This is a genomic window from Kitasatospora sp. NPDC127116 (genome assembly GCF_042677365.1).
In the GTDB taxonomy this organism is placed as follows: Bacteria; Actinomycetota; Actinomycetes; order Streptomycetales; family Streptomycetaceae; genus Kitasatospora; species Kitasatospora lactacystinica.
This window is the reverse complement of the sequence record NZ_JBHXTL010000037.1, coordinates 1-57,267: the sequence shown is the minus strand read 5'-3', so window position 1 is coordinate 57,267 and position 57,267 is coordinate 1. Positions and strand designations below refer to the sequence as shown.

The following is a 57,267-nucleotide window of genomic DNA, read 5'->3' as shown; positions in this document are numbered from 1 at the left end:
TGGGCCCCCGGAGTCCCATCGCCGGGGGGGCCGCGTGCAGACAGTGCAGCGGGCCCGCTCGCCTCCCCGTTCCCTCCCGTCCCCTCCTGTTCCCCTCCCGCTTCCCCTCCGTCGCCGCCGCCCGGCTTCCCCGTCCGAGCGCCCCTGCCGGCGTCCCCACACACCGCAATTCCTCCCCTCGGCCGATCATGGCAATCCTTGAGTGCCGTCACTCGTACGAGGGGCTTCTCCCGTTGACCAGCGGGTACACGGAAGCCTTATCCGGACATGCGTATGACGGGCCCCGTCCCCGGTGGGAGACAAGGCCCGTCACTCGCGCGCGTTGTGTCGCGCGGTGCGCACCCTCACCCGATCGGCGGAGGGCGGCCGTTGGAGGGGCCGGGCGGAACGGTGGAACTCAGCCCACCGGCGCCGGCCGGGCGGCCCGGCCGGCGCGGACCGGGGGCGTCTCTCGGGCGCAGGCGTACGCGAGCGGGCCGATCACCTCGGCGGCGTCCGGCAGCCAGCGGTTGAGCGCGGAGGGGGAGCGGGCCCACTGGGCGTACCCGAGGGAGCCGATCCGGGACGGCGGGGCGACCGTCCAGTCCCCCTCGCCCCGGGCGACCAGGTCCAGCCGGCCCGGCGGCCGGCCGAGCCGGCGGAGCATCTCCGGGAGCCTGGCCGCGGCCCCGGGCAGGACCAGGAAGTGCAGTCGCCGCCCGATCCGCCCGGGCGCGGCGGGCTGGACCACGACCGGGCCGAGCTGGAGGTCCATCCGCTCCATCCGGGCGAGCGCCAGGCAGCCGGCCGTCTCCGGGACGTCCAGCACGTCGAACGAGCGCCCGGTGGGCAGCAGGATCGACGCCCGGGGCCGGTCGGTCCACCAGCTCCGCACCGCGCCGGGACCGGCGCTCGCCGTCCGCGCCCAGTCCGCGTCCAGCGGGTGGGCGCCCGGCAGCGTGCAGCGGCGGTCCCCGCAGGAGCAGCGGACACCGCCGCCGCCGTCGTCGATCAGCCAGGCGCCCGGGGCCACCTCCCAGTGGCGGTTCTCGGCGTAGCCGACGGCTTCGACGAGCAAGGGGGGTGGAGCGGCCTTCTCGTTCCGGTCCGAGGCGTCGGGGATGTCTTCCACGGGGTACTCAACTACCGTGTGTGAGGCTGGTTACGGCCCGATGGCGCCCGGTTGGGTGCATCCCGGCAATGTCACCCGTTCCGGTTAGTCGACCGAGTTGGTGGGGCCGAGGGCAGGCGCAGTGGGGGCGCACAGGAGCATTTCCCAGGGCGCAAGGGGGGTGCGGTTCGTCACCGTGGGTATCCCGCTGGCGTTGCTGATCGCTAACCTGGTGTCAGATTCCTTGGACGGTCGGACAGTCGGCAACAGATCAGCAGAATCGTCGCCCGCCGGCCGGGACCGGAGGGTGTGGGGAGGCGAAGCCCAATGGCCGCGAGACCACTCGTCGCACGACAGCCCAACGAGCGTCTGCAGCAACTGATCCAGGAGGCCAGCTGCTCCAACGCCGGCCTGGCCCGGAGGGTCAACCTCTGCGGTGCAGAGCACGGGCTGGACCTTCGGTACGACAAGACCTCCGTGGCCCGCTGGCTGCGCGGGCAGCAGCCGCGCGGGCAGGCGCCGGCCGTGATCGCCGAGGCCCTGGGCCGCAAGCTCGGCCGCAGCGTGTCGGTCGAGGAGATCGGCATGGCGGACGGCAAGAACCTGAGCTCCGGCATCGGGCTCCAGTTCGCGCCGACCATCGGTGCCGCCCTGGAGCAGGTCTGCGAACTCTGGCGCAGCGACGTCGGCCGGCGGGACTTCCTGACCGGCGCGACGGTCGCCGCCTCCGCGCTGGTGGAACCCAGCCGGGACTGGCTGATCACCCCGCCGGACCCGGTGGTGGCGCGGGCCGGCGGCCCCCGGGTCGGCCCGACCGACGTGGCCGCGATCAGGGCGACCACCACGATGCTGGTCGACCTGGACCACCGCTTCGGCAGCGGCCATGTGCGCCCGGTGGTGGTGCACTACCTCAACTCGGTGGTCTCCGGCCTGCTCGGCGGCGCCTACCGGGAGGAGACCGGTCGCCAACTCTTCGCCGCCGTGGCCCGGTTGACCGAACTGGCCGGCTACATGGCGGTGGACACCGGGCAGCCCGGCCTCGCCCAGCGCTACTACATCCAGGCGCTGCGGCTGGCCCAGGCCGCCGACGACCGCGGCTACGGCGGCTACGTGCTGGCCGCCTCGATGAGCCACCTGGCGGCGACCCTCGGCAACCCGCGGGAGATCGCCCAACTCGCCCGCGCCGCCCAGGAGGGCGCCCGCTCGGTGGCCACCCCGACGGCGATGGCGATGTTCTACGCCGCCGAGGCCCGCGGCCACGCCCTGCTCGGCGACGCCCGCTCCTGCGAGACGGTGTCGGCCAGGGCCCTGGAGATGATGGAGCGGCGCCGCCCGGAGGACGACCCGGACTGGATCGCCCACTTCGACGACGCCTACCTCGCCGACGAGTTGGCCCACTGCCACCGGGACCTGGAGCAGGCCGGCCAGGCCGAGCACTACGCCCGCCGGGCGCTCGACCTGCACCCGCCGACCCGGGTCCGGCGCCGTGCGGTGGACCTCGTCCTGCTGGCCACCGCCCAGCTCCAGCAGCGGGACCTGGAACGCGCCTGCGAGACGGGCGCCCAGGCGGTCCGGCTGCTGAGCGGGCTGCGGTCCAACCGGGGCGTGGAGTACCTGGACGAGTTCCGGCGCCGGCTGGAGCCCTACCGGGAGCAGCGGGTGGTCCGGGAGTTCCACGCCCGCGCGGACGCCGAGGCGGCCTAGGGCGTGCCGGGCCGGTTTCCGTGCCCCGGGCGCGGGCCCGCCTCCGCGCCTCGGGCCCGGGGGCGGCCCGGGCCCTGGGCGGTCGCGGATCGTCTGTGCAGGGAGCGTGACGGATGTCCCGCCCACGTGGTCACCCGGTGAGGCGAACCGGTAGCGTGGGCGCGACGTCCAAGGAACTGTGATGCTCCCAAGAACCGACGAGATGTGGTCCGCCGTCAGTGCGCGGTCCTGCACAGGTGAGGAATCGCGTTGAGTCAGCGCCGCTCGTACCCGAACTCCGGTGACTTCAACCTGGACGACCTGTTCCGCCCCGAGCCCGGCCAGCCGCAGGGGCAGCCGGGCCAGCCGCAGGCCCACTCGGCCGTGCCGCCGGTGGGACAGCCGTCCGGGCAGCCGGAGTACCTCGGCGAGGGCGCGCACGCGCTGCCGACCCAGGCGATGCCCGCGCAGCCGGCGCCGGGCCAGTCGATGCCCGGGCACTCGCTGCCGGGCCGGCCGATGCCGGGGCAGGGGGCCCCGTGGGGCGCGCCGCAGCCCGGGTACGGTGCCCCGCAGCCCGATCCGGCTCCGGAGACCCAGTACCTGCCGCCGTACCCCGCCGGCGACCCGCAGGCGGCCGGCTACCCGGCGGCGCAGGCCCAGCCCGGCTACCCGCAGCCGCAGCCCGCGCCGGGGTACCAGGCCTATCCGCCGGCCGCCCAGCCGCAGCCGGCCTACCCGGCCCAGGACCACCACCAGGGCTACGCCCCGGAGCAGGGGCAGGACTACGGCCAGGGGTACGACCAGGGGCCCGACGCGACCCGGGCGGGCGGCTCGGGACGCGGCGGACGTTCGTCCAACAAGCTGATCATCGGCGGCGTGGTGGCGGGCTGCGCGGCGGCCGGCATCCTGGTCGCCGTCCTGATGAGCGGCGGCGACGAGACCACGGACGACAAGAAGAGCACCCCGGCGGCCGCCACCGCCGGCGCCACCACCACCCCCGGGGCGCCGAGCGCGAGCGGCTCCGGCGCCGCCGTCGACCCGGAGGTCAAGGCCCAGGCGCAGCCGCTGTCGGACCTGCTGGGCACCGCGAGCGACAGCCGCAGCTCGGTGGTCTCCGCGGTCGCCTCGGTGCAGAAGTGCGACAAGCTGCCCGAGTCCCAGCAGGCGCTGACGGCCGCGGCCGGCAAGCGGCGCGAGCTCCAGAGCAAGCTCGGCCAGCTGAAGGCCGACAAGCTGCCCGGCGGTCAGCAGCTGGTCGACCAGCTCAACGCGGCCTGGACGGCCTCGGCCCAGGCCGACGACGAGTACGCGCTCTGGGCGCAGGACGCGCAGGGCTCCTGCGACGCGAAGAAGCAGGACAACCAGCACTACAAGAACGCCGTCCAGGCGAGCGGCACCGCGACCACCGCGAAGAAGCAGGCCGCCACGCTCTGGAACGCGATCGCCGCCCAGACCGGACTGCCCAACCGGAGCGACGGCGACCTCTGAGCGACGACGGTCGACGAGGGACAGCGGCTCCTGAACGACGAGGGGGACGGGCCGCAAAGGCCCGTCCCTCTCTCTCGCCCCGGGCGGTCCGCGTCAGGCCGGCGGACGGCCCCCGGTGAGCGCCCAGCGGATGTCCACGAAGCCCGGCTGCTGCAGGGTCATCCGGCCGTTCTTGACCACCTGGTAGGTGACCCAGGTGTTCACCAGCCGCGGCGACCCGCCGCTGGGCAGCATGTTGGTGGTGCCCCAGTTGAGCGGCGGGGTGATCCCGACGTCGATGCCCTCCCCGCTGTCCAGCAGCGAGGAGACCGTCTTCGGGGTGACCGTCCGGCCGCCCTCCGCCAGCTTCTGCACCGCCGTCCGGAACACCTCGTACGCGACCCAGGTGGTCTGCACGCCCGGGTCGGAGACGTCGATGGGGTGCCCGCCGGTGGTGTCGGTGCGCACCACCGCGCGCAGCCCGTCCCAGATCTTCGCCGACTCCGGCGGGTACCAGCTGGTGACGTAGGCGCCGCCGAGCGGGCCGGCGTCGCCGCCGGTGGAGTCCACCACCGACTGCTGGACGCTGCCGATCACCGAGGCGATCCGGGTGTTCTTCGCGTTCAGCCGCCGGTAGGAGTCCAGCAGGTTGCCGGTCGGCTCGGCGGCCAGGGCGCTGGTGATGCAGTTGCCCGGCTCGTCCTTGCCGATCGCCTTGCGGATCACCGGGGTGTAGTCGGAGGACTGCTCGGGCGCCTTGACGTCCGTCAGCTTGATCCCGGCCGGCCGCAGGGCGGTGCCCAGGTAGCCGAGCAGGTTGTCGCCGGCCGGGGTGTCCGGGCGGACCAGGGAGACGGTCCGGCAGCCTGCGTCCACCAGCTGGCGGCCGTTGCCCGCGATCAGCGCCGGCATGCCGCCGTCCACCGGGTAGGACAGCGGGCTGGAGAACTCCGGCTGGGAGAGCCCGTAGCCGCCGATCAGCGGGATGCCGGCGCGCTCCAGCACCGGCATGAACGCCTCGCCCCACTGGCTGTAGGAGCCGATCACGGCGACCACCTTGGCGTCCACCGCCTGCTGGGCACAGGCGCGGGCACCGTCCGCGGTGTTGTGCTCGTTGCAGGTGATCACGCGCAGCCGGTGGCCGTTCACGCCGCCCTTGGCGTTGACGTCCTGGCCGATGGCGGAGGCGAGCGCCGTCATGCCCGGGCGGTCGGCGGAGCCCGTGCCGGCCGGGGCCCAGGTCATCACGGTCAGGTCGTCGCCGGTGGTCGAGGCATCGGCCGGTCCGCCGCACGCGGAGGCCGAGAAGAGGGTGGGGAGCAGGGCCGCGGCGGTGGCGGCGGCTGCGATCGGGCGTCGGCGGCGGCGCCGCACGATCGGGGGACGGGCCTGGAAGGAGTCCCTTCGGCTGGTCATCGCTTTTCCCTCTCTGGGGCGCACTCCGGCGCACCGGAGCAAGCCAAGCCCCGGCGTCACAAGCCGAGAGGGCAGAAATGCGAACGGATGGCGAACGGCCGCCGAAATCCGGAGTGGTACGCGTGTAGATCGCGAGTGGAGCACGAACAGAGGGGGAACGTACGATCGTTCACCATGTCCGCCAGCACAGATTCTTCGTATCGGTCCGCCCGAAACCCTTCTCGTCCGGGTCACCGCTCCAGCACGATGGGCGGCATGCCGCTCAACGACCTGCCCTGGTGGCGCTGGCGAGCCCGACTGCGCTCGGCGCTGCACATGCTGTCCGACCCCGCTTTCCAGCAGGAGACCTGGCTGACCGGCCGGGAGGGGTACGGCGACGTGACCGACGCCGTCTACCGCCTCGTCGAGGACACCTGGCTGGACCGCTGGTCGGCCGAGAAGTACATCGGGACGGTCCTACGAGACTCCGCCGAGGCCGCGCTGGTGGACGTCGCGGTGCTGCGGGCCGTGCAGATGCTGCACGAGGTCGGTGCGGACGCGCCGGCCTCCGCCTACCTCGGCCACCCCGGCTGGCCGGAGACCGTCCGGGCCGCCCGCGAGGCGCACGTCGTGCTGGCCTCGGGCGACGGGGACGACCCGGACGCGTCGCCCAAGTCGCTGGACGTGCTGCGCATCCTCACCCGGCTCTGACCCGCCGGACCGCCGCCGTCCCGCAGTACGGGCAGCGGGGCGGCGGGTGTCCGGGATGTGACACGCTGGACCATCCACGCACGTCACGACCTCAGAACGGGAAACTCCCAGTGGAACAGCAGCCGGTCAGCGCCCAGTACGTCCTCACGCTGTCCTGCCCCGACAAGCAGGGCATCGTCCACGCTGTCTCCAGCTACCTCTTCATGACCGGCTGCAACATCATCGACAGCCAGCAGTTCGGGGACGGTGACAGCGGGCTCTTCTTCATGCGGGTGCACTTCTCCGCCCCCGAGCCGGTCACCGCCGACAAGCTGCGGGCCAGCTTCGCCGCGATCGGCGCCTCCTTCGGGATGGACTGGCAGATCCACCCGACCGAGCAGCGGATGCGGATCGTGCTCATGGTCAGCAAGTTCGGGCACTGCCTGAACGACCTGCTCTACCGCACCCGGATCGGCGCCCTGCCGGTGGAGATCGCCGCGGTCGTCTCCAACCACACCGACCTGCGGGACCTGACCGAGAGCTACGGCATCCCGTTCCACCACATCCCGGTCACCAAGGACACCAAGGCCGAGGCCGAGCAGCGGCTGCTCGACCTGGTCGCCGAGGAGAACGTCGAACTGGTCGTGCTGGCCCGCTACATGCAGGTGCTCTCCGACCGGCTGTGCACCGAGCTGTCCGGCCGGGTGATCAACATCCACCACTCCTTCCTGCCGAGCTTCAAGGGCGCCAAGCCGTACCACCAGGCGCACGCGCGCGGCGTGAAGCTGATCGGCGCCACCGCGCACTACGTCACCGCCGACCTGGACGAGGGCCCGATCATCGAACAGGAGGTGGCCCGGGTCACCCACGACGTCAGCCCCGACCAGCTGGTCGCGCTCGGCCGGGACGTCGAGTGCCAGGCGCTGGCCCGCGCGGTGAAGTGGCACAGCGAGCACCGGGTGCTGCTGGACGGGACCCGTACGGTCGTCTTCGCGTGACCGCTCCGCGCGGGTCGTTCCGCGTGACCGCTCCGCGCAGGCGTTTCGCGTAACCGCTCCGCGCGGGTCGCTTCGCGTAGGCGTTCGCGCGGACGGCGGGCCGCTACGGCCGGGAGAGCAGCGGGAGCGCGTGCAGCACCTCGCGGACCGCGGCCCGGTCGCCGTGCTCGCCGACCGGCAGCCGGTCCGGGTCGCGGTGCGCGGCGGCCAGCTGGCACAGCTCCAGGCCGTCCAGCACCATCGACGCCACCGGCTCCCCGCCGGGCGGCCCGCCGCTGCCGACGGCGGCGCCGTCGCCGTCCAGGGCGATCAGCCACTCGCCGCCCGCCGGGCCGTCGACCATCAGCCGCACCCGCCGGGCCGTCCGGGCCCCGCCCTCCGGCGCACCCGGCGCCCAGGCGTGCTCGGGCCGGGCCGCGCGAAGCCCGGCCAGCGCCCGGGGGAGCAGCCGGACCACCAGCTCCACCATCTGCCGCAGGTGCTGCGGCGTCGGCGGGTCGTACGGGTAGGCGACCGCCCGGGCCACGTCCTCGCCGTGCACGAAGCACTCGAAGGCGCGGTCCACGAAGGCGTCGCGCAGCGGCAGCACCGCGAAGCCGTAGTCGACCGGGGTGTTGCCCTGCGGCACGAGCGCGGCGCTGCGCACCAGGTCGTGGGCCTGCCGCCGCCAGCGGGAGCGCACCGACTGCGGCGCCAGGCCGGCCTGGTCGGTGATCAGCCGGGCGGTGCGCGCGGTGACCCCGGCGTACCGGCCGCCCTGCGGCGGGACGCGCGGCACGGACGGTCCGGCGGCCGGCTCCTGCGGGGGCACCCGCCGCCCGGTCGGTGCGGCGGGCGGGCCCGGAGCGGCCGGCACCGGGTCGGGCAGGCCGAGTGCCAGCGCCAGGAAGCCGTCCACCGCGGTCAGGTGGCCCAGCACCTCGGCCGGGCGCAGCCGCTCGGTGCCGCCGTGCCACGGCAGTTCCGCCACCTCCTGCCACTCCTCCGGGCCGAGGTCGCGCAGCAGCGCGTCGAGCTTGGCGGTCTCCGCCGTGTACGGCATGCCCCAGGCGGGGACGGGCAGTTGGGCCGGCCGGCGGGCCAGGCACCAGTCGAGCACCTGCTGGCGCAGCGAGCCGGGCTGGTCCAGCGGCTCGTCCAGGGAGAGCCAGCCGGCCGCCTCGCGCAGCCGGGCCGCCTCCTCGGCGCACTCCCGGCAGTCGCGCAGGTGCTGCTCCAACTCGGCGGCCTCGCGGGCCGGGCAGGCGCCGAGGGCCCACGCGCCGAGCATCGAGCGCAGGGCGTCGTGCCGCTCCTCAGTGCCGCTCACGTCTCCCCGTTCCCGTCCCCGGTGCCGTCCTGGCGGGCGCGTTCGTCGGCCAGTTCGGTGGCCAGCAGCTCCAGACCGAGCCGCATCCGCTGCTTGGCGGCCTGCTCGCTGATGCCGAGCAGTCGGGCCGTCTCGCGGTAGGTGCGGCCGTCGTAGTAGGTCACCGCGATGGTCTCACGCAGGGGTTGGGGCAGGGAGTCGACCACGTACTGCATCCTCGCGGCGGTGGCCACGGCGCGGATCTCGGCCTCCGCGCCCGGTGCGAGTTCGGCGGCCCGCCGGGCCCGCAGCCGTTCGACCGCGCGGTGGTGGGTCAGCGCGCCGAGCCAGGAGCGCAGGGTGCCCCGGTCGGGGTCGAAGTCCTCGGGGTGCTCCCAGACGTGGGCGAAGACCTCCCGGGTGAGCTGGGTGGCGGCGGCCTGGTCGGCGAGTATCCGTCCGGCCAGGCCGTGCACCATCGGTGCGAGCTGGTCGTAGAGTTCGCCGAGCGCCGTCTCCTCGCCGCGGGCGAGGCGGCGCTGCAACTGCTCGTCCCAGCGCGGGGTCCGCTCCGGGGTGGCCATCGGGAACCACCCTCCTGACCGGGTTCGCTGGCTTACCCAACGGTATCTTGCGGCCGGGCGGCGCCGGGGGCGATTGCGGCAAGAACGGAACCGTTCCCGGCGGATCACCCCTCCTCATGGATGTGCCTCCCGGCCCGGATCCCTCGCCCGGATCCTCGGCCCGGATCCCTCCGGGATCCTCGCCGGGGTCCCTCGCCCGGCCGGGTCGTCCTCCCGCGGCCGGATCGTCGGACGGTACGACGGTCGGCCGGTGGGACCCGTCCGCCGATGCCACTGTTCGAGGGCCGTCGGACACATGTCGCACGGGTGGTTCGCGAGTGGCGGGCGGGGTGCGCGGGGCGCACGGCGGTAGGTTCCCGACTGCGGGACCGGCGGGTCGGCCCGGGACGGACGATCACCGGTACGAGCCTCGCGAGAGTGAGCGGGACAGTATGCACCGCGCTGTCGCCCGATCGCCGGAATATGCCCGAAGCGCTTGCTGCGGTCCGTCCCCCCGCCCATCCTGAGGCGTATTCGTGTCGCGGCGGGGTGCCCGACCGGCGAGACGGCGCGGGCGAGTGGGCGCGGACGGACAGACCGGGCGGGCGCCCGGGCACGGCTCGGGTGGCGCCGGGCGACGTGCGAGGGCCCGCCGGCCGATCCGGCCCGATCGGGACTATGGCCGAACTGCGAGTGCGGGTGGTGGAGCGGTGCAGGTTCTTCAGGTACAGCTGGCGGTGCAGGCTGACCCCGCCGAGGTCGGCCGGGCCCGCCGGTGGGTGCGCTCGCGGCTGCTGAACCACGGGGTGGACCCGGACGCGCCGATGGCCGAGACGGTGGTGCTGGTGGTCTCGGAGCTGGTGACCAACGCCGTGGTGCACACCGGCTGTCCGGCCGTGCTGAGGCTCTGTCTGCCGGTGGCCGACGGCCCGCAGGAGGGCGGACCGGCCGCCCCGCTGCGGGTGGAGGTCGCCGACGCGAGCCGGGCCGCGCCGACGCCGCGGCACGCGGGCGCGGACGAGGACGCGACCAACGGGCGCGGCCTGGAGCTGGTCGAACTGCTCTGCGAGCGCTGGGGCTGGTACCCGGAGGACTCGGGCAAGCGGGTCTGGTGCGAGATCGGCAGCGACGCCCGTCCCGCGGATCCGCTGGCCGACGTGGACTGGGCGGCTTTGGCGCAATAGCGGCTTTCGCGGCGGCCGTCGGACCGTGCCGATCACGGTGCTGATCACCGGCCGAAAGGTGACGCAACCATTCCGAATTTCGGACTACCCATTGACGTGACGTATCCGACTGATCACGCTTGGGTGCGGCGCTCCGTCGCGAGGGGACGCCGAGGGGACGTCCGTCCACCGCCGCGGTGCCGCTGTCCAGGGGATTCGTGCCGGCAGGGCGGACCGCGGACGGCCGGTCACGGGCCGCTCCTCGGCGAGTGCGGAGGGTGTGGCGCGGGATCAGGGCTCGCGCGCCGGGGTTGGATGGCGGCCTGCCGTACCGTGCTCGGGGTGGGCGCGGCCTGCCGCCATCCGATCCGCCGCCGGCGCGCGACGGGATCCGGCCACCGGTCGGGCGGTCGCCGGGCCGCGCTCAGGAAGCGCGGCCTTCCGGGAGGGAGCGGAAGGTGCGCCGGTAGGCGCTCGGTGCGACGTCGAGCCGGCCGCGCAGCTGAAGTCGCAGCGAGGCGGCGGTGCCGAAGCCGGACTCCCGGGCGACCTGGTCGATCGTCAGATCGGTCCGTTCCAGCAACTGGCGGGCCCGCTCGGTGCGCTGGGTGGTGATCCACTGGCCGGGGCTGGCGCCGGTCTCCTCGCGGAAGCGCCGGGTGAAGGTCCGTACGCTCATCCCCGCCCGGTCGGCGAGCTGCCGCAGCGCCAGTGGCCGGTCCAGGTGCTCCAGCGCCCAGGCGCGCACCGCGGCGGTGCCGCTGCCGCCGGAGTCCACCGGGCTCGGGGCCTCCACGTACTGCTTCTGCCCGCCCTCGCGCCACGGCGGCACCAGGCAGTTGCGGGCCACCGCGTTGGCCACCGCGCTGCCGTGGTCGCGGCGCACCACGTGCAGGCACAGGTCCACCCCGGCGGCCACCCCGCCGGAGGTGAGGATGTCGCCGTCGTCGGTGTAGAGCACGTCGGGGTCCAGCCGCACCTTGGGGAACAGCCGGGCGAAGCGCTCGGTGTAGCGCCAGTGGGTGGTGGCCGGGCGGCCGTCCAGCAGGCCGGCGGCGGCCAGGATGAAGGAGCCGGTGCAGATCGACATCAGCCGGGTGCCGGGCCGGATCCGGGCCAGCGCGGCGGCCAGGGGCGGGGTGAAGCAGGCGTCGGCGACGGCCGGAGCGGAGTCGGCGGAGGCCGGGATCAGTACGGTGTCCGCCCGTTCCAGCAGTTCGGGCCCGTGGTCGACCATGACCCGGAAGTCGGCGCTGGTGGTGACCGGCCCTCCGTCCAGGGTGCAGGTGGCCACCTCGTACAGCGGCCGTCCGGCCGGATCCTTGGCGCCGCCGAAGATGCGGGCGGGGATGCCGAGTTCGAAGGCGATCACGCCCTCCAGGGCGAGTACCGCGACCAGGTGTGCCATGCCGTCCCCTCGGGCGTCGGTGGGTCCGGGCCAGGGTACTGCGGGCCATGGCCCGAATCTTGCGAAAGCTGTCATTCAGGCCACTCGTCCGGTCCCGGGCGGCCCGGAACACTCGTTCGCGTGACCGAACGCAGCGTCCTCGCCCCCGCATCCCGCTCCGAGCCGCCCGACCCGGCCAAGCGCCCCCGGGTGCACTACGCCTGGGTGGTGGCCGGCGTCTCCCTGCTCGTCCTGCTCGGCTCGGCCGGCTTCCGCTCCACGCCGAGCCTGATGATGGACGCCCTGCACAACGAGTTCGGCTGGTCGCTCGGGACGATCTCCAGCGCCACCTCCGTCAACCTGACGCTCTACGGCCTCACCGCCCCCTTCGCCGCCGCCCTGATGGACCGGTTCGGGGTGCGCCTGGTGGTGGTCTGCGCGCTGCTGACCATCTCGGTCGGCGCCGGGCTGACCATGCTGATGCGCGAGCCCTGGCAACTGGTGCTCTGCTGGGGCGTGCTGGTCGGCCTCGGCAGCGGCTCGATGGCCGGAGCCTTCGCCACCACCATCACCGGGCGCTGGTTCCGGGCCCGCCAGGGCCTGGTCACCGGAGTGCTGACGGCCGCCGGAGCGGCGGGGAACCTGGTCTTCCTGCCGATCGGCGCCTGGCTGGTCGAGCAGCACGGCTGGCGTTCGGCCGTGGTCGTGGTCTCGCTCGCCGCCAGCGCCGTCGCCGTCCCGGTGCTGCTGCTGATGCGCGAGCGCCCCGCCGACGTCGGCCTGCTCCCGTACGGTGCGACCGAGGCCCCGGCCGCGACGGTCACCGACGGCCGAGCCCTGGCCCGCTCGCTGCGGGTGCTGCGGAACGCCGCGCGCGTCCGGGCGTTCTGGCTGCTGGCCGGCTCCTTCGCGATCTGCGGCGCCACCACCGCCGGCCTGGTCGGCACCCACTTCATCCCGGCCGCGCACGACCACGGCATGCCGGTCACCACCGCCGCGAGCCTGCTCGCGCTGATCGGCGTGTTCGACGTGCTCGGCACCGTCTTCAGCGGCTGGCTCACCGACCGGGTCGACTCCCGGGTGCTGCTGACGGTCTACTACGGGCTGCGCGGCCTGTCCCTGCTCCTGCTGCCGCAGCTGCTGGCCGGATCGCTCCAGCCGCCGATCCTCGCCTTCGTGATCTTCTACGGCCTGGACTGGGTGGCCACCGTGCCGCCGACCGTCGCGCTGTGCCGCCGGCACTTCGGCGAGGACGCCCCGATCGTCTTCGGCTGGGTGCTCGCCGCCCACCAGATCGGCGCGGCCGTCGTCGCCGGGCTGGCGGGGCTGGCCCGTGACGCCCTCGGCAACTACGACCTCACCTGGTACGGCGCCGGCGCGCTGTGCGCGGTCGCGGTCGGGCTCTGCCTGGCGCTGCGCGGCGGGCGGGCCGACCGGGCGGTGCCGGCCCTCCCGTGACGGGCGGTCCGCGCGCCCGGGGGCGGCGCCGGACCTCCCGGTGGGACCGTCGTACTGGACGTCTAGGCTCCGCTCCATGGCGCTCACCTTCACCCTGGACCCCGAGCTCGACCCCGATCTGCGGACGGAGATCGTCCGGCTGTGGGCCGACGTCACCAACGCCGGCGGGGCGGTCGGCTTCGTGGCGCCGGTCACCGAGGAGGAGGTCCGGGACACCGCCGAACGCCAGTTCGCCGGGGTCGGACCGGACGGCCCGGACCGGTTGCTCGTCGCGCACGAGAGCGCGACGGGCCGGCTGGTCGGCGTGCTGTTCTTCGAGTCGATGCGCTTCGACCTCATGGAGCACTGGCGGATGCTCAAGCGGGTCATGGTGCACCCCGACTTCCAGGGCCTCGGCCACGGCGCCCGACTGCTCGCCGAGGCCGAGCGGACGGCCCGGGAGTGGGGCCTGGAGTCGCTGCGGCTCACCGCGCGCGGCGGCCTCGGGCTGGAGCGGTTCTACGCCCGCAGCGGCTACCGGGAGGTCGGCCGGGTGCCGGCCGCGATCCGGGTCGCCCCCGGGGACGACCGGGACGACATCACCCTCTGGCTCGACCTGCGCTGACGACCGCCCGCCGGGCCGCGGGCCGGATCGGGTGCCCCGTGCCCCGCTCCGGCCGTCAGGCATGCTTGACTGGAGAACCCGCCCCAGCGCAACGAAGAAGGACGTGTCGAGTGACCAGCAACGGCCCGGAGAAGTCGCACGCCACGCTCCGCTACACCTCGCTGCGGGTCAGCATCTTCCTCGGCTGCCTGCTGGTGGCCCTGCTGCTCGGGCACTTCGGCGTCATCCCGGTCAGCGGTGAGGCCGGCATGATCTTCCTGTTCCTGCTGGCCGCGATTGCCTCCGCGCCGCTCAGCTACGCGCTGCTGAGCAGGCAGCGCGACGAGATGTCCACGCAGATCAGCGGCAAGGTCTCCGGGATGCGCAGCCGTACCGCCGACCGGATCGCCGCGCAGAACGCCGAGGAGGACGCCGCCGACGACGCCGCCCGCTCGGCCACCGCCGGCCAGAACTGACCGGGGCCCGGCCCCGGAGCGCAACCGCCGTGCCCGCCACCCGAGACTCCGCGCCGTCCGAGCCGCCCGCCGGGCAGCCGCCCTCCGAGGGGGCGTCCGTCGAGGCGGCGTCCGCCGGGCAACCGTCCTCCGAGGGGGCGCTCGGCACCTGGCCGGCCCCCGTCCGCCGCCCCACCGGGCGGGACGTGGCGCGGCTCGCCGGGGTCTCCCAGGCCACCGTCTCCCTGGTCTTCTCCGGCGCCGAGGCCGGCCGGCGGGTCTCCGAGGCCACCCGGGAACGGGTCCGGGAGGCCGCCCGCAGCCTCGGCTACCGCCCGCAGGCGGCCGGGCGGCAGCTGCGGCTCGGCCGCAGCGGGATGATCCTGCTGGCCGTGCCGAACCTCCAGGGCCCGTTCTTCGGCCGGGTGCTGGAGGGCGTCCACGAGGAGGCCGGCCGCAACGGCCTGGCCGTCGTGGTCAGCTCCGGCTGGGGCAGCGCCACCCTGGCCGAGGCCGCCACCGCCGGCCGCTTCGACGGCCTGCTGATCTGCTCCCCGGACGACAGCCAGCTCGGTGAGCTGCCCGCCGACACCCCCGCCGTCTTCCTGGACGCCGACCCCGGCACCGACCGGGCGCGGCCGACCGTCGAGCTCGACGTGGCCGGCGGGATGCGTGCCGCGGTCGAGCACCTGGCCGCGCTCGGCCACCGCCGGATCGGCCGGCTGCGCTCCAGCCACTCCGCCTACACCTTCCGGGTCCGGCAGGCCGCCTTCGAGCAGGCCGTCCGTGAACTCGACCTGGACGTCGTGGAGTTGGGTGTGAGTCTGAACGACGGCCACCGGGCCGCGCGGACCGTCGCGGGCCGGCTGCTGGAGCGGGCGGACCGGCCGCGGGCGGTGATCTGCGACGACGACGTGGTCGCCTCCGGGGTCTACCAGGCCGCCGCCGAGCTGGGGCTGCGGGTGCCGGAGGACCTGTCGGTGGTCGGCATGGACAACGTCGCGGTGGCCGCGCTGCTCGCCCCGCCGCTGACCACCGTCGACCTGCCGGGCGAGGAGCTGGGCCGGGCGGGCGCGGCCGCGCTGGCGGCCCTGCTGCGCGGGGAACGGGTGGCGCCGGTCGCGCCACTGGCCACCTCGCTGGTGCTGCGCTCCTCCACGGCGCCGGCCGGTACGGCCCCGACCGGGCGGTGACGGTCCGTCACCGGTGACAGGACTGCGCCCGTCGGCCAGACCACCGGCGGGCGCAGTCGTTCGTGGGGGTGGGTCAGCCCACCGGGACGGGCCGGGCGGCCGGGGCGAGCGGCACCGGGTGGAACCAGCGCCGGGCGCCGAAGAGCACCAGTCCGCCGAGTGCGATCCCGCCCACCGCGCACAGCGCCACCGGGCGCAGCGAGTCCTCGGCGAGCTTGCCGGAGACGGCGTAGCCGAGCGAGTTGCCGGTGGCGAACAGCGTCACCAGCCAGGCGAAGGCCTCGGTGACGGTGCCGGTCGGCGCCAGTTCGGCGACCAGGACGAAGGCCGCCGCCAGCAGCGGGGCCAGCATGACCCCGGAGAGGAAGGCCAGCGCGGCCATCGGGTACGGCCCGGGCAGGGTGACCAGCGGCAGGTAGGAGGCGGCCATCGCGAGGGCCATCACCCAGGTGCGGGTGGCCGTGGTCTGCCGCCAGGTGACCGCGCCGTAGGCGAGCGCGCCGAGCAGGCCGCCGAGCGCGGCCAGTGCCAGCAGGGTGCCTCCGCCGCCGGGCAGCGTGCCGACGTGCTGTTCGGCGTAGGCGATGAACAGCACGTTCTGCGCGCCGACCGCCCAGCCGGCCCCGGCCAGTCCGACCAGCAGCAGCACCAGTCCGGGGGAGCGCAGCGGCCCGAGCAGTCCGGCGGACCGTTCCTGCGTCGGGGCGCGCCAGGCCCGGGCGGGCCCGGCGGTGGCGACGATCAGCGCGCCGGCCAGTCCGAGCCCGGCGGCCACCCAGAGTGCGGCGACCGGGCTGAACAGCCCGGAGATGGTGGCGACGGCCAGCGGACCGGCCACGTAGAGGATCTGCTGGGCGGCCGAGTCGAAGGCGTACGCGGTGTCGAGCTGCTTCTCCTCGACCACGTCCGGCCAGAGCGAGCGCAGGCAGGGTTCCAGCGGGGGCATGGCGAGGCCGGCGATCGCGGCCCCGATCGGCGCACCGAGCGCGGAGCCGGGGGCGAGGGCGAGCAGCGCGTACCCGCCGCCGGCCACCACGGCGGAGGCGAGCAGGACGCGCGGCTGTCCGGTGCGGTCCACGATCCGGCCGAGCACCGGGCCGCCGACGGCGGCGGCGATCGCGTAGGCGGAGGTGGCCAGTCCGACCCGGCCGTACGTCACCCCGGCGTCGCGCAGGGCGAGGGCGATGACGAGGGCGGTCATGCCGGCGGGCAGGCGGCCGAGCAGGGTGCCGAGCAGCAGGCGGGTGACGTGCGGGGCACGGAGCAGGGCGAGGTAGCCCATCGGCCGTCCTCTCCGGTTGGGCAGGCAGGGGCAGGGACGCCGTCAAAGTTATACGTATAACTGCTCAGCGGTCAATCGGGTCGCCGAGCGGGCCTGATGGGGCGTCAGCTTCGTTCGTGTCCGGAGTTCGGGCTGGTGGCGGGCCTCGGGGGGCGTGTGCGCTGCGTGACCTCAAACAAGTACTTTGAACATCTCAAACCTTTACTGCTAACGTATCGGCCATGACAGCCTCAGACGCACTGCGGATGCACGGCCCGGGCCCCCTGCCCGCCGCCGCCCGCCCGTGTGCTCTGACCGGTGCTGTGGACAGCCCGCGCCCTTGTCGCGCCATGCGCTGTGCTGCCCTGAGCTGTACCGCGGCGGCACGCCCCTGACCGGGGGCCCGACCCTCCCGTCCGGCCCCGCGCCGTGCCGCCCGCTCCGCCCCCACCTCACCGTCAGCAACGCCCTCCCCGGAGACGCTCCCCCATGTCCACAGCGCCCGAGGCGACCTCGTCGCCGTCCGTGCTCGCCCGCATCCGCAAGACGCCCTTCTGGGTGCAGATCGTCGCCGGCCTCGTGCTCGGCGTCGGCCTCGGCTACCTGGCCCGCGCCGCCGACATCTCCTGGCTGGCCACCACCCTGGAGACCATCGGCAAGATCTTCGTCCAGCTGCTCAAGCTGGCCGTCCCGCCGCTGGTGTTCACCGCGATCGTGGTGAGCGTCGCCAACCTGCGCAACGTCACCAACGCGGCCCGCCTGGCCACCCGCACGCTGCTCTGGTTCATGATCACCTCGCTGATCTCGGTCGGCATCGGCATCGGCCTGGGTCTGCTGACCAACCCGGGCGAGGGCACCAACCTGAAGACCGAGGGCCTCAAGGCGCTCGACTCCAAGGGCACCTGGATCGACTTCCTGACCGGGATCTTCCCGACCAACATCGTCGACTCCTTCACCAAGGTGAACGTGCTCCAGATCGTCTTCCTGGCGGTCGTGGTCGGCGCGGCGATCCTCAAGCTCGGCGCCAAGGCCGAGCCGGTCCTCAAGCTCAGCGAGTCCGTGCTGGAGCTGACCCAGACCGCGCTGTGGTGGGTCATCCGGCTCTCCCCGCTCGGCACCCTCGGCCTGATCGGCAAGTCCGTCGCCAAGTACGGCTGGGACCTGCTGAAGCCCTTCGCCACGCTGACCCTGGACATCTACCTCGGCTGCGCACTGGTGCTGTTCGTCGTCTACTCGCTGGTGCTGCGCTTCGCCGCCGGGCTCAACCCGCTGCACTTCTTCAAGGGCGCCTGGCCCGCGATCCAGCTGGCCTTCGTCTCCCGCTCCTCGGTCGGCACCCTGCCGGTCACCCGCCGCGTCACCGAGCGCCTCGGCGTCCCGAGCGAGTACGCGTCCTTCTCCGTGCCGTTCGGCGCCACCACCAAGATGGACGGCTGCGCCTCGATCTACCCGGCCGTCGCCGCGATCTTCGTCGCCCAGGTCTTCAACATCGAGCTGGGCATCAAGGACTACATCCTGATCGCCTTCGTCTCGGTGGTCGGCTCGGCCGCCACCGCGGGCCTCACCGGCGCGATCATCATGCTGACGCTGACCCTGTCCACGCTGGGCCTGCCGCTGGAGGGCGTCGGCCTGCTGCTCGCCATCGACCCGATCCTGGACATGATGCGCACCGCGACCAACGTCGCCGGCCAGGTCGTCGTGCCGATCGTGGTCGCCGCCCGGGAGAAGATCCTGGACGTCGCCGCGTACAACAACCCGTCCGGGGACCTGTACGACGAGGCCCCGGAGCCGGCCGTCGCCGCCGGCCAGGGCGGCGCGACCCCGGTCGCGGCCTGACGCGGAGGCAGAACGTGCGGTCGAACGCCAGAGGGGACGTTCGACCGCCATGACGGAAAGGGCCCTCTCCCGGTGACGGGAGAGGGCCCTTTCCGCATTCCTTCGCTCCGTGCCCGAACTTCCGCCCCGGGACGGGCTTTCGAAAAGGCAGGGGGCCCGCCGACCGGCGGGCCCCCTTGGGTACTGCTCTTGTGCTCATGGTGGCGGCTGTCGGGAGCCGCCGGCGGACCCGTACGGGTCCCGAGCGATCAGAACATCAGAGGATGGTCAGACAGCGGTGACGTTCTCCGCCTGCGGGCCCTTCGGGCCCTGGGTGACGTCGAAGGTGACCGTCTGGTTCTCCTCCAGCGAACGGAAGCCGTTCGCGTTGATGGCGGAGTAGTGAACGAAGACGTCGGGGCCGCCGCCATCCTGGGCGATGAAGCCGAAGCCCTTCTCAGCGTTGAACCACTTGACGGTTCCCTGAGCCATGCCGTTCTCCTTGCGATGCGTGTCGGGGGCCACACCGTGTGACACCCGGTCCGCTGCGCTGATCGCCCTGCCTCCGGACGTGTCCGAAATTTTTCGATATTGCTGAAAAACTACAAAAAGCCTGCGGTTACATGCTCCGCAGGCTTCAAGTACTGCAAGGGGAATCAAACTGCAACTGAGGGCAACGCTAGCATGCGGCCGCTGTGACGACCAGAGGTCACTTGAGGCGTGGAAGGCGCGTGTCGTAAGGGCCGGAGCGGGCGTTGAAAGGCGCGTCGATGCCGCGTCGACGGGGCGTCGACGGGGCGGGAGGGCGTGTCGGACGGCCGGTGCGAGCCGCCGCGAACAGCAGGCATACGCTGCGGGGAGGCACGAACAGCAAGGGAGCGGCGCAGTGGCAGCACCGGAGGCACGGACACCGGACGCGCGGACGCGGGAGCCCCAGGAGAACACACCGGTCAGGCCCCGGGTCGGCCACATTCAGTTCCTGAACTGCGTACCCCTCTACTGGGGACTCGCCAGGACCGGGAACCTGCTCGATCTGGACCTCACCAAGGACACCCCGGAGAAGCTGAGCGACCAGCTCGTCGACGGCACCCTGGACATCGGCCCGATCACCTGCGTGGAGTACCTGCGCAACGCGGACGACCTGCTGGTCCTGCCGGACATCGCGGTCGGCAGCGACGGCCCGGTGATGTCCTGCCTGATCGTGAGCAAGGTGCCGCTCGCCGACCTCGACGGCCGCCGGGTCGCCCTCGGCTCCACCAGCCGCACCTCCGTACGGCTCGCCCGGCTGCTCCTGGAGGAGCGCGAGGGCGTGCGCCCGGACTACTTCAGCTGCCCGCCGGACCTCAGCGCGATGCTCGCCGAGGCCGACGCCGCCGTCCTGATCGGCGACCCGGCCCTGCGCGCCTACCTGGGGCAGGCCGCCGACCTCGGGCTGACCGTCCACGACCTCGGCGAGATGTGGAAGGAGTGGACCGGCCTGCCCTTCGTCTTCGCGGTCTGGGCGGTGCGGCGCGAGTTCGCCGAGCGCGCCCCGGAACTGACCGCCGCGGTGCACCGGGCCTTCCTGGAGTCCCGCGACCTGTCGCTGGTGGAGGCCGGCAAGGTCGCCGAACAGGCCGCCCGCTGGGAGGCCTTCGGGGCGGACGTGCTGGAGCGGTACTTCAGCGAGGCGCTCGACTTCTCGCTCGGCGAGCGGCAGCTGGCCGGCGTCACGGAGTTCGCCCAGCGGGTCGCGCACGACAGCGGGTTCGCCTCCGACGTCGCGGTGCGGCTGCTGGAGCCGGCGGCGTTGCCGCTGGGGATGCAGCAGGGGATGTAGGGAGAGGTAGGGGAGGTAGGGGACGTAGGGGCGCCGTCCGGCTGCGGGTTCCCGCACCTGTTCGCGGGCCCGCGTCCGTCTTCGTACGACCGGCGCCGCCGCGCGGGCGGAAGGGTGAAGACAGGCCCGAGGGCCGGGCGGAGCACCGCCCGGCCCGGTACGGTCTGCACCCGAGGCGCGTCCGATGGGCGGTCGGCGGAGCGCGCGTGCGAGGGCGAGGGGAGCGTGCGGGATGCGGGCACTGGGGTCGGACGATCCGCGCCAGGTGGGCGGCTACCGGCTGCTGCGGCGGCTCGGCTCGGGCGGAATGGGCCGGGTCTACCTCGGCCGGACGGCCGGCGGGCGCACCGTCGCCGTCAAGGTGGTGCGGTCGGAGCTCACGGACGACGCCGAGTTCCGCGCCCGCTTCCGGCAGGAGGTCGCCGCCGCCCGGCGGGTCGGCGGCGCCTGGACCGCGCCCGTGCTGGACGCCGACACCGAGGGCGCACGCCCCTGGGTCGCCACCGGCTACGTGGCGGGCCCCGCGCTCGGCGACGCCGTCCGGACGTACGGGCCGCTGCCCGAGCCGGCCGTGCGCTCGCTCGGCGTCGGGCTCGCCGAGGCCCTGGTCCACGTCCACGGACTCGGCCTGGTGCACCGGGACGTCAAACCGTCCAACGTGCTGCTCACCCTGGACGGACCGCGGCTGATCGACTTCGGGATCGCCCGGGCCCTCGACGCCGCGGGCGGCCTCACCCGTTCCGGTTACGTGGTCGGGTCGCCCGGCTTCATGTCACCCGAGCAGGCGAACGGGCAGGCGGTCGGGCCGGCCGGGGACGTCTTCTCGCTCGGCGCCGTCCTCGCCTTCGCCGCCACCGGCGTCCACCCCTTCGGCGAAGGGGTCAGCGCGGCCGTGCTGCTCTACCGGGTGCTGCACGAGGAGCCGGACGTGGCCGGGCTGCCCGAGCCGCTGCGCGGGATCGTCCTCGGCTGCCTGGCCAAGGACCCGGCCGCCCGGCCCAACCCGCGGCAGCTGCGCGCCCGGCTGGACCCGGACGGCACGGCCGCCGCCCGGCTGGCCCAGGGCGGCTGGCTGCCGGGGGAACTGGCGGCGGGGGTGGGACGCAGCGCGGTGGAACTGCTGGACCTGGACCTGGACCTGGACGGGGAGCCGGGGGAAGCGGGGAAAGCGGGGGAAGCGGTTCCGGGCGGGGTGGGCGCGGACGCGGGTGCCTCCGGTGACTCCGGGGCCTCGGCCGAGGCGGTGCGGACACCGACCTTCGTGTCCGCGGGCGGGCCGCAGGGTACGGGGGAGCACCCGCCGTTGAGCGGGGCCGTCCGGGACGGGACCGCGCAGGGGGCGCGGCCGCGGCGGGCCCGGAACGCGGCGGCGGTCGCGGCGGTGCTCGTGCTGCTCGGGGGCGGCGGGTACGGGCTGTACGGGTGGCTGCACCGGGCCGAACCGGCGGTGTCGGGCCCCACGGCGGCGCCGCTGCCGGAGGCGTCCGCCGACCCGGGCCGGGCCGTCCCGCCGGGCGGCGCCGGCACCTCCGGGTCCACCTCGGCCTCCGGCGCTCCGGGAAGCGCGACGGTGTCCGCCCCGGGTGCGGTGCCGCCCGGGACGGGCGGGCCGAGCGTGGTGCCAGCCGCCTTCCTGGGCACCTGGAGCGGGGACATGGTCACCGACAAGGGGCTGCCCGGCGGGACCACCACGCTCACCGTCCGTCCGGCGGCGATCGGCCAGGAGAGCACCACCAGCCGCAACGCCGTCTCCGGGCTGCTCTCGATCAGCTGCGAGGGCGCCTGGACCCTCAAGTCGGCCTCCGCCACCAAGCTGGTGTTCCAGTCCCGACTGGTCCGCTCCTCGATCCCCGGCGCCTGCACCGGCGGCTCCAACGCGGAGACGCTCACCCTGCAGTCCGACGGGACGATCCGTTTCGCCTCCGCCGACCCGCCGGCCGGGAACCCGGCCGGCACGATGCGCAGGGCCGACGGGGCTGGCGTGGCCGGCGGGGCCGACGGCTGAGGGATGCGGCGGGGACCGGCCGGGGCGTGGTCCGGGCGTGGTCCCGGCGTGTTCCGGGCGTGGTCCGGTCGCGGTACAGGGGTGGCCCGTGCGCGGCCCGGGGCGGCCCGAGCGCAGTTCAGCGGGCTGACGCGGGCGGCGGAATGTGCTGGCGTAGGCTGGTTCGGCCGTACCCGAGTAGCACTTGAGAGAGAGAAGGCCGCCAGGTGACCGAGCTCGCAGCGACCACCCTCGATGCGTCCAGCACCGACCTGAAGGCCGTGCTCGACCGCGCCACCGCCGGTGACCGGATCACCCCGGAGGAGGCGCTGGAGCTCTACCGCTCGGCGCCGCTGCACGCGCTCGGCTCCGCCGCCGACGCGGTGCGCCGCCGTCGCTACGCGGGTACCGAGCACATCGCGACGTACATCATCGAGCGCAACATCAACTACACCAACGTCTGCGTGACGGCGTGCAAGTTCTGCGCCTTCTACGTGCCGCCGAAGAGCGACAAGGGCTGGTCCCGCGAGCTCGACGAGATCCTGCGCCGCTGCGCCGAGACGGTCGAGCTCGGCGGCACCCAGATCATGTTCCAGGGCGGCCACCACCCGGACTACGGCGTGGAGTACTACGAGCGGGCGTTCTCGGCGATCAAGGCCGACTTCCCGCAGCTGGTGATCCACTCGCTCGGCGCCTCCGAGGTCGAGCACATGGCGCGGATCTCGGGCGTCTCCGTCGAGGAGGCCATCACCCGGATCCACAAGGCCGGCCTGGACTCCTTCGCCGGCGCCGGCGCCGAGCTGCTGCCGGAGCGGCCGCGCAAGGCGATCGCCCCGCTGAAGGAGTCCGGCGAGCGCTGGCTGGAGATCATGGAGATCGCCCACGGCCTCGGCGTGGAGTCCACCTCCACTATGCTGATGGGCACCGGCGAGACCAACGCCGAGCGGATCGAGCACCTGCGGATGATCCGCGACGTGCAGGACCGCACCGGCGGCTTCCGGGCCTTCATCCCGTACACCTACCAGCCGCAGAACAACCACCTGAAGGGCTCGACCCAGGCCACCGTCTTCGAGTACCTGCGGATGATCGCGATCGCCCGCCTGTTCCTCGACAACGTCGCCCACATCCAGGGCTCCTGGCTCACCACCGGCAAGGAGGCCGGCCAGCTGTCGCTGCACTACGGTGCGGACGACCTCGGGTCCGTCATGCTGGAGGAGAACGTCGTCTCGGCGGCGGGTGCCAAGCACCGCTCCAACCTCACCGAGCTGATCCACCTCATCCGGGCCGCCGACCGCGTCCCGGCGCAGCGCTCGACCACCTACGAGCACCTGCGGGTGCTGGACGACCCGGCCAACGACCCGGTCGACCCGCGCGTCGCCTCGCACATCGCCTCCACGGCGATCGAGGGCGGCACCGCGCACCCCGAGCTGAAGATCCTGGACAGCTGAGTCCCCTTCTTCTCCTCTCCTCCTGGCCCCTCCTCCTGGCCCTTCCCGTGCCGGTGTCATTGATGTCGGTGTCCCTGGTGCCGTTGCCGTTGCCGTTGCCGTTGCCGTTGCCGTTTCCGCTGGCGTTGGCGTTGCCGCCGGCGTTGCTGTCGAAGTCGAAGGCGCTGTTGTGCTGACTCTGCACCGGGCGGCGTTCGTGCTGCCCGACCCGGCCGACCCCACTGCCCCGTCCATCGCCGACGGGGCGGTGGTGGTGCGTGGCGAGCTGGTGGAGGCGGTCGGGCCGTACGGGGAGCTGGCGGCCGCCCACCCGGGCGCGCGGGTGCGGGACTGGGGCGCGGCCGTGCTCACCCCCGGGCTGCGCAATCCGTACGGACACCGGCTGCTGGAACGGGCGTACCACCCCGATCCCCGGGAGGAGGTCGGCGTCGAGCCGGTGGCGGACGGGCTGGCCGGGTCCACGGACGAGGCGCGGTGCGGGGCCAGCGCACGGCGGGGGCTCCAGCGGATGCTCGGGTACGGGGTGACGGCGGTGGCCGGGCCCTTCGAGCGGGCCTCGGTGCGGACGGCGGTGGCGCGGTCGGGGGTCGTGGGACTGCCCGGGTCGTCCGCTTCCGCCGGTTCTGCTGCCTCTACTGGTCCGGCCGGTTCGTCAGGAGGGCCGGGCGGCGAGGGCGCGGGGCCGCTGGACCCGCTGGCCGTCCTGCCGCTCGCGGAGGCCGTGTACGGGCGGGTGGCGGCCGGGCGGCGGGCGGACTTCGCGGTGTTCGCGGTCGCAGGGGGCGGGATCGGGGGCGGGGGCGCGGAAGCCGTGTCGGGCGCGGACGTGGACGCTGGTACGGGTGCGGGCGCCGCGGCGGGCGCGGAGCCGGCGGCGGGTGGGTGCCTGGCCACGGTGCTGGGCGGGCGGTTGGTGTACCGCCGACGGTGAGACGGTCGTCACGGCGGGTGTGACGTACTCGTCAGTAGCCGGATTTCCTTGTGGCGGACGGGACTTCCTTCGTGTGCACCCGAACTCCGGTGCCGGTGCCGGAGAGTGATTGTCCCTTCATCGTGACCTGAGGGCCCGCCAGCGGATACGATCCCGGACAGCTCACTCCGTACCCTCACCACACCACTGCCCGCGCCCGCGGGCGGCGGGGCCGTGTCCCCGGCCCCGAAGGCAAGCCAGGACAGGAACCATGCAAACCGCGACCGTTCCCCCGCCGCGCACCCCGCGGATGGGCCGTGGTTGGTACCTCGCCGCCGTGCTCAGCGCCGTGCTGGCCGTCGGCATGTGCCTGCTCGGTTGGCGCCAGGCCGACCAGGCCGACCGGATCGAGGCGCACCCGGTGAGAGTCGAGGGGGTCGTCACCCAGCTCCCGACCGGCGGCGGCACCTACAGCGCCGTCAGCTACCGGGCCGGCGGGGAGCCGCACACCGCGGCCGCGCTGCCGCTCTCGGACAGCGCCAAGCTCGGCGACAGGATCTGCCTGGAGCACGCCGCCGACGACCCGGGCGCGGTGCGGATCTGCGGCGACACCTACCCGCAGCCCGTCGGCGTGGGCCTGGCCCGGTTCAGCGTGCCGGTGGCCGTCGTGCTCTTCGTCATCTGCGTGCTGCGCATCCGACGGCATCACAAGGCCCTCGCGCTCCGCGGCGGGCAGGGGAAGCTGGCCGCCAACCTCGCACTGGCGACGGGGGCGCTGGCGGACGGGATGCCCGCGATAACGCACGGCAAGCGGTCGCGTCGGCGGCGCCGCGCGGGCGGGCGGCGCGCTCAGCACTGACCGGCCGTGCCCGGTACGGGTGGGACGCGCCCGGTACGGGTGGGCGGCTGCTCGACGTCGGGCGCGGGCCGGGTCCGACCTTGGGCCCGGCGTTCGGCCCCGGGCCCGCGGCCCCGGGCCCGCGGGCGCGGGCCGGGGTTCGGCCGGGTTCGGCTCCGGGTCGGCGTGCCCCGTTGGTCGGGGCGTCCGTGCGAGGGTGAACAATGGGGGCGTGACCCGAGCCTCTCTGGACAAGCAGCCGCACGAAGTCGCCGCCATGTTCGACGACGTCGCGGCCAAGTACGACCGCACCAACGACGTGCTCTCCCTCGGCCAGGCCCGTGCCTGGCGCCGGGCGGTGGCCGAGACGGTGGCCGCCGGGCCGGGGGACCTCGTGCTCGACCTCGGGGCCGGCACCGGCACCTCCTCGCTGCCCTTCGCCGAGGCCGGGGCCGAGGTCGTCCCGTGCGACTTCTCGGTCGGCATGCTCGCCGAGGGCAAGCGCCGCCACCCCGAGCTGGCGCTCACCGCCGGCGACGCCACCCGGCTGCCGTTCGCGGACGACACCTTCGACTCGGTGACGATCTCCTTCGCGCTGCGCAACGTCCAGGACACCGACGCGGGGCTGCGCGAGATGCTGCGGGTCACCAAGCCCGGCGGCAAGCTGGTGATCTGCGAGTTCTCCACCCCGACCTGGACGCCGTTCCGGACGGTCTACACCGAGTACCTGATGCGCGCGCTGCCGCCGGTGGCCACCGCCGTCAGCAGCAACCCGGACGCGTACGTCTACCTCGCCGAGTCCATCCGGGCCTGGCCGGACCAGCCCGGGCTGGCCACCAGGCTCCAGGACAACGGCTGGTCGAAGGTCGCCTGGCGGAACCTGACCGGCGGGATCGTCGCGCTGCACCGGGCCTACAAGATCGCGTAGCCGGGCTCGGCTGATCCGGCCCCGACCGATCCGGCCCCGACCGATCCGGGCGCGGGCCCCGGGCCCGGGTGTCACGGCTCCGGGTGCCGCGGCTCGATCGGTGCGGCTCGATCGGTGCGGCTCGGGACCGCGGCTCGGGTCCGGCGGTCGGGGGCGGGGGCGCATCCGGTGACGTGAGCGGAACTAGACTGCCGGAGACAGAGCCGCCGTCCCCCAGCCGCAGTTCCAGGAGTGTGTCCACGTGTCCGAGACCGCAGCCGATCTGACGAAGCCGGACAGCCCCGTGGAGAGCACGGCCGACGTCATCGTGGTCGGCGCGGGCCCGGCCGGCTCCACCACCGCGTACTACCTGGCCCAGGCCGGGCTGGACGTGCTGCTGCTGGAGAAGACCGCCTTCCCGCGCGAGAAGGTGTGCGGCGACGGCCTGACCCCGCGTGCCACCAAGCAGCTGGTGGACATGGGCATCGACGTCTCCACCGAGAACGGCTGGTTGCACAACAAGGGCCTGCGCATCATCGGCGGCGGTGTCCGGCTGGAGCTGGACTGGCCCGAGCTGTCCTCCTTCCCCGACTACGGCCTGGTGCGCAAGCGCGCCGACTTCGACGAGCTGCTCGCCCGTCAGGCCGAGAAGGCCGGCGCGCGGCTCTACGAGCGCTGCAACGTCAGCGGGCCGGTCCTGGACGAGCGCACCGGCCGGATCGTCGGCGTCACCGCCAAGCTCGGCGACGAGAAGCGGCCGGTCACCTTCCGGGCCCCGCTGGTGGTCGCCGCCGACGGCAACTCCACCCGCCTCTCCCTCGCCATGGGTCTGCACCGGCGCGAGGACCGCCCGATGGGCGTCGCCTACCGCACCTACTTCACCTCGCCGCGCCACGACGACGACTACCTGGAGTCCTGGCTGGAGCTGTGGGACACCCGCGGCAGCGAGCGCAAGCTGCTGCCCGGGTACGGCTGGGTCTTCGGCATGGGCGACGGCACCTCCAACGTCGGCCTCGGCATCCTCAACTCCTCGCCGGCCTTCGGCGAGCTGGACTGGCGCGAGGTGCTCAAGGCCTGGTGCGCCGGCATGCCGGAGGAGTGGGGCTACACCCCCGAGAACATGACCGAGCCGATCCGCGGCGCCGCACTGCCGATGGCCTTCAACCGGCAGCCGCACTACACCCGCGGTCTGCTGCTGGTCGGCGACGCGGGCGGCATGGTCAACCCCTTCAACGGCGAGGGCATCGCCTACGCGATGGAATCCGGCCAGATCGCCGCCGGGGTCATCGTGCAGGCCCTCGCCCGGGTCACCGACGGCGGCCGCGAGCGCGCCCTCCAGGCCTACCCGCGCATCCTCAAGGACGTGTACGGCGGCTACTACACGCTGGGCCGCGCCTTCGTGAAGCTCATCGGCAACCCCAAGGTGATGCAGATCGCCACCCAGCGCGGCCTCACCCACCCGATGCTGATGCGCTTCACCCTCAAGCTGCTCGCCAACCTCACCGACCCGCAGGGCGGCGACGCGATGGACCGCGTGATCAACGGCCTCGCCAGGGTCGCGCCGAACGCCTGACCCGGATCGGGTGCCCGACCCGGCCGGGCGCCTGGTCGTGTCCGGTGCCGGGTTCGGCCGGGCGCCCGGTCCCGTTCGGCGCCCGGTCCGGTCGGGTGTCTGGCCCGTCCGGGCCAGGAGGAGGCCTGACCCGAGGGGACGGCGTGCCTCTGACGGGGGCGTCGCCTATGCCTCGTCGACCGCCGGGGGTTCCTCCGGCGCCCGCCGGGAGGCGGTGGAGCGCTGTTCGACGTAGGAGAGGCGCTCGGCGAAGACCCGGGCCGCGTCGGGGGTGAGGGTCCTCAGGGCGACGAGGGCGGAGAAGACGACGTCGCAGAGCTCGTGCTGGACGTCCTCCCAGGTGTGGGTGACTCCCTTGCGCGGGTTCTGGCCGGTGGCACCGACCACCGCCGCACCGACCTCGCCGATCTCCTCGGAGAGCTTGAGGATCCGCAGCAGTCGTTCCTCCTGGGGCGACTGCGTGCTCTGCTCGTCAAGCCATGCGACCAGGTGGTCGACGCTCTCCCAGATCCGGCTGTCCATGCGGTGCTGCTCCTGCTCCCGTTGCGGTGTCGTTGGTGCTGCCACCGTACGGGAGTGGGGAGCGGGGGACGGCGGGTGGCGGGCCGGGGCTGTCCGGCCCGCCCGGTCAGCGGGCGCTGATCTTCACGTTGCGGATGTTCACCGGGAGCGTGGGGAAGCCGTCGCCCGGGTTGTTCTGGTCGTCCTCGCCGCCGGCGGCGATCTTCTGGAGCACGTCCAGTCCGGCGGTGATCCGGCCGAAGGGCGTGTAGGCGGGGGAGAGCTTGGTGTCCTTCCAGACGAAGAAGAACTGGCTGCCGTTGGTGTTCGGGCCGGCGTTGGCCATGGCCACGGTTCCGGCCGGGTAGGTGGCGCCGGTCAGGTTCTCGTCCGGGAAGGAGTAGCCCGGACCGCCGCTGCCCGTGCCGGTCGGGTCGCCGCACTGGAGGACGTAGATCCGCTGGGTGGTGAGGCGGTGGCAGTGGCTGCGGTCGAAGTAGTCGTGCTCGGCGAGGAACCGGAACGAGAAGGTGGTGCAGGGCGCCTTGTCGGTCAGCGCCTCGAAGGTGATCTGGCCCTGGCTGGTCCGCAGTGTCGCGCGGTAGGGCTTCGCCGCCTTCTTGGCGTCGAACACCGGGATGCCCTTGAAGTTGTCGGCCGGGACGGCCGGTGTGTAGGTGCAGCCGGCGGTGGGGGTGCCGGCCGCGGGGGCGTCCGCGACGGCGGTGCCGGTGCTCGCCACGAGCGGGAGGACGGTGGCGGCGGCGACCAGCGCCCAGTGCGTGCGCTTCACGTGACGGACCTTCCGGGGAGTGGTGGACGGCGGGGTTGTCATGGGTGCATCATCCACGGCCGGATGGGGATGCGGTAGGGGTTGGGGCGGCCGTGGCTCCTCGGGCGGCAGTGGTGTGATGGTTTGTCAGTTCCGTTCCGTGGTGGTCGTGGTGGTCGCGGTGGTGGTGAAGAGCCCTGCGCGCGCGGCCAGGGCCGCGGTGTCGGCGGCCCGCTCGGCGGTGCGGGCGTCCAGGGGCTCGCCGGAGACGAACAGGCGGTAGTAGAGCGGTGCGGTGGCGGCCCGGACCACCTCGGCGCCGTCCGTCCCCGTGGGGAGCTCGCCCCGGGCGACGGCCCGTTCGACCACCTCGGCGGCTTGGCGGTGCCGGGCCGCGAAGAAGGCGCGGAGGGCGGCCGCGCCGGCGTCCGAGCGCTGGGCGGCGGAGATCAGCGCTATCGGTGTGGGGCCGAGCTCCGGGTCGGTGAAGACGCTGAACACCTCCTGGGTGATCCGGTGGAGGTCCTGCTGGAGGTCTCCGGTGTCGGGCAGGGGCCAGGGCTGGTCGGCGGAGGCGGTCAGGGCGTCGGCGACCAGGCCGTCCACTCCGCCCCAGCGTCGGTAGAGGGTCGCCTTGTGGGCGCCGGAGCGGGTGGCGACCGCCTCGACGGTGAGGCCGTCGTACCCCTTCTCGGTGACTTCGGCGAGCGTCGCGGCGACCACCTCCGCCCGGACCCGGGCGCTGCGGCCGCCCGGGCGCGGGGTGGGGGTGCGGGGTTCCGGCGCGGGGTGGGTGGCCTCAGTCAAAGTCGACTCCGGTCGCGTCAGGGATTGCTGTGGCGTGACGGTCGCGCCGTGCTCATCGTAATGCGACTCAAGTTGCATTACGAGCAGAGCCTGCCCGCCCGCCGCGGCCACCTGCTCGTCGCCCGACCCATCGGTGCCCGCGCGGGGCATTGATCATCGGCGGCCCGGTGCGCGAGGATGGCGCACCTTTGCTCCACGCTCCACCTCGTCCACCGCCGGGCTCTCCGCCCGGCTTTTGGGTCCGTCCGACGCCGTACGGTACTCGCGCCCGCCGGTTCCGTCCGTTCGGAGGGATCTTTCGCATGTCAGCCTCCTTGTCCGACCTGCCCGAGGGTTCGTCCTCGTCGGTCCTTCGTGATCTTCCGGTCCTGCTCGTGGCCGTGGTGTGGGGATCGAGCTTCCTCGCTGTCCAGCGCGTGGCCGAGCCCGGGACGGTCGTGGCGATGCTCGTGCTGCGGTTCGGGCTGGTGCTGCCGCTGCTCGGGATGGTCGCCTGGCGCGCCCTGCGGAGGCTGAGCCGTGCCGAGTGGCTCGGCGGTGCCGCACTGGGGCTGGTGCTCAGCGGGATCTTCCTGCTGGAGACCTACGGAGCCGTGCACACCTCCGCGACCAACGCCGGACTGATCATCAGCCTCGCCATGGTGCTCACCCCGCTCGGCGAGAGCGCCCTCGGCCGGACCGCACCACCGAAGGCCTTCCTCGCGGCCGCCGGGCTGGCCGTCCTCGGTGTCGCCCTGCTCACCGGCGACGGCGGGCTGCGCCCTCCGACGCTCGGAGATCTGCTGGTGCTGGGCGCCGCCCTCGTCCGCTCGGCGTACGTCCTCGCGATGGCCCGCACCCGAGCCGTCCGCGACACCGACATGCTCGCCGTCACCTGGGTCCAACTCGCCGTGGCCACCGGCGTGTTCTCCGTCGTCGCGCTGTCGGTCGGTCCTGCGCCGTGGACGGTCGCCCGTTCGTACGGAGCCGGCCAGTGGGCCTGGCTGCTGCATCTGTCCTTGTTCTGCACTCTGTTCGCCTTCTTCGTCCAGATGTGGGCCGTGCGGGCCACGTCGCCCTCGCGGGTGAGCCTGTTGCTCGGCACCGAGCCGTTGTGGGCCGCCGTCTTCGGGATCACCCTGGCCGGGAACCGGATGGGCCCGCTCGCCCTGCTCGGCGGAGCCCTGGTGCTGGTCGCGACGGAGTGGGGTCGGCGCACGGCCCCCGCGCCGGCCCCGATCCGGAACGAGGACGAGGGCGAGGGCGCGAGCGGGAGGGATGCGGCAGGGCCGAGCGCGGAGCCGGCCCAGGTGTGACCGGCCGCCCTCGTCACCGGTGCCGCCACAGAGTCCGGCGGGCGTAGTCGAGGGTGACCGCACCGAGCAGCGGGCCCCAGGCGACCAGGGGCAGGTAGGCGAGCGTCATCACCACGCCGGCGAGACCGCGCGGAGAATCCGGTTCGGCCAGGTTGCGGGCCCAGCCGCCGAGGAGCGCGGTCGTACCGAGGGAGGTGAGGATCACCGAGCCCAGCAACGCCGGGACGATCGCGGCGAGTGGCCGGACCCGACGGCCGCCCAGCAGCGGTATCCACCGGGGCGCCACCAGCCCCCAGGGCCGGACCAGGCCCAGGGTCAGGAAGGCCAGCGACTCGGCCAGGGCGCTCAGCGCCACGCAGTAGAGCGTGCCCCAGCCCGGTTGGTGCTCGGCGTACGCGGCGAGCGTCGCGCCGCTGAAGCCGACCGGGACGCCGAAGCCGAAGGCGATCCGCCACAGCCCCGAGGGGACGGTGGTCAGGACGGCGGCCTTGGCGGCGAGCCGGGCCCAGCGCGGTGCGGGCGGGACGTCCGGGGCGGCCGCCGCGGCCCGGTGGGTGGTGCCGCGGGCGTTGATCACGAGCTTCGACATGGTGGTGGACTCCCTTCGGCTCCGGCCTCCGTGGCCGGTGCGACGACTCAAGACTGGAGCCCCGCCAGGGGTTGGCGGCAGATGCCGATCGGGCTGTTCCTCCTGCTCAACCCGCCTTTGAAATATGCCGATCGGCACAGGCGCGACGCATGGGCGGCGTCGTAATGTGACGGCAGTCGAGGAGTCGAGGGAGGTGGTGACGATGACTCAGATCCTTTCCGGGGTCGTCCTGGTCCTGGCGCCGATCGCCTGGCCGGTGCGGCGGCGGTACGGGGCGGCGGCCGTGACCATGGCGCTCGGGGCGGCATCGGTCGCGGTCACGGTCGCCGTCTGGTTCCTCGGCCGCTGGGTGGAGGGGCAGCGCTGGGCCGGGCTGCTGGGCCTGGTGGAGCTGGCCGTTCTGCTGCTGTCGGTGGTCGTCGGCCTGCGCGCCGAGGACGGCCCGTGGTGTGCGGCGGCCGCCTGGACGGCCTGCGGAGCGGTCGCCCTCTGGCCGTCCCGGTTCGTGTTCATCGAGGGGCCCGCGGACACGCTCACGCTCTTCGGGTTCGGATCGATGCTCTCCCTGCCGGCCGTGCTGATCGGGCTCTACCTGCGGGGCCTGGACGAGGTGCGCAACAAGGCGGTGGCCGAGGCCAGGCGGGCGCAGCGGCTGGAGCTGGCCCACGACCTGCACGACTTCGTGGCGCACGATGTCAGCGGCATGGTCGCCCAGGCCCAGGCGGGGGCCTACCTGGCCGGGATCGATCCGGCCCGGGCGGCGGAGATGTTCCAGCGAATAGAGCAGGCCGGGCAGCGGGCGCTGGCCTCGCTGGACCGGACGGTACAGCTGCTGCGCAGCGAGGAGGGCGGAGGTCGTGGTCCGCAGCCCGGACTCGCCGAACTCGCCGAGGTGGCCGAGCGGTTCACCGCGACGGGTGGAGCCGAGGTCCGTCTGGAGCTGCCGGAGGAGCCGGTGCCGCGCGAGGTGGAGGGCACCGTCCACCGGATCGTGGTCGAGTCCCTGACCAATGTCCGGCGGCATGCTCCGGCCGCGCGGGAGATCGAGATCCGGGCCCGCCGCAGCGGCGGAGGGCTGGAACTGACGGTGACCAACGACGGTCGGGCGCCGGGTCCGGCAGGGCGGCCGCGCCGGGGCGGCGGCAGCGGCCTGCCGGGCTTGGCGGCCCGGGTCGAGGCCCTCGGAGGTTCGCTGGAAGCCGGCCCGCACGAGCGGGAGGCCTGGCGGGTGACGGCGGTGCTGCCACTGGAGGCGGCCGGTGCGGGGCCGACGGGTGCGTAGGAGCCGAGGCGGGACGGGGAGCGGGGAGGTACGGAGATGGGCAGCGGCACAGGGCCGATTCGGATCCTGATCGCGGACGACCAGGCGGATGTGCGCAGTGCGTTCCGGATGATCCTGGACGTTCAGCCGGACATGGTGGTGGTGGCGGAGGCGGCAGACGGTGCCGCTGCGGTGCAGGAGGCCAGGAGGCTGCGGCCGGACGTGGTGCTCGCGGACATCCGGATGCCGAAGCTCGACGGTCTGGAGGTCACACGGCAGTTGGCCGACCAGTGCAAGGTGATCGTGGTGACCACCTTCGACCTGGACGAGTACGTGCACACGGCACTGCGGCACGGGGCGGCCGGATTCCTGCTGAAGCGGTCGGGGCCGGTGCTGCTGATCGAGGCGGTCCGGGCGGCGATGGCGGGGGACGCGTTGATCAGCCCGCAGATCACCGTCCGGCTCCTGCGGCACATGGCACTCCCGGGTGCGGAGCCGGTGCCCGGGCGAGGCGGCGCCAAGGCGGCTTCGGCGGCTCCGCAGTCGACAGCCGGCCCGACGGAGGAACTGACCACGAGGGAAAGGGAGATCGCCGAGCTGGTGGCAGACGGCGCGACCAACGCCGAGATCGGCGCGGGGCTGTTCATCTCGCCGGGGACGGTGAAGAACCACCTCGCCAATATCCAGCGCAAGATCGGAGCCCGTAACCGGGTGGGCATCGCGGCCTGGATCTGGGAGCAGGCGGCCGGCCGCCAGTAGCCGGCCCCAGCCCGGGGCGAGGGCCCGGAGGCGAGGGCCCGGGGCCGTCCGCACCCCGCCTGCCCAACGCCCCGCCCGCCCCGCCCCGCCCGCCCCACCCTGCCCTGCGCGCCCCACCCCGTCCTGCGGGCCTCCCCCTGGGCGCCTTCCCTTGCGCGTCTCCACCGGGCACCCCCGCCTGCGCGCCCCGGCCCGTTCGAAATGCCTGTCCGAGGCGGCACCGAGGCAGCACCGAGGCGTCACCGAGGCGGCACGTGGAGGTGCCCGGTGGAGGAATCGGGCGGCTGGGGGAGCGGCAGGGGAACCCCGTTCAACGACAAGCTCGCGTGCTTGTGAACGAAGGGTCAAGCGAGCGTTCGGACCCCCGCCACCCCTGCGAGTGAGCCTCTATAACACGTCAACATGACGCCTGGAAATTTGCTCAGACCGACGCATAGTTGATATAGGAACACGCCCCTGACCTGCCGCTTCACAAGTAAATGCGACTGCTTGTGATCATTTGACTGCTTTGCGTCGACAAATCTGGGCATGTTCCTATTCGACCCCATTCGAAGGGTGTCGTAGATCACAAAGGTGACCGTGAACTGCGTGTCGCAGATCACAAGCCGACGGGCATAGGATGCGCTCGTTCCAGGCTTTGTGAACTGCCTCACATGAGGTGGATCTCGGGAACTGGAACGCGGGTTCACCTCTGTGTGACCCGCCGGTTCCGATCTGCAGTCAAGGACGACTGGACGGAGGGAGCGGGGGCTATGAATGCCTACGCGCCGATCCTCGTACTCGGTGCCATCGCGGCGGCGTTCGCGGTCGGCTCCGTCGTGATGGCCTCACTCACCGGCCCCAAGCGCTACAACCGGGCCAAGTTGGAGGCGTACGAGTGCGGCATCGAGCCGACACCGCAGCCCGTGGGCGGCGGTCGGTTCCCGATCAAGTACTACCTGACGGCGATGCTCTTCATCGTCTTCGACATCGAGATCGTCTTCCTCTACCCCTGGGCGGTGACCTTCGACGCCCTGGGGATCTTCGGGCTGGTCGAGATGCTCCTGTTCATCGCCACCGTCTTCGTCGCGTACGCCTACGTGTGGCGGCGCGGCGGCCTGGAGTGGGACTGAGCGCGGGGTGGTCCGAGCGCGGGGTGGTGACCCCACCCGTCCGCCGGCTGCGCGCCCGCTTGTGAACGAGCGGACAAGCCAGAACCGGCCCACGTATCAGCGGACTCGAGGGCATTGAGAGGGATCTGATGGGAATCGAGGAGAAGCTGCCGAGCGGCTTTCTGCTCACGACGGTGGAGACGGCCGCCGGCTGGGTGCGCAAGGCGTCACTCTTCCCGGCCACCTTCGGTCTGGCCTGCTGCGCGATCGAGATGATGACCACCGGGGCGGGCCGCTACGACCTGGCCCGGTTCGGCATGGAGGTCTTCCGGGGCTCCCCCCGGCAGGCCGATCTGATGATCGTGGCGGGGCGGGTGAGTCAGAAGATGGCCCCGGTGCTGCGCCAGGTGTACGACCAGATGCCCAACCCCAAGTGGGTCATCTCGATGGGTGTCTGCGCCTCGTCCGGCGGGATGTTCAACAACTACGCGATCGTCCAGGGCGTCGACCACATCGTGCCGGTGGACATCTACCTGCCCGGCTGTCCGCCCCGTCCGGAGATGCTGATGGACGCCATCCTGAAGCTGCACGACAAGATCCAGCACGAGCCGCTGGGCGTGAACAGGCGCCGGGCCGAGGAGCTCGGTGAGGCGCTCGCCCTGAAGGCCACCCCGATCAGCGAGATGCGGGGGCAGCTGCGATGAACGACCAGGTACCCGAGACCCGCCGCGAGCAGCCGGTCCGCGAGATCCCGGTCGAGGTGGTCGGCCGCCGCCAGGGCATGTTCGGTGCCACGGGCAGCGGCGACACCTCCGGCTTCGGCGGTCTGGCCGCCCCGATCGTGCTGCCCGGTCCGAGCGAACGCCCGTACGGCGGCTGGTTCGACGAGGTCGCCGACGAGCTGGAGGGCGCCCTGGAGGAGCAGGGCCTGGACCCGGTCGAGGTGATCGAGAGGACCGTGGTCGACCGCGGCGAGCTCACCTTCCACATCGACCGCGACCACCTGCTGGGGACCGCCCGCATCCTCCGCGACGACCCGGCGCTGCGCTTCGAACTGTGCCTGGGCGTGAGCGGCGTGCACTACCCCGGCGACAAGGGCCGCGAGCTGCACGCGGTCTACCACCTGCGCTCGATCACCCACGGCCGGCTGATCCGGCTGGAGGTCACCGCACCCGACGCCGACCCGCGCATCCCCTCCGTGGTGAGCGTCTACCCGACCAACGACTGGCACGAGCGCGAGGCCTACGACTTCTTCGGCCTGGTCTTCGAGGGCCACCCCGCGCTCACCCGGATCATGATGCCGGACGACTGGCTGGGCCACCCGCAGCGCAAGGACTACCCGCTCGGCGGCATCCCCGTCGAGTACAAGGGCGCCCAGATCCCGGCTCCCGACCAGCGGAGGTCGTACAGCTGATGAACACCCAGCACTTTGGAGAGACCGAGGAAGCGGACGCCCGCGATACCACCGAGGGCCGGGTCTTCACCGTCACCGGCGGTGACTGGGGCGAGGTGGTCGAGGCGGTCGGCCGGGCCGACGACGAGCGCATCATCGTCAACATGGGCCCCCAGCACCCGTCCACCCACGGCGTGCTGCGGCTGATCCTGGAGATCGACGGCGAGACGGTGAAGGAGGCCCGCTGCGGCATCGGCTACCTCCACACCGGCATCGAGAAGAACATGGAGTTCCGCAGCTGGGTCCAGGGCACCACCTTCGTGACCCGCATGGACTACCTGACCCCGCTGTTCAACGAGACCGCCTACTGCCTGGCGGTCGAGAAGCTGCTCGGCATCACCGACGACGTTCCGGACCGCGCCAACGTCATCCGCGTGATGATGATGGAGCTCAACCGGATCGCCTCGCACCTGGTCTGCCTGGCCACCGGCGGCATGGAGATCGGCTCCACCACCCTGATGATCTACGGCTTCCGGGACCGCGAGCTGATCCTGGACGTCTTCGAGCTGGTCACCGGTCTGCGCATGAACCACGCGTACGTGCGCCCCGGCGGCCTCGCCCAGGACCTGCCGCCCGGCGCCGTCGACCAGATCCGCGAGGCGGTCAAGGTCTTCCGCTCCCGGATGCACGAGTACGACAAACTCGCCACCGGCAACCCGGTGTTCAAGGCCCGCCTGGTCGACGTCGGCTTCCTGGACCTGCCCGGCTGTCTGGCCCTCGGCGCCACCGGCCCGATCCTGCGTGCCACCGGCCTGCCGCACGACCTGCGCAAGACCGACCCGTACTGCGGCTACCAGGACTACGACTTCGAGGTCGCGATCGCCGACAGCGCCGACTCCTACGGCCGCTTCCTGATCCGCCTGGAGGAGATGAAGCAGTCGCTGCGGATCGTCGAGCAGTGCCTGGACCGGCTGCGTCCGGGCCCGGTCATGGTGGCCGACAAGAAGATCGCCTGGCCCGCCCAACTGGCCGTCGGCCCGGACGGGCTGGGCAACTCCCTCGACCACATCCGCAAGATCATGGGCACCTCGATGGAGGCCCTGATCCACCACTTCAAGCTGGTCACCGAGGGCTTCCGGGTCCCGGTCGGCCAGGCGTACGTGGCGGTCGAGTCGCCCAAGGGCGAGCTGGGCGTGCACGTGGTCAGCGACGGCGGGACGCGCCCGTACCGGGTCCATTTCCGGGATCCGTCGTTCACCAATCTGCAGACGATGGCGGCGATGTGCGAGGGCGGCCAGGTGGCCGACGTGATCGTCGCGGTGGCCGGGATCGACCCGGTGATGGGAGGCGTGGACCGGTGACCAACGTCGAACTCGGACTGCCGGCACTGCCGGCCGCACCGTACCCCGAGGAGGTGCACGCCAGGCTGGCCGCCGATGCCGCCGAGCTGATCGCCCGCTACCCGCAGCCCCGCTCGGCGCTGCTGCCGCTGCTGCACCTGGTGCAGGCCGAGGAGGGTTTCGTCAGCCCGACCGGGATCCGCTTCTGCGCCGAACAGTTGGACCTCACCAGCGCCGAGGTCACCGCGGTCGCGACCTTCTACACCATGTACCGGCGCCGCCCGGCCGGGAAGTACCACGTCGGGGTCTGCACCAACACGCTGTGCGCGGTGCTCGGCGGCGACCAGATCTTCGCCGAGCTCCAGGAGCACCTGGGTGTCCGCAACAACGAGACCACCGAGGACGGCGAGGTCTCGATCGAGCACATCGAGTGCAACGCGGCCTGCGACTACGCGCCCGTGGTGATGGTCAACTGGGAGTTCTTCGACAACCAGACCCCGGAGAGCGCCCGGCAGCTGGTCGACGACCTGCGCGCCGGCCGTGAGGTCCGGCCCACCCGCGGTGCCCGGCTGTGCGGCTTCAAGGAGACCGCCCGGATCCTGGCCGGCTTCCCGGACGAGCGCCCGGGCGCCAACGACGAGTCCGGTGCCGGCGGCGCGCCGTCCCTGGCCGGTCTGCGGCTGGCCCGCGGCGAGGCGCTGCCCGGCACCGCCGGCACCAAGGTGGTCTCCCCCCGCCCCGCGTCCCCCCGCCACGAGGGCAGCGGTCCGGCGAACAACGGCCAGGCAGGCAACGGCCCGGCGAGCAACCCCCAGGCGAGCAACAGCCAGCCGAGCAACCCCCAGGCGAGCAACCCCCAGACGAACAACGGCCAGGCGGGCAAGGGCCAGGAAGGGAGCGAAGCGTGATGACCTCCGCCGAGCCGGCCGAGAAGCTGCTCACCCCGGTCCTGTCCGACTCCTGGGACGACAGCCGCCCGTGGACGCTCGACACCTACCGCCGCCACCACGGCTACGAGGGCCTCAAGGCGGCCCTCGCCATGCCGCCGGACGACGTGATCGCCCTGGTCAAGGAGGCCGGCCTGCGCGGCCGCGGCGGCGCAGGCTTCCCGACCGGCATGAAGTGGCAGTTCATCCCGCAGAACGACGGCAAGCCGCACTACCTGGTGGTCAACGCGGACGAGTCCGAGCCGGGCACCTGCAAGGACATCCCGCTGCTGTTCGCCAACCCGCACTCGCTGATCGAGGGCATGATCATCGCCTCCTACGCGATCCGCTGCGACCACGCCTTCATCTACCTGCGCGGCGAGGTCGTCCCGGTGCTGCGCCGGCTGCACGCGGCCGTCGCCGAGGCGTACGGGGCCGGGCTGCTGGGCCGGAACATCCTCGGCTCGGGGATCGACCTCGACATCACCGTGCACGCCGGGGCCGGCGCCTACATCTGCGGCGAGGAGACGGCGCTGCTGGACTCGTTGGAGGGCCGCCGCGGCCAGCCAAGGCTGCGGCCCCCGTTCCCGGCGATCGCCGGCCTGTACGCCTGCCCGACGGTGGTCAACAACGTCGAGTCGATCGCCTCGGTGCCGCCGATCCTGTCCCGCGGCAAGGAGTGGTTCAAGGCCCTGGGCACCGAGAAGTCCCCCGGCTTCACGCTCTACTCGCTCTCCGGCCACGTCACCAACCCCGGCCAGTACGAGGCCCCGCTCGGCATCACGCTGCGCCAGCTGCTCGACCTCAGCGGCGGCATCCGCCCCGGGCACCGGCTGAAGTTCTGGACCCCGGGCGGCTCCTCCACCCCGATGTTCACCGACGAGCACCTCGACGTCCCGCTGGACTACGAGGGCGTCGGCGCGGCCGGCTCGATGCTCGGAACCAAGGCGCTCCAGGTCTTCGACGAGACCACCTGCGTGGTGCGGGCCGTCACCCGCTGGACGGAGTTCTACGCCCACGAGTCCTGCGGCAAGTGCACCCCCTGCCGCGAGGGCACCTACTGGCTGGTCCAGCTGCTCCAGCGGATCGAGGCGGGCGAGGGCGTCGACGGGGACCTGGAGAAGCTCCTCGACATCGCCGACAACATCAACGGCAAGTCCTTCTGCGCCCTGGGCGACGGCGCGGCCAGCCCGATCGTCTCCTCGCTCCAGCACTTCCGGGCCGAGTACGAGCAGCACCTGGCCGAGCGCCGCTGCCCGTTCGACCCGGCCGCCTCCACCGTCTGGGCCGACGGCCCCCGCCCCGGCCACCAGTCCGCCACCGAAAGGGAGGTGCACGCGTGACGATCACAGAGCCAACCGCCTCCGAGACCGCGGTCGAACTGGTCACGCTCACCATCGACGGCGTCGAAGTGCGGGTCCCCAAGGGAACGTTGGTGATCAGGGCCGCCGAGACCATCGGCACCCAGATCCCGCGCTTCTGCGACCACCCGCTGCTCGATCCGGCCGGCGCCTGCCGCCAGTGCATCGTCGAGATCGAGGGCCAGCGCAAGCCGGTCGCCTCCTGCACCGTTCCGGTGGCCGAGGGCATGGTGGTGCGCACCCAGCTCAGCTCGCCGGTGGCCGAGAAGGCCCAGCGCGGCGTGATGGAGCTGCTGCTGATCAACCACCCGCTGGACTGCCCGGTCTGCGACAAGGGCGGCGAGTGCCCGCTGCAGAACCAGGCGATGACCAGCGGCGCCGCCGACTCCCGCTTCGAGGGGATGAAGCGCACCTACGAGAAGCCGGTGCCGATCAGCAGCCAGGTGCTGCTGGACCGCGAGCGCTGCGTGCTGTGCGCGCGCTGCACCCGCTTCTCGCAGCAGATCGCCGGGGACCCGTTCATCGACCTGGTGGAGCGCGGGGCACTTCAGCAGGTCGGCACCGGCGAGGGCGACGACTTCGAGTCGTACTTCTCCGGGAACACCATCCAGATCTGCCCGGTCGGCGCGCTGACCTCGGCGGCGTACCGGTTCCGCTCGCGCCCCTTCGACCTGGTCTCCTCGCCGAGCGTGTGCGAGCACTGCGCCTCGGGCTGCGCGCAGCGCACCGACCACCGGCGCGGCAAGGTGCTGCGCCGGCTGGCGGGCGAGGACCCGGCGGTGAACGAGGAGTGGAACTGCGACAAGGGCCGCTTCGCCTTCCGCTACGCCCAGCAGCGGGACCGGCTGACCACCCCGCTGGTGCGGGTGGACGGCGAGCTGGTGCCGGCCTCCTGGCCGGAGGCGCTGGCCCGGGCGGCCGAGGGGCTGCGCGGGGCCCGGACCGGGGTGCTGGCCGGCGGCCGGGTGACGGTCGAGGACGCCTACGCGTACGGGAAGTTCGCGCGGGTGGTGCTCGGCACCAACGACGTGGACTTCCGGGCCCGCCCGCACAGCGGTGAGGAGGCGGACTTCCTGGCCGCGGCGGTGGCCGGGCGGGGCGTCGACGTGAACGGCGCCGGCGTGGCGTACGAGGACCTCGACCGGGCGCCGGCGGTGCTGCTGGCGGGCTTCGAGCCGGAGGAGGAGTCGCCGATCGTCTTCCTGCGGTTGCGCAAGGCGACCAGGGCGACGGGCCTGAAGGTGTTCTCGGTGGCCGCGTTCGGTTCCCGGGGCCTGGCGAAGCTGCGCGGCGCGCTGCTGCCGGCCGCCCCCGGCACCGAGCCGGAGTGGTTCGCGGCGCTGGCGGCGGACGAGCCGCTGAACGACGACGCGGGCCGGGCGGCGGAACTGCTGCGCGCCCCGGGTGCGGTGATCCTGGTGGGCGAGCGGCTGGCCGCCGTCCCGGGCGGGCCGACGGCGGTGCTGCGCCTGGCGCACGCGACCGGCGCCAGGCTCGCCTGGGTGCCGCGCCGGGCCGGTGAGCGCGGGGCCGTGGAGGCGGGTGCGCTGCCGGGCCTGCTGCCCGGCGGCCGTCCGGTGGCCGTCGCGGCGGCCCGGGCGGAGGCGGCCGAGCTGTGGGGCGGGGCCGAGCTGCCGTCCCGGCCGGGCCGGGACACCGACGGGATCCTGGCGGCGGTCGTGGCCGGAGAGCTGGACGCGCTGCTGGTCGGCGGCGTGGACCCGGACGACCTGCCGGACCCCGCGCTGGCCGACGAGGCGCTGGCGGCGGTGCCGTTCCTGGTGTCGCTGGAGCTGCGGCCCTCGGCGGTGACGGCGCGCGCCGACGTGGTGCTGCCGGTGGCCGCGGCGGCGGAGAAGGCCGGCACCTTCCTGGACTGGGAGGGCCGGGTGCGGATGTTCGAGGCCGCGCTCAAGCCGGACCAGCAGATGGGCCGTCACCTCCAGCCGGACCTGCGGGTGCTGAGCATGCTGGCGGACGCGTTGGGCGGGCGGCTGGGACTGCCGGACGTCCGGGCGGCCCGGCTGGAGCTGGACCGCTTCGCCCCCTGGGAGGGCGACCGCACGGCCGACCCGGCGGCCCACCCCGGCCCGCTGCCCCGGCCGGCCGCCGGCCAGGCGGTGCTGGCGGGTTGGCGCCTGCTGCTGGACAACGGCGCGCTGCAGCAGGGGGATCCGCACCTGGCGGGCACCCGGCACCGGGCGGTGGCCCGGATCTCGGCGGAGACGGCCAAGGAGATCGGCGCGGTGGCGGCCGGGGCCCTGCGGCTGACCGGCCCGGCCGGATCGCTGACCCTGCCGCTGGAGGTCACCGACTCGATCCCGGACCGCACGGTCTGGGTCCCGCTCGGCTCCACTCCGGGCGGTGCCCCGCGCGCGCTCGGCACCACCGTCGGCCACCTGGTCACGATCGCCGCGGCCGAGGCGGAGCCCGAGCCCGCGGTCGAGGCCGAGGCCGATCCCGGCCCGACGCCACAGGACGGGGCGGCACAGGACCGGGCGCCACAGGACCGGGCGACACCCGACCGGTCGGCGCAGGACGAGCAGGAACGGGACGAGTCGGCCCAGGCCCAGGCGCAGGCCCAGGCGCGGGCCCAGGCCGGTTCGACCGTGGACGGGACCGCGGGAGAAGGGGAGGACCGATGACACCGCAGCCGTACGAGACGCTCCACTTCTTCGGGCAGGACCCGTGGTGGCTGGTGCTGCTGAAGGCGGTGTTCTGCTTCGCCTTCCTGGTCCTGACGGTGCTGATCGCGATCGTCTGGGAGCGCAAGGTGGTGGCCTGGATGCAGCTGCGCATCGGGCCCAACCGGCACGGCCCGTGGGGCATGCTGCAGTCGCTGGCGGACGGCGTGAAGCTGGCGCTGAAGGAAGACCTGGTGGTCAAGGGCTCGGACAAGGTGGTCTACATCCTGGCCCCGATCGTCTGCGCCATCCCCGCGTTCATGGCCTTCGCGGTGATCCCGTTCGGCCCGGCCGGCAACGAGGTGTCGATCTTCGGCACCCGCACGCCGCTCCAGCTGACGGACTTCCCGGTGGCGTTGCTGTACGTCCTGGCGACGGCCGCGGTGGGCATCTACGGCATCGTGCTGGCGGGCTGGTCCTCGGGTTCGACGTACCCGCTGCTGGGCGGGCTGCGCTCGTCCGCGCAGATGATCAGCTACGAGATCGCGATGGGCCTGTCCTTCGCGGCGGTGTTCATCTACTCGGGTTCGATGTCGACCTCGGAGATCGTGGCGCACCAGCAGCCGACGTGGTTCGCGGCGCTGCTGCCGGTGTCGTTCATCGTCTACATCATCGCGATGGTCGGCGAGACCAACCGGGCGCCGTTCGACCTCCCGGAGGCCGAGGGCGAGCTGGTCGGCGGCTTCAACACCGAGTACTCCTCGCTGAAGTTCGCGATGTTCATGCTGGCCGAGTACGTGAACATGGTGACGGTCTCGGCGGTGGCCTCGACCCTCTTCCTGGGCGGCTGGCGGGCCCCGTGGCCGGTGTCGACGTTCTGGGAGGGCGCCAACCACGGCTGGTGGCCGATGCTGTGGATCACGCTGAAGATCCAGTTGCTGCTGTTCTTCTTCATCTGGCTGCGCGGCACGCTGCCCCGGTTCCGCTACGACCAGTTCATGAAGCTGGGCTGGAAGGTGCTGATCCCGGTCTCGCTGGTGTGGCTGGTGCTGATCGCGAGCGTGCGGGCGCTGCGCAACGAGGGCTACGACTTCGGCGAGGTGGTGCTGTACGTGGGCGCGCCGGTCGGCGTGATCCTGCTGCTGGCGCTGCTGCGGGACTTCCTGAGGAAGCAGCCCGAACCCGAGGTCACCCCGCCCAAGGCCGATTTCGACCCGATGGCCGGCGGCTATCCGGTCCCGCCGCTGCCCGGCCAGGTGCTCCCGCCGGTGCCGCGCCGGCGCAGCCGCGCCCCGAAGCAACTCCAGGACGCCCTCAACGGGGCCGACCATTCCGAAGGGAGCTGAACCGAGATGTCCGACCAGTCCGATCGTACGGGCCGCCCCGAACGGGCCGACCGTCCGTCGATCCTCGGCCCGGCCGCCGGCTTCGGCGTGACCTTCAAGGCCATGTTCAAGAAGCGGCTCACCGAGCAGTACCCGGAGCAGAAGAAGCCCACCGCTCCGCGCTTCCACGGCCGCCACCAGCTGAACCGGCACCCGGACGGCCTGGAGAAGTGCGTCGGCTGCGAGCTGTGCGCGTGGGCCTGCCCGGCCGACGCGATCTACGTGGAGGGCGCGGACAACCGGGACGAGGAGCGCTACTCCCCGGGTGAGCGCTACGGCGTGGTGTACCAGATCAACTACGCCCGCTGCATCCTGTGCGGGCTGTGCATCGAGGCCTGCCCGACCCGGGCGCTGACCATGACCAACGAGTACGAGCTGGCCGACTCCTCCCGGCGGGACCTGATCTTCACCAAGGAGCAGCTGCTGGTGGGCCTGTCCGAGGGCATGGTCGACACCCCGCACGCGATCTTCCCGGGCACCGACGAGGGCGCGTACTACCGGGGCGAGATCACCGCGGCGGCGCCGGGCACGGTCCAGCAGGAGCGCACCGACCGGGACCGGGAGGTGCAGCAGTGATCGCGCGGCTGGCGGAAGCGACCGGGACGACCTCGACGGGTGAGGCCGTCCAGTTCTGGGTGCTCGCGGTGATCGCGGTCGGCGGCGCGCTCGGCATGGTGCTGATGCGCAAGGCCGTGCACAGCGCGCTCTGCCTGGCGGCCACCATGCTGGCGCTGGCGGTCTGTTACATGGCCCAGGGCGCCGTGTTCCTGGGCGTGGTGCAGATCGTGGTCTACACCGGCGCGATCATGATGCTGTTCCTGTTCGTGGTGATGCTGGTCGGTGTCACCAGCGAGGATTCGCTGAAGGAGCAGCTGAAGGGCCAGCGGTTCGCCGCGGCGCTGTGCGGGCTGGGCTTCGGCGTGCTGTTGATCGCCGGGATCGCCAACGCGAAGCTGGACCACTTCACCGGGTTGTCCGAGGCGAACGCCGAGGGCAACGTGCCGGGCCTGGCCCGGCTGATCTTCACCCGGTACGTGTGGGCCTTCGAGGTCACCGGCGCGCTGCTGATCACCGCGGCGATCGGCGCGATGGTGCTGACCCACCGGGAGCACGTGAAGGCGCCGAAGACGCAGCGCGAGCTGGCGGCGCAGCGGATCATGGACAACATCCAGCTGCCGCCGCTGCCGGCGCCGGGCGTGTACGCGCGGCACAACGCGGTGGACGTCCCGGCGCTGCTGCCGGACGGCACGATCGCCGAGGACTCGGTGATGGCGACGCTGCGCGAGCGCGGCCAGGTCCGGGACGTCAGCCAGGCGATGCTGCAGCGGATGGCGGAGCTGGAGAACAGCACGGCGGACTGGTTGGGCCGTCCGTCCTCGGAGCGGCCGGCGGTGACGGCTCCGCGCAAGTCGCTGGAGCCGGTGCCGGCGAACGGCGAGCCGGTGCCGGCGAACAACGTGAAGCACCCGGCCGGCGAGGAGGGCGCGGAGTGAACCCGGTCAACTACCTCTACCTGTCGGCCCTGTTGTTCACCATCGGCGCGGCCGGGGTGCTGATCCGGCGCAACGCGATCGTGCTGTTCATGTGCGTGGAGCTGATGCTGAACGCCTCGAACCTCGCCCTGGTGACCTTCTCCCGGCTGCACGGGACCCTGGACGGCCAGATCATCGCGTTCTTCACGATGGTGGTGGCGGCGGCCGAGGTCGTGGTCGGCCTCGCCATCATCGTCTCCATCTTCCGGACCAGGCACTCCGCTTCGGTCGACGACAGCAACCTGATGAAGCTGTAGGCGGAGGACCTTCGGTGAACTCTCTCATTCCGCTGCTGGTGGCGGCTCCACTGGCCGGTGCCGCCCTGCTGCTGCTCGGCGGCCGGGTGCTGGACCGCTACGGCCACTGGCTGGCCACCGCGCTCGCGGCGCTCTCGTTCGGCTTCGGCCTGGCCCTGTTCTCGTCCATGCTCGGCCGTGACGCCGAGCACCGGGCGCTCACCGTGCACCTGTTCAGCTGGATCCCGGTGAACGGCTTCCAGGCCGACTTCTCCTTCCTGCTCGATCAGCTGTCGATGACCTTCGTCCTGCTGATCACCGGCGTCGGCACGCTGATCCACCTCTACTCGGTGGGCTACATGGCGCACGACGAGCGCCGGCGCCGCTTCTTCGCGTACCTGAACCTGTTCCTGGCCGCCATGCTGCTGCTGGTGGTCGCGGACAACTACCTGCTGCTGTACTTCGGCTGGGAGGGCGTGGGCCTGGCCTCGTACCTCCTGATCGGCTTCTGGCAGCACAAGCCGAGCGCGGCGACGGCGGCGAAGAAGGCCTTCATCGTCAACCGGGTCGGCGACATCGGCCTGTCCGTCGCGATCATGCTGATGTTCGCGGAGTTCGGCTCCTTCGCCTTCGGCCCCGTCTTCGGCGGTGCGCACGAGGCGAGCGAGGGCAAGCTGACGGCGATCGGCCTGATGCTGCTGCTGGCGGCCTGCGGCAAGTCGGCCCAGGTGCCGCTGCAGTCCTGGCTGGGGGACGCGATGGAGGGCCCGACCCCGGTGTCGGCGCTGATCCACGCGGCCACCATGGTGACCGCCGGCGTCTACCTGATCACCCGTTCCTCGGCGATCTTCGACCTGGCGCCGGACGCGCAGACCGCCGTGGTGGTGGTCGGCGCGGTCACGCTGCTGTTCGGTGCGATCGTCGGTTGCGCCAAGGACGACATCAAGAAGGCGCTGGCCGGCTCGACCATGTCGCAGATCGGCTACATGGTGCTGGCGGCCGGGCTCGGTCCGATCGGCTACGTCTTCGCGATCATGCACCTGGTGACCCACGGCTTCTTCAAGGCCGGGCTGTTCCTCGGCGCCGGGTCGGTCATGCACGGCATGAACGACGAGGTGAACATGCGTCACTACGGCGGCCTGCGCAAGTACATGCCGGTCACCTTCGTCACCTTCGGCCTCGGCTACCTGGCGATCATCGGCTTCCCGGGCCTGTCCGGTTTCTTCTCCAAGGACAAGATCATCGAGGCGGCCTTCGCCAAGGGCGGCACCGAGGGCTGGATCCTCGGGCTGTGCACGCTGGTCGGCGCGGCGATCACCGCGTTCTACATGACCCGGGTGATGGTGCTGACCTTCTTCGGCGAGAAGCGCTGGCAGCCGGCCGGCGGCTCCGCCGCGGGGGAGGGCGACCTGCCGCACCCGCACGAGTCGCCCAGGACCATGACGATCCCGATGGTCCTGCTGGCCTTCGGCTCGGTGTTCGCGGGCGGGCTGTTCGCCTTCAACGACTCCTTCCTGAAGTGGCTGGAGCCGGTCACCGGGCACGAGGAGGGCAACTCCCCGCTCGCCCCGCTGACCGTCACCCTGCTGACCACGGCCTGCATGCTGGCCGGCGTCGGCCTCGCCTACCTGATGTACGGGCGCTCGCCGGTCCCGGTGGTGCCGCCGGTCGGCTCCCCGCTCACCCGGGCCGCCCGCCGGGACCTGCTGCAGGACGACTTCAACCACGCGGTGCTGGTGCGGCCGGGCTCGGCGCTCGCCGCGGCGCTGGTCTTCTTCGACAGCCGCGGTCTGGACGGCGTGGTCAACGGCCTGGCCGCCGCGATCGGCGGGCTCTCCGGCCGGCTGCGGCGGATCCAGAACGGCTACGTCCGCTCCTACGCGCTCTCCATGTTCGGCGGCACGCTGGTGCTGGTCGCCACGACTCTCCTGATGAGGTCCACGTGATGACTCGTCCTGATATCCGTTGGGAGGGCAGGCCATGAGTGAGCGCAGCGAACGAACCGTCAAGCGGTGCGCGCGGACGGACGCCCCTGCCGGGCGCGGCGAGGTGGGCGCATGAGCGTCCTCCTGACCGCCACCTGCGCCGTGCCGGCGGCCGGCGCGGTGCTGACCGCGGCGCTGCCCGCCGGGTCCTCCGAGAGCCGGCGCCGGAACACCAAGGCCGTCGCGCTGGGCGTCTCGGTCGTCACCCTGGTGCTGGCCGCCGTGGTGGCGACCCGGTTCGACCCCCAGGGCGCCCGCTTCCAGCTGAACGAGTCGTACAGCTGGATCCGCTCCTTCGGCATCACCTTCTCGCTCGGCGTGGACGGCATCGGCGCGGTGCTCGCCCTGCTCACCGCCGTCCTCGTGCCGTTGGTGATCCTCGCCTCCTGGCACGACGCCGATCCGGGGCCGGCCGGTCCCGACGGCACCTTCGAGAACAGCAGGAGGACCCAGGGCTTCTTCGCCCTGATCCTGGCGGTGGAGGCGATGGTGGTCGTCTCCTTCTACGCCACCGACGTCTTCGTCTTCTACGTGTTCTTCGAAGCCATGCTGATCCCGATGTACTTCCTGATCGGCGGCTTCGGCGACCGGGCGGGCGGCCCCGAGTCGGCGCGTCAGCGCTCCTACGCGGCCGTGAAGTTCCTGCTCTACAACCTGCTCGGCGGCCTGGTGATGCTGGCGGCCGTGATCGGGCTGTACGTGATCGCGCAGGACCAGGGCTTCGGCACCTTCGACCTGCCGACGCTGACCTCGGCGATCGCCGACGGCCGGCTCCAGCTGACCGGCACCGCCGAGAAGGCGCTGTTCCTGGGCTTCTTCTTCGCCTTCGCGGTGAAGGCCCCGCTGTGGCCGCTGCACACCTGGCTGCCGAACGCGATGGGCGAGTCCACCGCCGGCACCGCGGTGCTGATCACCGCCGTGGTGGACAAGGTCGGCACCTTCGCGATGCTGCGCTTCTGCCTCGGGCTGTTCCCGGACGCCTCGAAGACCTTCGCCCCGGCTATCCTGGTCCTCGCGCTGATCGGGATCGTCTACGGCGCGCTGCTGGCGGTCGGGCAGAAGGACATCAAGCGCCTGGTGGCGTACGCCTCGATCTCGCACTTCGGCTTCATCATCATGGGCATCTTCGCCCTGACCAGCCAGGGCCAGAGCGGCGCCACCCTCTACATGGTCAACCACGGGCTGTCCACGGCGGCGTGGATGCTGGTGGCCGGCTTCCTGATCTCCCGTCGCGGTTCGCGGCTGATCGCCGACTACGGCGGTGTGCAGAAGGTCGCCCCGGTGCTCGCCGGGACGTTCCTGATCGGCAGCCTGGCCACCCTGTCGCTGCCCGGGCTCGCCCCCTTCGTCAGCGAGTTCCTGGTGCTCGTGGGCACCTTCACCCGCTACCCGGCGATCGGCGTCGTGGCCACCTTCGGCATCGTGCTGGCCGCGCTGTACGCCCTGCTGCTGTACCAGCGCACCATGACCGGCCCGGTGAAGGACGGGGTGCGCACGATGCCCGACCTCAAGGCCCGGGAACTCGCCGTGGTCGGCCCGCTGGTGGCGCTGACCATCCTGCTCGGCGTCTACCCCAAGCCGCTCACCGACCTGGTCAACCCCTCGGTGAACGCGACGCTCTCGCAGATCCACCAGACCGACCCGGCGCCGGCCCACCCGGTCGCCGCCACCTCAGGAGGTGAGCAGAAGTGAGCGCCACCGCGATGCTCGCCGCCGCGGGCGGCAACACCCCCAGCATTCCGGCGCCGCACATCGAGTACGGCCAGCTCTCGCCGATGCTCGTGGTGTTCGCCGCCGCCGTGGCCGGCGTCCTGGTGGAGGCCTTCGTGCCCCGCCGGTACCGGCACTGGACCCAGGTGACGCTCGCGCTGGCCGGGCTGGTCGGCGCCTTCGTCGCCGTGGTGGTGCTGGCCGTGCAGAGCCACGGCTTCACCCGGATCGACCTGCTGGCCATGGAGTCGGTCGCGATGGACGGCCCGGCGCTGTTCCTCCAGGGCGTGATCCTGCTGGCCTCCGTGGTCGCGGTGCTCACCTACGCCGAGCGCAGGCTGGAGCCGAAGGCCGGCGGGCTGCCCGCCGACGCCTTCGCCGCCCAGGCCGCCGCCACCCCCGGCGGCGAGCAGGAGCGGGCCGCGGTCCGGGCCGGCTTCGCCACCACCGAGGTCTTCCCGCTCACCCTGTTCGCGGTCGGCGGCATGCTGCTGTTCCCCGCCGCCAACGACCTGCTGACCATGTTCGTGGCGCTGGAGGTCTTCTCGCTGCCGCTGTACCTGCTGTGCGCGCTGGCCCGGCGCCGGCGGCTGCTCTCCCAGGAGGCGGCGGTCAAGTACTTCCTGCTCGGCGCCTTCGCCTCGGCGTTCTTCCTCTTCGGCACCGCGCTGCTGTACGGCTACGCGGGCAGCGTGAAGCTCGGGGACATCGGGGACGTCATCTCCGGCAAGGCGATGACCACCCCCGCGCAGCTGAGCACCACCCAGAGCGACGCGCTGGTGCTGACCGGCCTGGCGATGCTCGCGGTCGGCCTGCTGTTCAAGGTCGCCGCGGTCCCCTTCCACTCCTGGACCCCGGACGTCTACCAGGGCGCGCCGACCCCGGTGACCGGCTTCATGGCGGCGGCCACCAAGGTCGCGGCGTTCGGGGCCTTCCTGCGGCTGTTCTACGTGGCCTTCCCGGGCCTGCGGCTGGACTGGCGGCCGGTGATGTGGGGCGTGGCGATCCTGACCATGGTGGTGGGCGCGGTGCTCGCGGTGACCCAGCAGGACGTCAAGCGCCTGCTGGCGTACTCCTCGATCGCGCACGCCGGGTTCATCCTGACCGGCGTGATCGCCGTCAACAAGCAGGGCATCTCCTCGGTGCTGTTCTACCTGTTGTCGTACTCCTTCGTGACGCTCGGCGCGTTCGCCGTGGTCACCCTGGTGCGCGACTCCAAGGGCGAGGCGACCCACCTGTCCAGCTGGGCCGGGCTCGGGCGGCGCTCGCCGCTGGTGGCGGCGGTGTTCGCGCTGTTCCTGCTGGCCTTCGCGGGGATTCCGCTGACCTCCGGCTTCACCGGGAAGTTCGCGGTCTTCCAGGCGGCGGCCAGCGGCGGGGCGACCCCGCTGGTGGTCGTCGGTGTGCTGAGCTCGGCGGTGGCCGCGTTCTTCTACATCCGGGTGATCGTGCTGATGTTCTTCTCGGACCCGCAGCCGGGCGGCCCCACGGTGGCGATCCCGAGCGCCTTCACGGCGACCGCGATCGGGGTGGGGGTGCTGGTCACACTGGGTCTCGGGCTGCTCCCGCAGTACTTCCTCGACCTGGCGTCCAAGGCCTCGCTGTTCGTGCGCTGATCCTGGCGTCCACCGCCTCCGACCAGGGCCCCGTCCGGGCCGCGCCCAGTCCGCGCGGCCCGGACGGGTCTTTGTCGGGAGCCGGGGCCGGGGGAGTCCCGAGGACTCTCCCACCTTTATTTCCAGCCGAATTCGCCCCCACCGCCGTCCGGCCCGCACAGCCGCCCTGACCAGGGCATCAGGCCCGATCATGACAGGATCCGCACGCCCGTGCAGTGATCCACTCACGACCGGATACCCTGCCTGTATGGCCAGCGGCGGCACTCAGGGACCAGGCCGCTAGATCGACCAGGGACAGAGGAGTGGTCTTCGTGACCGTCGTGGAACCCTTCGGGCTCAGCGTGCAGGACCGCGACCTGACCCGGGATGTCCAGGCCGGACTGGACGCGGTGGAGGCGGCGCTCGGCGAGGCCGTCAAGTGCGACGTCCCGTTCATCACCGTCACCGCCAGTCACCTCCTCGAAGCCGGCGGCAAGCGCTTCCGTCCGCTGCTCCTGCTGCTGGCCGCCCAGTTCGGCGACCCGGGGGCGCCCGGTGTGGTGCCCGCCGCCGTGGTGGTCGAGCTGACCCACCTGGCCACGCTGTACCACGACGACGTGATGGACGAGGCGCCGGTGCGCCGGGGCGCCCCGAGCGCCAACTCCCGCTGGGACAACTCGGTCGCGATCCTCACCGGCGACTTCCTGTTCTCCCGCGCCTCCCAGGTGCTCGCCGACCTCGGCCCGGAGGCCGTGCGGATGCAGGCCGAGGCCTTCGAGCGGCTGGTGACCGGTCAGATCCTGGAGACCCGCGGTCCCGGTCAGGACATGGACCCGCTGCTGCACTACCTGGACGTCCTGGAGGGCAAGACCGGCTCGCTGATCGCCGTCTCCTGCCGGATAGGAGCGCTGATGGCCGGTGCCGAGCGCGAGCTGGTGGACACCCTCGGCGAGTTCGGCGAGCGGATCGGCATCGCCTTCCAGCTGGCCGACGACGTGCTCGACATCGCCAGTGACGGCCACGAGTCCGGCAAGACCCCCGGTACCGATCTGCGCGAGGGCGTGCCGACCCTGCCGACCCTGCTGCTGCAGCAGATGCCCGTCGACCCGGCCGACCCGGCCGACGCCCGGCTGCGCGAACTGCTCGACCAGGACCTCTCCGACGACGACCTGCACGCCGAGGCGCTGCGCCTGCTGCGCGCCCACCCGGCGCTGGAGCGCGCCCGCGCCGAGACCCTGCGCCGGGCCGAGGAGGCCAGGGCGCTGCTGGCCCCGCTGCCGGACTGCGCCGCCAAGGCCGCCCTGGAGGGGCTCTGCGACGCGGTGGCGATCCGCACCATGTGAGCCCCCGGGCCCGTCCGGGCCGGGCCGCGGTGCGGCCGGGCCCGGTCGCACCGCACCGACTCCGGGATGGGGGAGACTGACTCCCGTCAGCACACGCCTGCCGGGAAGGTCGTTATGCGTCGCGTCGTCATAGCCGAGGACTCCGTACTTCTGAGGGAGGGACTGACCCGGCTGCTCACCGATCGCGGCATGGAGGTCGTCGCCGGGGTCGGGGACGGCGAGGCCCTGGTGAAGACCATCCACGAGCTGGCCGCGGCCGACGCCCTGCCGGACGTCGTGGTCTCCGACGTGCGGATGCCGCCGAGCCACACCGACGAGGGGCTGCGGGCCTGCGTGGAGCTGCGCGGCCGTTACCCGCAGCTGGGTGTGCTGGTGCTGTCGCAGTTCGTGGAGGAGCGCTACGCCTCCGAGCTGCTGGCCGGTTCCACCCGGGGCGTCGGCTACCTGCTCAAGGACCGGGTCGCCGAGGTGCGCGAGTTCGCCGACGCGGTGGTCCGGGTCGCCGACGGCGGCACGGCGCTGGACCCGGAGGTGGTGCAGCAGCTCCTCAGCCGCAGCCGCAAGGGCGACGTTCTGGCCAATCTCACGCCGCGCGAGCGCGAGGTGCTCGGGCTGATGGCGGAGGGCCGCACCAACGCGGCGGTGGCCAGGCAGCTGGTGGTCTCCGACGGCGCGGTGGAGAAGCACGTCAGCAACATCTTCCTCAAGCTGGGGCTGGCTCAGAGCTCGGAGGACCACCGCCGGGTGCTGGCGGTGCTCACCTACCTCAACTCCTGACGCCCCGGCTCCGTAGCCCGGGCTCCCCGGGGGCGCGCCCCCGGGGAGCGCATCTCGGCCATGCGCCTCCGAGGTGCTCGCGTCCGCCCGCCCGAGCCGGAATGATCTCCGGCGGGCGGGCGTTGTTGCTCACGTGCGGTATGGCCGCGGGCCGGTGAAATTGCTGCCGTGGTTCCGGCCGCCGTCGTGTCGGCCCGCATAGGATGCGAGAGGTGCACCAGGCGGACGGGGCACGGGGCCGCGCCCGCGGTGGTGTGCCCACGAGGAGGTCCGCGGCAGTGACCAGTCAGGTCGATCAGTCAGAGGCAGTGGACGGCCCGGACGGCGACGAGGCCCGCGCCGGGAACGGCGACGCGCGCTCGGGTGCGGCCGCTCCCGCCGGACCGCCCGCGCCGGGCGGCCCTCCGGTGAAGCCGGGCAAGCCCATCCGCAGACTCGATCGGGTGATCATTCGCTTCGCCGGCGACTCCGGTGACGGCATGCAGCTGACCGGTGACCGGTTCACCTCGGAGACGGCGTCCTTCGGCAACGACCTGTCCACGCTGCCGAACTTCCCGGCCGAGATCCGGGCGCCCGCCGGCACCCTGCCGGGCGTCTCCTCCTTCCAACTGCACTTCGCGGACCACGACATCCTGACCCCGGGCGACGCCCCGAACGTGCTGGTCGCGATGAACCCGGCCGCGCTGAAGGCGAACCTGCCGGACCTGCCGCGCGGCGCCGAGATCATCGTCAACACCGACGAGTTCACCAAGCGCGCGCTGGCCAAGGTCGGTTACCCGGCCGACCCGCTGACCGACGGTTCGCTGGACGGCTTCCACCTGCACAAGGTGCCGCTGACCGCGCTGACCCTGGAGGCGCTCAAGGACAGCGGCCTGGCCCGCAAGGACGCGGAGCGGGCGAAGAACATGTTCGCCCTGGGCCTGCTGTCCTGGATGTACCACCGGCCCACGCACGGGACGGAGTCGTTCCTGCGCACCAAGTTCGCCAAGAAGCCGCAGATCGCCGAGGCGAACATCAGCGCCTTCCGGGCGGGCTGGAACTTCGGCGAGACCACGGAGTCCTTCGCGGTCTCCTACGAGGTGCCGCCGGCCAGGCTCCCGGCCGGGCGCTACCGCAACATCTCCGGCAACCTCGCGCTGTCCTACGGGCTGATCGCCGCCGCGAAGCGCTCCGGCCTGCCGCTGTACCTGGGCTCGTACCCGATCACCCCGGCCTCGGACGTGCTGCACGAGCTGAGCCGGCACAAGAACTTCGGGGTGCGCACCTTCCAGGCGGAGGACGAGATCGCCGGCGTCGGCGCCGCGCTCGGGGCCGCCTTCGGCGGGGCGCTCGGGGTGACCACCACCTCCGGGCCGGGGGTCGCGCTGAAGTCGGAGGCGATCGGCCTGGCCGTCTCGCTCGAACTGCCGCTGCTGATCGTGGACATCCAGCGCGGCGGCCCGTCCACCGGCCTGCCGACCAAGACCGAGCAGGCGGACCTGCTGCAGGCGATGTTCGGCCGTAATGGCGAGGCGCCGGTGCCGATCGTCGCCCCGGCCACGCCCGCGGAGTGCTTCGACGCGGCGCTGGAGGCGGCCCGGATCGCGGTCACCTACCGCACCCCGGTGTTCCTGCTCTCGGACGGCTACCTGGCCAACGGCTCGGAGCCCTGGCGGATCCCCGCCGTCGACGAACTGCCGGAGATCGACCCGCAGTTCGCCACCGGCCCGAACCGCGAGGACGGCGCCTTCTGGCCGTACCTGCGCGATCCGCGGACGCTGGCCAGGCCCTGGGCGGTGCCCGGCACGCCCGGCCTGGAGCACCGGATCGGCGGCATCGAGAAGCAGGACGGCACCGGCAACATCTCCTACGACCCGGCCAACCACGACTTCATGGTCCGCACCCGGCAGGCCAAGATCGACGGCATCACGGTGAAGCCGGTCGAGGTGGACGACCCGACCGGCGACGCCCGGGTGCTGGTGATCGGCTGGGGTTCGACCTACGGGCCGATCACCGCCGCGGTGCGCCGGGTGCGCGCGGACGGCGGCGAGGTCGCCCAGACGCACCTGCGCAACCTCAACCCGTTCCCGGCCAACCTGGGCTCGGTGCTGCGGAGTTACGAGAAGATCATCGTGCCCGAGATGAACCTGGGGCAGCTGGCCCTGCTGCTGCGGGCGAAGTACCTGGTGGACGCCGAGTCCTACAACCAGGTGCGCGGGCTGCCGTTCAAGGCCGCCCAGTTGGCGGACGTGCTGTGGGCCGCGATCGGCACCCTGGACGAGGAGGACCACCGATGAGCGAGCACGCCTTCCCGTCCCTGAAGCTGGTGCCCAAGGCCGAAGGGCCGCAGAGCGCCCGGGACTTCAAGACCGACCAGGAGGTGCGCTGGTGCCCCGGCTGCGGGGACTACGCGATCCTGGCGGCGGTGCAGTCCTTCATGCCGGAGCTGGGCATCAAGCGCGAGAACACGGTGTTCGTCTCGGGCATCGGCTGCTCCTCGCGCTTCCCGTACTACATGAACACCTACGGGGTGCACTCGATCCACGGCCGGGCGCCGGCGATCGCGACCGGGCTGGCCACCGCGCGCCAGGACCTGAGCGTCTGGGTGGTGACGGGCGACGGCGACGCGCTGTCGATCGGCGGCAACCACCTGATCCACGCCCTGCGGCGGAACGTCAATCTGAAGATCCTGCTGTTCAACAACCGTATCTACGGCCTCACCAAGGGCCAGTACTCGCCGACCAGCGAGGTCGGCAAGATCACCAAGTCCACCCCGATGGGCTCGCTGGACGCGCCGTTCAACCCGTTGTCGCTGGCGATCGGCGCCGAGGCCACCTTCGTCGCGCGCACCATCGACTCGGACCGCCAGCACCTCCAGTCGGTGCTGCGGGCGGCCGCCGAGCACCGGGGCACGGCGCTGGTGGAGATCTACCAGAACTGCAACATCTTCAACGACGGCGCCTTCGAGGTGCTGAAGGACCCCGGCAGCCGGGACGAGGCGCTGATCCGGCTGGAGCACGGGCGGCCCGTCCGCTTCGGCGCGGACCTGGCGAACGGCGTCTTCCGGGGGCCGGACGGCGAGCTGTTCACCGCCCCGGTCACGGCGGGGAACGAGGCGGACGTCCTGGTCCACGACGCGCACGCGGCCGGCCCCGCCGCCGCCTTCGCGCTCTCCCGGATCGCCGACGCGGACACCCTGCACCACACCCCGATCGGCGTGCTGCGCAGCGTCGAACGGCCGGTCTACGACGAGCTGATGGCGGACCAGCTGGCCACCGCCACCACCCGGCGCGGCGAGGGCGACCTGGCCGCGCTGCTCGCCGGCAACGACACCTGGACGGTGGACTGACCGCCCCGCCGTCCGGTCCGAGCGAACGGCGCCCCCTGTCCCGGCCGGGACAGGGGGCGCCGTCGTCATTTCCTGTCGCTCGTCGTGGCCTGCCGCTCGTCGTTGTCTACTCCTCGGCCCACTCGACCAGTTCGACCACCACGCCGTTCGGGTCGGCGACCTGGAAGAGCTTCTCGCCCCAGGGCTCCTCGCGCAGCGGGAGGGTGATCGTGACGCCCTCGGCGCGCAGCCGCCGTTCCTCGGCGGCGATGTCCCGGACGACGAACGCCAGGATCACGCCGTCCGCGATCCGGTGGCGCTGCTCCTCCGGCAGGACTTCGAGGCCGCGCCGCAGGTAGACGACGTTGACCCCGCCGCCCGGGTGTCCGAGCGAGACGAAGCCGTCGGCCGACATCTCCTCGGTGTAGCCGAAGTGCCGCTGGAGGAAGGCGGCGGAAGTGGTGACGTCCTCGACGGTCAGGGAGACGGCGGTCCTGGTGATCTGCAAGGCGGAGAACCCTTTCGTCGGCGTTCGGGCGTTATCCCGTACGCAGTACACTATACATAGTACGGAGAATTGCGCCAGGGGTTTCCGCGAGGACCCCTCCGGGCCGGAACGTCCGAGGGAGGCTCCCCGGGGGGGGGGGCTCCCACGGTAGGGCGTTGCGGTGGGGGTGAGGTGGCGGCGGGGATGGCGCCGGCGGGCG

At 72.7% G+C, this 57,267-nt stretch carries 50 protein-coding genes; 38 read left to right on the top strand and 12 right to left on the bottom strand.

Features of this window, described 5'->3' with window-relative positions:
* Positions 1-397: 397 nt before the first annotated feature.
* Complete coding sequence (locus tag ACFVHV_RS17390; protein WP_359902170.1) at positions 398-1,111, bottom strand: bifunctional DNA primase/polymerase; 714 nt, start codon at positions 1,109-1,111, stop codon at positions 398-400.
* A 306-nt stretch (positions 1,112-1,417) separates the two neighbouring features.
* Here ACFVHV_RS17390 and ACFVHV_RS17385 point away from each other — a divergent pair, with 306 nt between their 5' ends.
* Together ACFVHV_RS17385 and ACFVHV_RS17380 are read left to right on the top strand one after the other, a co-directional pair.
* Entirely contained in the window at positions 1,418-2,794 is a 1,377-nt protein-coding gene (locus ACFVHV_RS17385; protein WP_359902173.1) for a transcriptional regulator, read from the top strand.
* Between the two features lie 249 nt (positions 2,795-3,043).
* The gene (locus ACFVHV_RS17380) at positions 3,044-4,264 is read left to right on the top strand and encodes a hypothetical protein (protein ID WP_380351889.1); all 1,221 of its coding nucleotides are present in this window, start codon (positions 3,044-3,046) and stop codon (positions 4,262-4,264) included.
* 93 nt (positions 4,265-4,357) lie between these two features.
* Here the strand turns inward: ACFVHV_RS17380 and ACFVHV_RS17375 are convergent, their stop codons facing one another.
* Positions 4,358-5,659, bottom strand: a complete 1,302-nt coding sequence (locus tag ACFVHV_RS17375; RefSeq protein WP_359902179.1) for an ABC transporter substrate-binding protein — start codon at positions 5,657-5,659, stop codon at positions 4,358-4,360.
* Between the two features lie 174 nt (positions 5,660-5,833).
* On the opposite strand from ACFVHV_RS17375, the gene ACFVHV_RS17370 reads away from it, so the two are divergent.
* Positions 5,834-6,349, top strand: coding sequence for a hypothetical protein (locus tag ACFVHV_RS17370; RefSeq protein ID WP_380351887.1), 516 nt, complete (start codon positions 5,834-5,836; stop codon positions 6,347-6,349).
* A gap of 110 nt (positions 6,350-6,459) precedes the next feature.
* On the top strand, positions 6,460-7,326 hold the full coding sequence (purU, locus tag ACFVHV_RS17365) for a formyltetrahydrofolate deformylase (protein WP_359902185.1): 867 nt from the start codon (positions 6,460-6,462) through the stop codon (positions 7,324-7,326).
* A 103-nt stretch (positions 7,327-7,429) separates the two neighbouring features.
* On the opposite strand, the gene ACFVHV_RS17360 is transcribed toward purU, so the two are convergent.
* Together ACFVHV_RS17360 and ACFVHV_RS17355 are read right to left on the bottom strand one after the other, a co-directional pair.
* A complete protein-coding gene (locus tag ACFVHV_RS17360; RefSeq protein WP_359902188.1) occupies positions 7,430-8,635 on the bottom strand; it encodes a zf-HC2 domain-containing protein in 1,206 nt (401 codons plus the stop codon).
* Entirely contained in the window at positions 8,632-9,198 is a 567-nt protein-coding gene (locus ACFVHV_RS17355; RefSeq protein ID WP_359902191.1) for a sigma-70 family RNA polymerase sigma factor, read from the bottom strand. Before ACFVHV_RS17355 ends, ACFVHV_RS17360 begins: the two co-directional genes overlap by 4 nt.
* Positions 9,199-9,887: 689 nt before the next feature.
* On the opposite strand from ACFVHV_RS17355, the gene ACFVHV_RS17350 reads away from it, so the two are divergent.
* Positions 9,888-10,361, top strand: coding sequence for an ATP-binding protein (locus ACFVHV_RS17350; RefSeq protein WP_359902194.1), 474 nt, complete (start codon positions 9,888-9,890; stop codon positions 10,359-10,361).
* 403 nt (positions 10,362-10,764) lie between these two features.
* Here ACFVHV_RS17350 and ACFVHV_RS17345 read toward each other — a convergent pair whose 3' ends face one another.
* Complete coding sequence (locus ACFVHV_RS17345) at positions 10,765-11,748, bottom strand: helix-turn-helix domain-containing protein (RefSeq protein WP_359902197.1); 984 nt, start codon at positions 11,746-11,748, stop codon at positions 10,765-10,767.
* Between the two features lie 120 nt (positions 11,749-11,868).
* On the opposite strand from ACFVHV_RS17345, the gene ACFVHV_RS17340 reads away from it, so the two are divergent.
* The 4 genes from ACFVHV_RS17340 to ACFVHV_RS17325 all read left to right on the top strand — a co-directional run bounded on the left by ACFVHV_RS17340 (position 11,869) and on the right by ACFVHV_RS17325 (position 15,416).
* A complete protein-coding gene (locus ACFVHV_RS17340; RefSeq protein WP_380351884.1) occupies positions 11,869-13,185 on the top strand; it encodes an MFS transporter in 1,317 nt (438 codons plus the stop codon).
* 76 nt (positions 13,186-13,261) lie between these two features.
* The gene (locus ACFVHV_RS17335; RefSeq protein ID WP_359902203.1) at positions 13,262-13,789 is read left to right on the top strand and encodes a GNAT family N-acetyltransferase; all 528 of its coding nucleotides are present in this window, start codon (positions 13,262-13,264) and stop codon (positions 13,787-13,789) included.
* 110 nt (positions 13,790-13,899) lie between these two features.
* Entirely contained in the window at positions 13,900-14,244 is a 345-nt protein-coding gene (locus ACFVHV_RS17330) for a DUF4229 domain-containing protein (protein ID WP_359902206.1), read from the top strand.
* A gap of 29 nt (positions 14,245-14,273) precedes the next feature.
* Positions 14,274-15,416, top strand: a complete 1,143-nt coding sequence (locus ACFVHV_RS17325) for a LacI family DNA-binding transcriptional regulator (RefSeq protein WP_359902208.1) — start codon at positions 14,274-14,276, stop codon at positions 15,414-15,416.
* A 73-nt stretch (positions 15,417-15,489) separates the two neighbouring features.
* Here ACFVHV_RS17325 and ACFVHV_RS17320 read toward each other — a convergent pair whose 3' ends face one another.
* Positions 15,490-16,698 (bottom strand): MFS transporter, encoded by a 1,209-nt coding sequence (locus ACFVHV_RS17320; RefSeq protein ID WP_380351881.1) that lies wholly within the window; start codon positions 16,696-16,698, stop codon positions 15,490-15,492.
* A 468-nt stretch (positions 16,699-17,166) separates the two neighbouring features.
* Here ACFVHV_RS17320 and ACFVHV_RS17315 point away from each other — a divergent pair, with 468 nt between their 5' ends.
* Entirely contained in the window at positions 17,167-18,513 is a 1,347-nt protein-coding gene (locus tag ACFVHV_RS17315; protein WP_359902214.1) for a dicarboxylate/amino acid:cation symporter, read from the top strand.
* 267 nt (positions 18,514-18,780) lie between these two features.
* On the opposite strand, the gene ACFVHV_RS17310 is transcribed toward ACFVHV_RS17315, so the two are convergent.
* A complete protein-coding gene (locus tag ACFVHV_RS17310) occupies positions 18,781-18,984 on the bottom strand; it encodes a cold-shock protein (protein WP_188301247.1) in 204 nt (67 codons plus the stop codon).
* A 394-nt stretch (positions 18,985-19,378) separates the two neighbouring features.
* Here ACFVHV_RS17310 and ACFVHV_RS17305 point away from each other — a divergent pair, with 394 nt between their 5' ends.
* The 7 genes from ACFVHV_RS17305 to ACFVHV_RS17275 all read left to right on the top strand — a co-directional run bounded on the left by ACFVHV_RS17305 (position 19,379) and on the right by ACFVHV_RS17275 (position 27,971).
* Positions 19,379-20,311 (top strand): menaquinone biosynthetic enzyme MqnA/MqnD family protein, encoded by a 933-nt coding sequence (locus ACFVHV_RS17305; protein WP_380351879.1) that lies wholly within the window; start codon positions 19,379-19,381, stop codon positions 20,309-20,311.
* Positions 20,312-20,543: 232 nt separating this feature from the next.
* Positions 20,544-22,316 (top strand): protein kinase, encoded by a 1,773-nt coding sequence (locus tag ACFVHV_RS17300; RefSeq protein WP_380351878.1) that lies wholly within the window; start codon positions 20,544-20,546, stop codon positions 22,314-22,316.
* A 206-nt stretch (positions 22,317-22,522) separates the two neighbouring features.
* Positions 22,523-23,743 carry a cyclic dehypoxanthinyl futalosine synthase gene (mqnC, locus tag ACFVHV_RS17295; RefSeq protein ID WP_380351877.1) on the top strand — a complete coding sequence of 407 codons (1,221 nt, stop codon included), beginning with the start codon at positions 22,523-22,525 and terminating at the stop codon, positions 23,741-23,743.
* Between the two features lie 169 nt (positions 23,744-23,912).
* Positions 23,913-24,674: a hypothetical protein gene (locus tag ACFVHV_RS17290; RefSeq protein ID WP_380351875.1), complete on the top strand. Its 762-nt coding sequence runs from the start codon at positions 23,913-23,915 to the stop codon at positions 24,672-24,674.
* A gap of 250 nt (positions 24,675-24,924) precedes the next feature.
* Entirely contained in the window at positions 24,925-25,512 is a 588-nt protein-coding gene (locus ACFVHV_RS17285) for a hypothetical protein (protein ID WP_359902229.1), read from the top strand.
* Positions 25,513-25,723: 211 nt separating this feature from the next.
* Positions 25,724-26,419, top strand: a complete 696-nt coding sequence (locus ACFVHV_RS17280; protein ID WP_359902232.1) for a demethylmenaquinone methyltransferase — start codon at positions 25,724-25,726, stop codon at positions 26,417-26,419.
* 241 nt (positions 26,420-26,660) lie between these two features.
* On the top strand, positions 26,661-27,971 hold the full coding sequence (locus ACFVHV_RS17275) for a geranylgeranyl reductase family protein (protein ID WP_359902234.1): 1,311 nt from the start codon (positions 26,661-26,663) through the stop codon (positions 27,969-27,971).
* Between the two features lie 165 nt (positions 27,972-28,136).
* Here the strand turns inward: ACFVHV_RS17275 and ACFVHV_RS17270 are convergent, their stop codons facing one another.
* From ACFVHV_RS17270 to ACFVHV_RS17260, 3 genes are all read right to left on the bottom strand, one after another.
* Positions 28,137-28,493 (bottom strand): MazG-like family protein, encoded by a 357-nt coding sequence (locus tag ACFVHV_RS17270; RefSeq protein WP_359902237.1) that lies wholly within the window; start codon positions 28,491-28,493, stop codon positions 28,137-28,139.
* Between the two features lie 106 nt (positions 28,494-28,599).
* Positions 28,600-29,265, bottom strand: a complete 666-nt coding sequence (locus ACFVHV_RS17265; protein WP_359902240.1) for a peptidylprolyl isomerase — start codon at positions 29,263-29,265, stop codon at positions 28,600-28,602.
* A 126-nt stretch (positions 29,266-29,391) separates the two neighbouring features.
* Entirely contained in the window at positions 29,392-30,051 is a 660-nt protein-coding gene (locus ACFVHV_RS17260; RefSeq protein ID WP_380351872.1) for a TetR/AcrR family transcriptional regulator, read from the bottom strand.
* A 302-nt stretch (positions 30,052-30,353) separates the two neighbouring features.
* On the opposite strand from ACFVHV_RS17260, the gene ACFVHV_RS17255 reads away from it, so the two are divergent.
* Positions 30,354-31,346 (top strand): DMT family transporter, encoded by a 993-nt coding sequence (locus ACFVHV_RS17255; RefSeq protein WP_359902245.1) that lies wholly within the window; start codon positions 30,354-30,356, stop codon positions 31,344-31,346.
* A 13-nt stretch (positions 31,347-31,359) separates the two neighbouring features.
* Here ACFVHV_RS17255 and ACFVHV_RS17250 read toward each other — a convergent pair whose 3' ends face one another.
* Positions 31,360-31,935 (bottom strand): hypothetical protein, encoded by a 576-nt coding sequence (locus ACFVHV_RS17250; RefSeq protein WP_359902247.1) that lies wholly within the window; start codon positions 31,933-31,935, stop codon positions 31,360-31,362.
* Between the two features lie 202 nt (positions 31,936-32,137).
* Between ACFVHV_RS17250 and ACFVHV_RS17245 the strand changes: the two genes are divergently transcribed.
* The 20 genes from ACFVHV_RS17245 to ACFVHV_RS17150 all read left to right on the top strand — a co-directional run bounded on the left by ACFVHV_RS17245 (position 32,138) and on the right by ACFVHV_RS17150 (position 56,581).
* The gene (locus tag ACFVHV_RS17245; protein ID WP_380351870.1) at positions 32,138-33,217 is read left to right on the top strand and encodes a sensor histidine kinase; all 1,080 of its coding nucleotides are present in this window, start codon (positions 32,138-32,140) and stop codon (positions 33,215-33,217) included.
* A 36-nt stretch (positions 33,218-33,253) separates the two neighbouring features.
* Positions 33,254-33,955, top strand: a complete 702-nt coding sequence (locus ACFVHV_RS17240) for a response regulator transcription factor (RefSeq protein WP_359902253.1) — start codon at positions 33,254-33,256, stop codon at positions 33,953-33,955.
* Between the two features lie 752 nt (positions 33,956-34,707).
* Positions 34,708-35,067 (top strand): NADH-quinone oxidoreductase subunit A, encoded by a 360-nt coding sequence (locus ACFVHV_RS17235; protein WP_030060100.1) that lies wholly within the window; start codon positions 34,708-34,710, stop codon positions 35,065-35,067.
* 128 nt (positions 35,068-35,195) lie between these two features.
* Positions 35,196-35,750: an NADH-quinone oxidoreductase subunit B family protein gene (locus ACFVHV_RS17230; RefSeq protein ID WP_074005520.1), complete on the top strand. Its 555-nt coding sequence runs from the start codon at positions 35,196-35,198 to the stop codon at positions 35,748-35,750.
* Positions 35,747-36,460 (top strand): NADH-quinone oxidoreductase subunit C, encoded by a 714-nt coding sequence (locus tag ACFVHV_RS17225; RefSeq protein ID WP_359902256.1) that lies wholly within the window; start codon positions 35,747-35,749, stop codon positions 36,458-36,460. The genes ACFVHV_RS17230 and ACFVHV_RS17225 overlap by 4 nt, the downstream gene beginning before the upstream one ends.
* Entirely contained in the window at positions 36,460-37,800 is a 1,341-nt protein-coding gene (locus ACFVHV_RS17220; protein ID WP_359902258.1) for an NADH-quinone oxidoreductase subunit D, read from the top strand. The genes ACFVHV_RS17225 and ACFVHV_RS17220 overlap by 1 nt, the downstream gene beginning before the upstream one ends.
* A 17-nt stretch (positions 37,801-37,817) precedes the next feature.
* A complete protein-coding gene (gene nuoE / locus ACFVHV_RS17215) occupies positions 37,818-38,687 on the top strand; it encodes an NADH-quinone oxidoreductase subunit NuoE (protein ID WP_359902328.1) in 870 nt (289 codons plus the stop codon).
* Positions 38,687-40,048: an NADH-quinone oxidoreductase subunit NuoF gene (gene nuoF, locus ACFVHV_RS17210; protein WP_359902261.1), complete on the top strand. Its 1,362-nt coding sequence runs from the start codon at positions 38,687-38,689 to the stop codon at positions 40,046-40,048. Before nuoE ends, nuoF begins: the two co-directional genes overlap by 1 nt.
* Positions 40,045-42,711: an NADH-quinone oxidoreductase subunit G gene (locus ACFVHV_RS17205; protein ID WP_380351866.1), complete on the top strand. Its 2,667-nt coding sequence runs from the start codon at positions 40,045-40,047 to the stop codon at positions 42,709-42,711. Before nuoF ends, ACFVHV_RS17205 begins: the two co-directional genes overlap by 4 nt.
* Positions 42,708-44,036, top strand: coding sequence for an NADH-quinone oxidoreductase subunit NuoH (gene nuoH / locus ACFVHV_RS17200; protein ID WP_359902264.1), 1,329 nt, complete (start codon positions 42,708-42,710; stop codon positions 44,034-44,036). Before ACFVHV_RS17205 ends, nuoH begins: the two co-directional genes overlap by 4 nt.
* A 6-nt stretch (positions 44,037-44,042) precedes the next feature.
* Positions 44,043-44,651 carry an NADH-quinone oxidoreductase subunit NuoI gene (gene nuoI / locus ACFVHV_RS17195; RefSeq protein WP_359902267.1) on the top strand — a complete coding sequence of 203 codons (609 nt, stop codon included), beginning with the start codon at positions 44,043-44,045 and terminating at the stop codon, positions 44,649-44,651.
* Positions 44,651-45,568, top strand: coding sequence for an NADH-quinone oxidoreductase subunit J (locus ACFVHV_RS17190; protein ID WP_359902331.1), 918 nt, complete (start codon positions 44,651-44,653; stop codon positions 45,566-45,568). The genes nuoI and ACFVHV_RS17190 overlap by 1 nt, the downstream gene beginning before the upstream one ends.
* Complete coding sequence (gene nuoK, locus ACFVHV_RS17185) at positions 45,565-45,864, top strand: NADH-quinone oxidoreductase subunit NuoK (RefSeq protein WP_195911268.1); 300 nt, start codon at positions 45,565-45,567, stop codon at positions 45,862-45,864. Before ACFVHV_RS17190 ends, nuoK begins: the two co-directional genes overlap by 4 nt.
* 14 nt (positions 45,865-45,878) lie before the next feature.
* Positions 45,879-47,789, top strand: a complete 1,911-nt coding sequence (nuoL, locus tag ACFVHV_RS17180; RefSeq protein WP_380351864.1) for an NADH-quinone oxidoreductase subunit L — start codon at positions 45,879-45,881, stop codon at positions 47,787-47,789.
* 111 nt (positions 47,790-47,900) lie between these two features.
* Positions 47,901-49,520: an NADH-quinone oxidoreductase subunit M gene (locus tag ACFVHV_RS17175; protein WP_359902272.1), complete on the top strand. Its 1,620-nt coding sequence runs from the start codon at positions 47,901-47,903 to the stop codon at positions 49,518-49,520.
* A gap of 11 nt (positions 49,521-49,531) precedes the next feature.
* Positions 49,532-51,154 carry an NADH-quinone oxidoreductase subunit NuoN gene (nuoN, locus tag ACFVHV_RS17170; RefSeq protein WP_380351898.1) on the top strand — a complete coding sequence of 541 codons (1,623 nt, stop codon included), beginning with the start codon at positions 49,532-49,534 and terminating at the stop codon, positions 51,152-51,154.
* A 311-nt stretch (positions 51,155-51,465) separates the two neighbouring features.
* Positions 51,466-52,476, top strand: coding sequence for a polyprenyl synthetase family protein (locus ACFVHV_RS17165; RefSeq protein ID WP_359902275.1), 1,011 nt, complete (start codon positions 51,466-51,468; stop codon positions 52,474-52,476).
* A 114-nt stretch (positions 52,477-52,590) separates the two neighbouring features.
* Entirely contained in the window at positions 52,591-53,253 is a 663-nt protein-coding gene (locus tag ACFVHV_RS17160; RefSeq protein ID WP_359902278.1) for a response regulator transcription factor, read from the top strand.
* 278 nt (positions 53,254-53,531) lie between these two features.
* The gene (locus tag ACFVHV_RS17155) at positions 53,532-55,529 is read left to right on the top strand and encodes a 2-oxoacid:acceptor oxidoreductase subunit alpha (protein ID WP_380351861.1); all 1,998 of its coding nucleotides are present in this window, start codon (positions 53,532-53,534) and stop codon (positions 55,527-55,529) included.
* A complete protein-coding gene (locus ACFVHV_RS17150; protein WP_380351860.1) occupies positions 55,526-56,581 on the top strand; it encodes a 2-oxoacid:ferredoxin oxidoreductase subunit beta in 1,056 nt (351 codons plus the stop codon). The genes ACFVHV_RS17155 and ACFVHV_RS17150 overlap by 4 nt, the downstream gene beginning before the upstream one ends.
* Before the next feature lie 106 nt (positions 56,582-56,687).
* Here the strand turns inward: ACFVHV_RS17150 and ACFVHV_RS17145 are convergent, their stop codons facing one another.
* Positions 56,688-57,068, bottom strand: coding sequence for a VOC family protein (locus tag ACFVHV_RS17145; protein WP_380351858.1), 381 nt, complete (start codon positions 57,066-57,068; stop codon positions 56,688-56,690).
* Positions 57,069-57,267 lie beyond the last annotated feature (199 nt).

Coding starts and splice junctions, on each gene's coding strand:
- ACFVHV_RS17320 (WP_380351881.1), bottom strand. CDS start 16,698: ATGGGCTACCTCGCCCTGCTCCGTGCCCCGCACGTCACCCGCCTGCTG.
- ACFVHV_RS17255 (WP_359902245.1), top strand. CDS start 30,354: ATGTCAGCCTCCTTGTCCGACCTGCCCGAGGGTTCGTCCTCGTCGGTC.
- ACFVHV_RS17250 (WP_359902247.1), bottom strand. CDS start 31,935: ATGTCGAAGCTCGTGATCAACGCCCGCGGCACCACCCACCGGGCCGCG.
- nuoI (WP_359902267.1), top strand. CDS start 44,043: ATGTCCGACCAGTCCGATCGTACGGGCCGCCCCGAACGGGCCGACCGT.
- ACFVHV_RS17370 (WP_380351887.1), top strand. CDS start 5,834: ATGTCCGCCAGCACAGATTCTTCGTATCGGTCCGCCCGAAACCCTTCT.
- ACFVHV_RS17300 (WP_380351878.1), top strand. CDS start 20,544: ATGCGGGCACTGGGGTCGGACGATCCGCGCCAGGTGGGCGGCTACCGG.
- nuoF (WP_359902261.1), top strand. CDS start 38,687: ATGACCTCCGCCGAGCCGGCCGAGAAGCTGCTCACCCCGGTCCTGTCC.
- nuoN (WP_380351898.1), top strand. CDS start 49,532: ATGCTCGCCGCCGCGGGCGGCAACACCCCCAGCATTCCGGCGCCGCAC.
- ACFVHV_RS17160 (WP_359902278.1), top strand. CDS start 52,591: ATGCGTCGCGTCGTCATAGCCGAGGACTCCGTACTTCTGAGGGAGGGA.
- ACFVHV_RS17285 (WP_359902229.1), top strand. CDS start 24,925: ATGCAAACCGCGACCGTTCCCCCGCCGCGCACCCCGCGGATGGGCCGT.
- ACFVHV_RS17240 (WP_359902253.1), top strand. CDS start 33,254: ATGGGCAGCGGCACAGGGCCGATTCGGATCCTGATCGCGGACGACCAG.
- ACFVHV_RS17270 (WP_359902237.1), bottom strand. CDS start 28,493: ATGGACAGCCGGATCTGGGAGAGCGTCGACCACCTGGTCGCATGGCTT.
- ACFVHV_RS17225 (WP_359902256.1), top strand. CDS start 35,747: ATGAACGACCAGGTACCCGAGACCCGCCGCGAGCAGCCGGTCCGCGAG.
- ACFVHV_RS17220 (WP_359902258.1), top strand. CDS start 36,460: ATGAACACCCAGCACTTTGGAGAGACCGAGGAAGCGGACGCCCGCGAT.
- ACFVHV_RS17385 (WP_359902173.1), top strand. CDS start 1,418: ATGGCCGCGAGACCACTCGTCGCACGACAGCCCAACGAGCGTCTGCAG.
- ACFVHV_RS17375 (WP_359902179.1), bottom strand. CDS start 5,659: ATGACCAGCCGAAGGGACTCCTTCCAGGCCCGTCCCCCGATCGTGCGG.
- ACFVHV_RS17335 (WP_359902203.1), top strand. CDS start 13,262: ATGGCGCTCACCTTCACCCTGGACCCCGAGCTCGACCCCGATCTGCGG.
- ACFVHV_RS17315 (WP_359902214.1), top strand. CDS start 17,167: ATGTCCACAGCGCCCGAGGCGACCTCGTCGCCGTCCGTGCTCGCCCGC.
- ACFVHV_RS17245 (WP_380351870.1), top strand. CDS start 32,138: ATGACTCAGATCCTTTCCGGGGTCGTCCTGGTCCTGGCGCCGATCGCC.
- nuoH (WP_359902264.1), top strand. CDS start 42,708: ATGACACCGCAGCCGTACGAGACGCTCCACTTCTTCGGGCAGGACCCG.
- ACFVHV_RS17355 (WP_359902191.1), bottom strand. CDS start 9,198: ATGGCCACCCCGGAGCGGACCCCGCGCTGGGACGAGCAGTTGCAGCGC.
- ACFVHV_RS17150 (WP_380351860.1), top strand. CDS start 55,526: ATGAGCGAGCACGCCTTCCCGTCCCTGAAGCTGGTGCCCAAGGCCGAA.
- ACFVHV_RS17310 (WP_188301247.1), bottom strand. CDS start 18,984: ATGGCTCAGGGAACCGTCAAGTGGTTCAACGCTGAGAAGGGCTTCGGC.
- ACFVHV_RS17345 (WP_359902197.1), bottom strand. CDS start 11,748: ATGGCACACCTGGTCGCGGTACTCGCCCTGGAGGGCGTGATCGCCTTC.
- ACFVHV_RS17230 (WP_074005520.1), top strand. CDS start 35,196: ATGGGAATCGAGGAGAAGCTGCCGAGCGGCTTTCTGCTCACGACGGTG.
- ACFVHV_RS17235 (WP_030060100.1), top strand. CDS start 34,708: ATGAATGCCTACGCGCCGATCCTCGTACTCGGTGCCATCGCGGCGGCG.
- ACFVHV_RS17175 (WP_359902272.1), top strand. CDS start 47,901: ATGAGCGTCCTCCTGACCGCCACCTGCGCCGTGCCGGCGGCCGGCGCG.